The following is a 57,671-nucleotide window of genomic DNA, read 5'->3' as shown; positions in this document are numbered from 1 at the left end:
ACGCTCGGCGGCGGCACGGCCGACAGTGCCACCCCGACCGTCGGCCGGGCGATCTGGAATACCCGCGCCTACGTACTCGACCCGCACCTGCGGCCGACCCCGCCCGGCGCGCCCGGCGAGCTCTACATCGCCGGCATCGGGCTGGCCCGTGGCTACCACCGTCGGCCGGGACTGACCGCGCAGCGGTTCGTCGCCGACCCGTACGGCGCGCCCGGGGAGCGGATGTACCGCACCGGGGACCTGGTCCGCCGCCGCCCGGACGGGTTGCTGGACTTCCTCGGCCGTACCGACGACCAGGTGAAGATCCGGGGCTACCGGGTCGAACTCGGTGAGATCGAGGCGGCGCTGCTCGGGCATCCGCAGGTCGCGCACGCCGCCGTGCTGGTGGCCCCCACGGCCGGTGTCGGGGTACGTGGCCTCGCCGGTTACGTCGTCCGGTCGGCCGGCTGGCGGGACTCCGACGAGACGGTGCTGGCCGAGCTGCGGACGTACCTGCGCAAGCGGCTGCCCGACTACATGGTTCCGGCGGTGCTGGTCCCGATCGACCGACTGCCGTTGACCGTCAACGGCAAGCTCGACGTCGCGGCGTTGCCCGCCCCGACGGTCCGGGCCGGCGATGCCGCCCGGCCGCCCCGTTCGGCCCGGGAGCAGACGCTCTGCGGCATCTTCGCCGACCTGCTCGGCGTACCCGGGGTCGGGACCGACGACAACTTCTTCGACCTCGGCGGACATTCGCTGCTGGCGATCCGGCTGGTCAGCCGGGTCCGGGCGGTGCTCGGGGTGGAGGTGGCGATCCGTGACCTCTTCGAGGCGCCGACCGTCGCCGAGCTCGCCGCGCGGATCGGCGGGCCGGTGGAGCCGGCGAACCCGGCAGCAGGGGAGCCGGCTTCGGCAGACCCGGCAGCGGAGCCGGCCCCGGGGGACCGGGCGCTGGTGCCGGCGACCCGCCCCGCCGAGCTGCCACTCTCCTTCGCCCAGCAGCGGCTCTGGATGATCCAGCGGATGGTCCCGACGTCGGCGGCGTACCACTTCCCGATCGTGCTGCGGCTGCGCGGCGCACTCGACGTGGCCGCGTTGCGGGCCGCCCTGGCCGACCTGACCGACCGGCACGAGACCCTGCGTACCGTCTTCGAGGAGCGCGACGGTCAACCCGGCCAGCGGATCCTGCCGTCCGCCGGGGTCCGACCGGAGCTGGTGGTTGTCGGCGCCGCGCCGGACGAGGTCGCGGCGATCGTCCGGACCGCCGTACGACGTCCGTTCGACCTCGCCGTCGAGCCACCGGTGCGGGCGACCCTGATCGCGGTCGACGGCGACCCGGATCCGGTCGAGCACGTGCTCGTCCTGTCGCTGCACCACATCGCCACCGACGAGTGGTCGGACCGGCCCTTCCTGCGGGACCTCTCCACCGCGTACGCGGCCCGCCGGGCGGGACGGGCACCGGACTGGTCACCCCTGCCCGTCCAGTACGCCGACTACACCCTGTGGCAGCGCCGCCTGCTCGGCGACCCGGCGGATCCGGGCAGTCTGGCCGCCCGGCAACTGGACTACTGGCGTACCGCCCTGGCCGGAATGCCGGAGGAACTGGACCTGCCCACCGACCGGGCCCGGTCCGGCCGGCCCGCCCCGACCGCCGCCGAACTCCCCGTGCCACTGCCCGACGAGGTCGCCGCCGGGCTTCGGCGGCTCGCCCGGGACACCGGGACCAGCCTGTTCATGGTGGTGCACGCACTGGTGGCGACCCTGCTGCACCGGCTCGGTGCCGGCACCGACATCCCGCTCGGGGCGCCGATCGCCGGACGCGCCGACGCGGCGTTGGACGAGCTGGTCGGGTTCTTCGTCAACACGCTCGTGCTCCGTACCGACCTCTCCGGTGACCCGACCTTCGTCGACCTGCTGGCCCGGGTCCGGGAAACCGACCTGGCCGCGTACTCGCACCAGGACGTGCCGTTCGAGACGGTGGTGGAGGCGGTCAACCCGACCCGGTCGCTGTCCCGCAATCCGCTGTTCCAGGTGATGGTGGTGCACCGGCCTCGGGGTGCGGACTGGCCCGGCCTGGTCGGGCTGACCGCCGTCGACGAGCCGGTCGACCCGCCGGCGGCCAAGTTCGACCTGGTCTTCGACGTGGTCGAGGGGGCGGGCGGGCCCTCCCTCACCTGCGTGCTGAAGTACCGGACGGACCTGTTCGACCCCGGTACGGTCGAGCGGCTGGGTGAGCGGCTGACGCGGCTCGCCGCGACGGTCGCCAGCGAGCCCGGGGTGCCGGTGAGCCGGATCGACGTCCTGCTGCCGGGCGAGCGGGACCGGGTGCTGCACGACTTCACCGCGACCGCGCGGGAGGTGCCGGAGGAAACCCTGCCGGTCCTGTTCGCCCGGCAGGTGGACCGGGCTCCGGACGCGGTCGCCGTGGTGGACCGGGAACGGGTGCTCTCGTACGCCGGACTGGACGCCGAGGCGGACCGGATGGCTCGGCTGCTGGCCGGCTACGGTGTCGGACCCGGGTCGGTGGTCGGGGTGGCGGTGCCCCGCTCGGCCGCGACCGTGGCCGTGGTGCTCGGGGTGCTCCGACTCGGCGCGGCGTTCCTGCCGCTGGAGCTGGCCCACCCGGCGGACCGGCTGGCCTTCATGATGACCGACGCCGGGATCGGGACGGTGCTGACCACCCGGGCCGCCGCCGCCCGACTGCCCGCGATTTCCGGGGTACGTCGACTGCTGGTCGACGACCCGGCGGACTTCGCTCCCGTACCCGGTCCGGTTCCGGCGTCATCCGTGCCGGGCGGGCTGGACCACGCCGCGTACGTCATCTACACCTCCGGCTCCACCGGACGTCCGAAGGGCGTGGTGCTGTCGCACGAGGGGATCGGCAGCCTGGTCGCCACCGCGGTCGACCGGCTCGGCGTGAACCCGGACTCCCGGGTGCTGCAGTTCGCCTCGACCGGCTTCGACGTCTTCGTCTTCGAGCTGGCCATGGCGTTGTGCGTCGGGGGTCGGCTGGTGATCGCGCCGGACGACACCCGGGCCCCCGGCCGGCCCCTGGCCGACCTGCTGGAACGGGAACGGGTGAGCCACGCGATCCTGCCACCGTCCCTGGTCGCGGCGCTGCCGGCGGACTGCCCGCTGCCGGACGGGCTGACGGTGCTGGTCGGTACCGAGACCGTGCCCCCGGACCTGATCGGCCGCTGGGCGGGCCGGCTGCGGCTGTACGCGGCGTACGGACTCACCGAGGCGACGGTCAACTCGACGCTCTGGCGTGCCGAACCCGACTGGACCGGTCCGGTGCCGATCGGTCGCCCGGACCCGAACACCCGGGTGTACGTCCTCGACGAGCGGCTCCGCCCGGTGCCGCCCGGCGTGGTGGGGGAGTTGTACGTCGCCGGGCGTGGCCTGGCCCGTGGTTACCTCGGTCGTCCCGGGTTGACCGCGCAGCGTTTCGTCGCCGACCCGTACGGCCCGGCCGGGGCCCGGATGTACCGCACCGGTGACCGGGCCCGCTGGCGCGCCGACGGGGTGCTGGACTTCCTCGGCCGGGTCGACGACCAGGTGAAGATTCGCGGCTTCCGGATCGAACTGGGCGAGGTCGAGGCGGTCCTCGCCGGCTGCCCGGGCGTGCGGCAGGCGGCGGTGACCGTGGACCGCGCCGGTGACCTGACCCGGCTGGTCGGGTACGTGGTGCCCGCCGACGCACCGGTCGACCCGGACGCGGTACGCGGGCACGCCGCCGGTCTGCTGCCGGACTACATGGTGCCGACCCTGGTGGTGGTGCTGCCCGGCCCGCTGCCGCTGACCCCGAACGGCAAACTGGACCGGCGGGGGCTGCCGGCACCGGACTGGTCGGTGCTGACCGGTGACGACCGGCCCGTCACCCCGGTCGAACGGACCCTCGCCGACCTCGTCGGGGAGATCCTCCGGCTGCCCCCGGTCGGCCGCTCCGACAACTTCTTCGTCCTCGGTGGACACTCGATGGCGGTGATGCGGCTGCTGGGTCGGATCCGCGCGGCGCTCGGCGTCGACCTGGCGGTCCGGGACGTCTTCGACGCCCCGACCGTGGCCGGAATCGCCGAACGGGTCGCCGGGGCGGCGGCCGGGCGACCCCCGCTGCGCCGGCTCGGCCCCGACCTGGCGCCGCTCGTCGCACCGGTGCAGCGGATCTGGTGGGACCGGCACCGGGCGGCGGTGCCGGCCGACCACTGGGACCTCGCCCTGCTGGTCCGGCCCGCCGACGAGGCCGGGCTGGACGTACCGGCGCTGGCGGCGGCACTGCGGGACCTGGTGGACCGGCATCCGCCGCTGGCCACCGTCTTCGCGGTCGGTGACGACGGCGAGCCGGTGCCGGTCCCGGTCGGCGACCGGCCGGTGCTGGAGACGCTGCCGGCGACCGGCGAACCACTCGACGCCCGGGTCGCCGTCCTGGTCCGGGAGACCGTCGACCTGACCGGGCAGCCGCCGATGCGGGCCCGACTGCTGGTCGGGGACGGGGACGGGGGCGAGGCGGTGCTGCTGACCCTGCACTACCTGGGCGCGGACGAGTGGTCGGTGGTCCCGCTGGTCCGGGACCTCGACACCGCGTACGCGGCCCGCCGGGCCGGCCGGGCTCCGACGTGGTCCCCGTTGCCGGTCGGCTACCCGGACTACGCCCACTGGTCACGGGAACTGCTCGGCGACCCGACCGACCCCGCCAGCCGGTACGCCCGGCAACGGGACTACTGGCGGGGACGGCTGGCGGGCGTACCGGAGCGGCTGGCGCTGCCCACGGACCGGGTGCGCCCGGTGGTGCCCGGCCGACGTGGTGGCCGGGTCGGGTTCGTGCTCGACGAGCGGACCCACCGGGCCGTCGACGACCTGGCCCGGCAGACCGGTACCAGCATGTTCATGGTCTTCCAGGCGGTGCTCGCCACCCTGCTGCACCGGCTCGGTGCCGGCCCGGACGTCCCGGTCGGCACGCTGGTGGCGGGCCGGACCGAGGACGTGCTGACCGACCTGGTCGGCTGTTTTGTCAACCCGCTGGTGCTGCGGACCGACGTCGGCGGGGATCCGACCTTCGCCGGCCTGCTGGCCCGGATCCGGGCCGCCGACCTGGCCGCGTTCGACCACCAGGAGGTGCCGTTCGACGCGGTACGCGACGTGTCGCCGATCGGCCCCGGCCTGCCGCAGGTGCTCCTTGTGCACCACGAGGAGGCCCGACTGACCGGGGTGGACGGCTCCGACGACCTCGCCGGGCTGCGGGTCGAACCGGTGCCGACCGGCGCGGTCCGGGCCGAGCTGACGGTGAGCTTCTACGAGCCGCTCGGCGACGGACCCGTGCACACCGACCTGGAGTACGCGCTCGACGTTGTCGACCCGGCGACCGCCCACCGGTTGGCCGACCAGTTCCGTGCCCTGCTCGCGGCGGCACTCGCCGCCCCCGACACGCCGATCTCGGCGCTTGACCCGACGACGCCCCGAGGAGCCTGACATGACCACCAACCCGTTCGAGGACCCCGACGGCCGCTACCTGGTGCTGGTGAACAACGAGGGACAGCACTCGCTCTGGCCGTCCTTCGTGGCGGTGCCGGCCGGCTGGACGGTCGTCTTCGGCGCGGACGAGCCGCAACCCCGGGACGCCTGCCTCGGGTACGTCGAGACGAACTGGACCGACCTGCGGCCGCGCAGCCTGCGTGAGCGGATGGCCGACGCCGAGCGGGCGGGGTGACCCGGTCAGCTCACGTCGTAGACCGTGACGGGGACGTCCCGCGCGCAGAGGGCGTCGACGATGAGCGGCTCGATCCGCTGCCACCGGCCACCGGCCAGTCCGCAGCCGATCCGGGGAAGGTGGACCGAGGCGTCCAGCCGTTGGGCGTGCCCGGCCAGCGTCTCCAGGCAGCGCGCGACCGCGTCGTACCGGATCGGCGGGCCGGCCGACCCGTGCCGGATGCCGCGCTGCCCGACCATGTTGGCCACCCAGATGTCCGCACGGACCTGGACCAGGCGGACGGCGCCGAGCCCGAAGTCGTTGCCGGCGCGCTGCCGGTGCCACTGCCGGTAGTCGCGTTCGGGCTCGGGCCACCGCCGGGACAGCGCGAGCACAAAGCCCCTGCCCCATCCGCCGAGGTCGTTGCAGACGTGACCGATGATCTTCGGGCCCTTGGCCTGGGGGTTGGTCGCGTCACCCTTGACGAAGCGCAGCGGTGTCACCGGGGCAGCATGCCATCCGGGTACGACGGCCGACCGCGAGTTTTGCCGTCCACAGCGGACGGTTGGCGGGCCGGCCCGCCGGGGCGGGGAAGGAGCTCCCTCACCCTCGGGTGCCGGCCCAGGCGGACCAGAGGGCGGCGTACCGCCCCTGTGCGGCGACCAGGTCGTGATGGGTGCCGATCTCGGCCACCCGGCCGGCGTCCAGCACGATGATCCGGTCCGCCTCCGCGGCCTGGGTGAGCCGGTGTGCGACGACCAGCCCGGTACGCCCCCGCAGGGCCCGGGTGGCGGCGGTCTCCAGCAGGCGGGCGCCGACACTTCCGGCCTCGGCGGTGGCCTCGTCGAGGATGGCGATCGGCGGCGCGGCCAGGACCAGCCGGGCCAGGGCGAGCTGCTGCTCCTGGGCGGGTGTGAGCCGGTGCCCGCCGTCGCCGACGACGGTCGCCAGGCCGTCCGGCAGGGCCAGTACCCAGTCCAGGGCGTCGACCCGGTCGAGCGCCGCGTGGATCTGGTCCTCGCCGGCACCGGGACGGGCCAGCCGCAGGTCCTCGACCAGCGGCCCGGCGAAGACGTGCACCTCCTGGCTGATCAACGCCACGGTACGGCCGGCGACCCCGGTGTCGAGTTCGTCGACCGGCACCCCGCCGAGTCGGATGACACCGCTGTCCGGCTGATGGACACCGGCGATCAGTTTGGCCAGGGTCGTCTTGCCCGCGCCGCTGGTGCCGACCAGGGCGACGCGTTCGTTCGGTGCCACGCTGAAGCTGACGTCGTGCAGCACGTCGTGGCCGGGGGTGTAGGCGTAGCGCAGGCCCTTGACCTCGATCTGGAGGCCGGTCGCGCCCGGCGGGCCGACACGGTCCGGGACGCCGACCGGGTTACCGCCGTCCGGCACCTCGACCGGGCCGACGGTGTCCGGCGTGCCGGCCGGGTCGGTCACCTGGGCGGGACCGGACGTTCCGATGGCCTGGGCAGAGTCGGGTGAGTGGGTGACGGATCGGGCCGGTGACGCCAGCCGGCTGACGCCGACCAGCCGGAACAGGCTGGCCGCCGCCGACTGCGCGTCGTCGACCAGGCTGAGCGCGGCGTTGAGCGGGTTGAACAGGTTGTGGAAGTAGAGCGCCGCGGCGGCCGCCGTACCGACGCTCACCGCGTCGGCCCGGACCAGCAGGAACCCGGCGACGAGTACCGCGCTCAGGCCGATGAACTCGGCGAGGTTGAGCCGCCCGTAGAACCGGGTCACCAGCCCGATCCCGCGCAGGGTGAGGTCGACGGCGGCGGTGGAGCGTTCGGCGACCCGGGCCAGGTGCGGCTCGGTGAGCCGGAACGCGCGTACCGTACCCGCCCCGCCGATCGTGTCGAGCAGTTGCTGCTGCTGTACGCCGAGCGCCACCCGCTGGCGGGCGTAGAGCGGCAGTGCCCGTCGCCCGTACCAGCGGACGGTGTGCAGTTGCACCGGTACGGCGAGCAGGGCGGCCAGCAGGAACCGCCAGTCCAGTACGGCGAGTCCGACCAGGGTCAGCAGGATGGTCAGCAGCGCGCGGGCGAGCTGCGGCAGCGCGGTCCGGACCGCCTCGGCGATGACCGTGACGTCGCCGGTGACCCGGGCGGTCAGATCGCCGGACCCGGCCCGTTCCACCTGCTCCAACGGCAGTGCCAGGACCCGGTCGACGAACCGTTCGCGCAGTTCGGCGAGCATGCCCTCGCCGAGCCGGGCGACCAGCGACAGGCCGAGGGCCAGCAGCACGCCCTGCCCGACCGCGACGGCGGCGAGCAGCAGCACCGGCCCGGTGACCGCACCGGGGGGCCGGCCGTCGACCGCGAGGTCCACGATGCGGCCGAGTAGCGGGGCGGTGAGCAGACCGACCGCGGTCGCGGCCAGGAGCAGCCCGAATCCGCGTATCGCGAGCAGCCGGCGGGGCCGGATCAGGTCACGCAGTGCGGCCCGGACCTGCGGTCCGGTGGCGGTCGGCAGCAGGGTGTCGGCTTCCGCGGCGCTCAGGTCGGCGCCGTTGTCCGGTCCGGCGGCGGTCACGTCAGCACCGCCGTCCGGTAGCCGGTGTCGTCCCGTAGAAGGTCCGGGTGACGGCCGTCGGCCCGGACCACCCCGGCCTCGAGCAGCACGACCCGGTCGGTGACGGCGAGCAGGGCCGGACTCGTGGTGACCAGCAGGGTGGTGCTGCCCCGGCGGAGTCTGCGTACGCCGTCGGCGATCCGGGCCTCGGTGGCGGCGTCGACCGCGGTTGTCGGATCGTGCAGGACCAGCACGGGGGTGCCGGCGGCGAGGGCCCGGGCCAGTGCCACCCGCTGCCGTTGACCGCCGGAGAGCGAACGTCCCCGTTCGGCGAGTCTGGTCCGTACGCCGTCGGGCAGCGCCCGGGCCACCTCGGCCACGTCGGCGGCGGCGAGTGCCGGCGCCACGGCGGCCGGGGCGGACGCGGCGGCGGTGACGTTGTCGAGCAGGCTGCCCTCGAACAGGTCCGCCTCGTGCGGGGCGACCAGGATCGCGGCCCGCAGCCGCCCGGGATCGAGGGTGGCCAGCGGGACGCCGTCCAGGTCGATCCGGCCGGCTTCCGGGTCGACCTCCCGGGCCAGGCAACGCAGCAGGTCGGCGGCGGTCACCGGGTCGGGTGCCACGATGCCGAGCAGTTCGCCGGGCGCGGCGTGCAGGCTGACCCCGCGCAGCGTGCCGTGCCGGACGTCGTACAGGGCGAGCTGACCGCGTACCGGGTCCGCCGGGTGGTCGGCGCCGCCCGTGGTGGCGGGCGGCGCGCCGAGCACCGTGGCGATCCGCGCGGCGGAGGCCCGGCCCTGGGCGAACTCGGCGTTGACCCAGCTGACGGTGGAGAGCGGACCGAGCAGAAAGAGAGCCAGGCCGACGGCGGCGACGAGTTGTCCGACGCTGATCTCGCCCTGGGTGGCGAGCCGGCCGCCGAGCAGGCCGACCGCGGCGACGAACAGCCCGGTGGCGACCAGCAGGATGCCGTCGTGCCAGGCCCGGGCCCGGGCGGCCCGGACGGTCGCGGCGAGGGAGTGCCGGCTGGCGAGCCGGTAGCGGTCCGCGGCCGCTGGTGCGGCGCCGAGCCCCTTGAGCACCCGCAGGCCGGCGACCAGGTCGGCGGCCAGTCCCGAGGCGTACGCCGCGTGTTCCTGCTCGGTGGAGCTGCGGTGCTCCAGTGGACGGCCGAGCAGCTGTGCCAACCACAGCAGCAGCGGCGCGCCGACCAGGACCAGCAGCCCGAGGGGGATCGAGACGACCAGCAGCGCCGTTCCGCCGACCAGGAGGCCGGCCAGCGCGCCGGTGCCGGCGGCGAGCGCCAGGTTGACCATGCCGACCCGTTCCGCGTCGCTGGTGGCGATCGACGCCAGCGCGCCGGGGAGGTGGCGGTGCTCGGCGCCGCCGCGATCGTCGAGTACCCGGCGGGCGACGCCGATCCGCAGCTGGTGCGCGGCCTGTTCGGCGGCGCGTTCCCCGCTGCGGGCGCCGTACCGGAAACCGGTGGAGAGCGCGGCGAACATGACCGCCACGACGCCGATCCAGAGGAGCAGGTCCACCGGGCCGCCCTGCCCGACCGCGCGGTCGATGACCACACCGATCAGTACCGGGATCAGCGCCTCGCCGCCCTGGTGGGCGGCGTTGAGTGCCGCGCTGGTGACGACGTGCCGCGCCTGCCCGGTGACGGCGCCGGTCAGGACGGTACGTGCCGTGGGTGGTCCGGTCCGCACGTTCGTATCCACTTCGTTCTGAGGTTAGGCTAACCTACACGAGCGGGTGGATGGCTGCCGGAGGGCGTGGCCGTCGACGCAGCGACCTGCTCCCGGACCTGCGGCGCACCGGTCAGTCCGGCGACACCCCGGCATCGAGGTAGTGGTCGACGAGCGGCTGTGGGGCGCCCGCTTCGAGCAGCAGGTCGACCGCGTGGATCGCGTACCAGGTGTCGGCGACGGCGTGCCGGGCCGCGGCCTCGGCGAGGACGTCGGGCGCCGCGGCCAGGTCGGCGAGCTCGGCCAGGGCGGCACTTCGGGTCAGCCCCTCCCGGTAGCCGCCCGCGTGGTCGGCGGCGATGTGGTGTGCCCGGGAGAGCAGTCGGTGTCGGTCGACGGGTCGGTGGGTGGGGGCGGAGACGTCCGGGTCACTGGTCTGGTCTCGGCTGTCGAACACCTCGACATTCTATCGAACATACGTTCGAATACGAATCCGCCACGCTGGTCAACGCCGACGCAGCCGGTCCGCCAGTTCGGCGAACCGGGCCACCGCCGCGGTCCCGTCCACCGCCGCCACCTGGAACGCCAGCACGTCGGGGCGGAGGCGGTCACGTATTCGCCGACAGAAGTCGAGCAGCTCTCCCGGGCTGGCGACCCGTCGGTAGCGGGGGAGGATCCACTCCGGACCGAGCCGGTCGGCGGTACGGCGCAGCCGGGCCGGATCCGTGGCCCGCAGTCGTCCGGGCGTACGCAGGCCACGCCACGGCCGCAGCGCCCGCCACGCCTCCTCGTCGCTCCCGGCCAGGACGACAAACGTGGTCAGCACCACGTCCGGCGCGGTACGACCAGCCGCCTCGGCGGCGGCCCGGGCCACGTCGACCACCCGCCGGCCGGTGTCGTCCGGGTCCTTCACCGAGGTGAGCACCCCGTCCGCGAACCGGCCCGCGGTGGCCGCCGAGCGGGGACCCGCCGCCGCCAGGTGGATCGGCACCCGGGTCGACGGTGGACTGAACAACCGGACCGCCGAGACCGGGTAGTAGGTGCCGTCCGGACGGTCCACCGGGTCGCCGTCGAGCAATTCTCGGAGCAGGCCGAGCGCCTCCGTCATCCGGGCCAGCCGTTCGGCGTACCGGGGAAACCGGCCGTGCGGCGGGAACCGCCCCAGGGCCGCCTCGTTGACGGCCTCGCCGGTGCCGACCCCGAGGGCGAACCGTCCCCCCGACAGTCGGTCGACGGTGGCCGCGGCCTGCGCGACCAGCACCGGGTGCTGTCGGAACAGGGGGCAGGCCACGGCGGAGAAGAGCGTGGCGTGCCGGGTGGCGACGGCCAGTGCGCCCAGTGTCGACCAACTGAAGCCGGCGGCCCCGGCGTCGTCGACCCAGGGTTGCAGATGGTCGGAGACGAGCAGCGCGTCGAAGCCCGCGCGCTCGGCGTCCCGGGCCCGTTCGACGAGCGACTCCGGCTGCCACTCCTCGTGGCCGAGGAACCAACCGTAGCGGGTCACGGGTCTCCTTCCGGTCGGTCGGTGTCACATGCCGCGATCGGACCGGACGGTCAGGACCGGAAGCGCGTATCGAGCTCTATCATCATCGAGGTAACCCCAATCTGGGCGGCATGTCGACGTGGTCCAGTGACGATCATGGGCCCTCCCGGCCACCCGTACCTGTTGATCGCCGCTGTCACCGGGAGCAGACATGAGAACCCAGCGCGGCCGGGCCGGCGGTCGCCCCACCCTGAGTGAGGTCGCGGCCCGGGCCGGCGTCGGACGGGGTACGGCGTCCCGGGTGGTGAACAACTCGTCCCAGGTCAGCCCCACGCTCCGGGCCGCCGTCTGGGCCGCTGTCCGGGAACTCGGGTACGTGCCGAACCGTGCCGCCCGCACCCTGGTCACCCAGCGGACCGACTCGGTGGCCCTGGTCATCTCGGAGTCGGGGGACCGGGCCTTCGGCGAACCGTTCTTCGCCGGTATCGCCCGGGGCGTCAGCGCCGGTCTGGCCGACACCCCGCTGCAACTCTGGCTGTCCTGGATCCAGTCGCCCGGCGGCCGGGAGAAGATGGAGCACCAGCTCACCGACCAGCACGTCGACGGCGTGATGCTGATCTCCCTGCATGACGCCGACCCGTTGCCGGGGCTGTTGGTGGAGCGTGGACTGCCGGTCGTACTGGGCGGGCGCCCCGCCCGGATGCTGGAGCCGGGCGCCCAGCCGGCGTACTTCGTGGACGTGGACAACGTCGGCGGGGCCCGGCAGGCGGTCGAGTATCTGGCGGCCACCGGGCACCGGACCATCGCCACCATCGCCGGACCGCAGGACATGGGGGTCGGGGTGCACCGGCTCGACGGCTACCGGGCGGCGCTCGCCGCGTACGGCCGCCCGGTCCAGGAGGACCTGATCGAGTACGGCGACTTCAGTGCGGAGAGCGGGATTGCCGCGATGCGCCGGTTACTGCTGGTCCGCGGTGACCTGGACGCGGTCTTCGCGGCCTCGGACCTGATGGCTCTCGGCGCGATGCAGGTGCTGCACGAGGCGGGCCGGCGCATTCCGGAGGACGTCGCGGTGGTCGGCTACGAGGACTCCTCGCTCGCCCTGCACTCCCATCCGCCGCTCACCTCCGTGCACCAGCCGGTCATCACGATGGGCCGGGAGATGGCCCGGTTGCTCGCCGCCCAGATCCGGGGCGACGAGATCGCCTCGCCTGCGGTGTTCCTGGCCACCCACCTGGTCCGGCGCGGTTCGGCCTGATCGGCGGCAGTCCGGTGGACGGCAGCCCGGGTAGAACGTTCGGTATTGCTGATGGAGGGCCGGCGCGCTAGCGTATGTACAGACAGAACGTCCGTTCTATCTATGAGGGTCGGCAGATGGTCCCTACCCGCACATCGAGATGCAGCCGGTTCTTGACGCCCTTGCCCTCGGTGAAACGCGGGGGTGCTGCCCAAGACGCAGGACAGACGCTGCCCTTACGGCCGATCAGACGATGCGTCGCAGCGGGTTTGCGTTCGCGCGCGCTCAAAGCCATAGCGTTGCCGCCATGACGACACAGACCTGGATCATCACCGGCGCGTCCCGCGGTTTCGGGCGAGCACTGGCGGAGTCGGCGCTCGCGGCAGGCGACAACGTGGTGGCGGCGGTACGCCGGCCGGACAGTGTGGTCGACCTGGCGGCCAAGTACCCCGACAACTTTCTGATCGCGAACTTCGACGCCCGAGACATCGCCGCGGCGGCGTCGCTGGTGCGGGCCACTCTCGACCGCTTCGGTCAGCTCGACGTTCTGGTCAACAACGCGGGCCGGGCCGTGGTCGGAGCCGTCGAGGAGGTCAGCGACCTGCAGCTGCGCGGGCTGATGGATCTGCACCTGTTCGGCCCGGCCGCGCTCGTCCGCGCGGCGCTGCCGGCGATGCGTACCCGGGGTGCCGGGACGATCGTGCAGATGAGCAGCCAGGGCGGGCGGATGTCGTTCCCCGGCGTGTCGGCCTATTCCGCGTCGAAGTTCGCCCTCGAGGGCTGGTCCGAGGCGCTGGCCGGGGAGGTCGCACCGTTCGGGATCCGCGTGATGATCGTCGAACCGAGCCGGTTCCGGACCGACTTCAACGCCGCCGAGGTGCTCGAATTCGCCGAGGTGTCCGAAACCTACCGCGATCTGCTCGCCGCCGTCCGCGCGGACATGTCCGGGACCGACGGCTGCCAGGAAGGTGACCCGGCGCGGGCGGCCGAGATCATCGTGTCCCTCGCGCACAGTGACGAGGTGCCGCTGCGCCTGCCGCTCGGGCGCGAGGCGGTCGAGCGTATCTCGGGCGTGTACCGGCGTGGTCTGGACGAGGTCGATCGGTGGGCCGAGACCGCCCGCAGCGCCGACTTCGACGGCGTCCCGGCACCGGTCCGGCCGATCTAGGCTTGCTCTTATGTCCACCGACAATCTGATGGCCAGGGCCCTGGAAACGGTGGGGGACGACGGGCCGCTGTCGGTCGAGGCGATCCACCGTCTCACCAACCTGGCCGACGTCCCCGGGCCGATGACGATCGCCGAGGTCGCCGACCTGCTCGACATCACGCCTCACACGCTGCGCTACTACGAGCGGGCCGGGCTGGTCGAGGTGGCCCGCGACAGCTACGGTCATCGCGTTTACGACGCCGAAGCGGTGCGGCGCCTGGTGTTCCTCACCAGGATGCGGCTGTCCGGGATGCCGATGCGCGACCTACAGCACTACATTTCGCTCGTGGACGCCGGGCAGGGCACGGTGCCCGAGCGGCTCGACATGCTGCTCGAACATCGCGACATCATCCGTCGCCGGATTCGTGAACTGACCCTCTCCCTGGCGGCGACCGAGTACAAGATCGCCACGTATGGCGGCTCGACCGGACCGGACGTTGCGGTCCTCGACACCGCCACCCAACCGTAGGGCCCGACCCGCGCGAACAGGCGCCGATCGCTACGCCGGAACCGGGGCGGCCGGCGGGACGCCCCGGTCGGTGAGCGCCTGGTTGCTCAGGACGGCTGGCGTGCGGCGTGGGTCCGGATGAGTCCCTCGACGCCGCGGAGGAAGGTTTCGCAGATCAGGTCCGGATCGAAGAGGCAGCCGGCTGCCATGGCGCCGTCGCGGAGCATGACGAAGTGCTGTGCGGCGGGTTCGGCCTCGGCCTTCTGGATGCTCGCCATCAAGGTGTTGATCGTGTCGAGGAACCACTGGCGGTGCGCGAGGACGGCCTGGTGCACGGGATGGTCGGGATCGGGATACTCGGCCACGGCGTTCAGGAAGGCGCAGCCGCGGAAGTTGGCGGAGCGGATGCCGTGGGCGATGGATTCCGCAACGGCCCGGAGGGCGTCGGGTGCCGGTACGCCGGCGGTGACGGCCGTCTCCACCTGGTCACGGATGGCCTGGTCGGCTGCCTGCAGATAGGCAACGACAAGGTCCTCCTTGCCGGGGAAGTGCCGATAGAAAGTGGCCCGGGTGACTTTCGCCTCGGCGATGATCCGGTCGACACCGACCGAGTGGATGCCCTCTCCGTAGAAGATCCTGGTCGCGGTGTCGAGAAGTCGCTGTCGCGCCTCGGACGGCCGGACCCCAGTTTCGCTACGTGCCATGACTCCATGCTAACGGACAGAACGTTCGGTCACTACGCTCCGACCATGCGTGTCCAACCGTGCCTGGTGTCGGCCGTGGCCCGGTGGTCGGCCGTGTCGCGAAGCGGTGTCGGGTCCGGCTGGACGGACCTCCGCGGTGGGCCTCAGGATAGCCGGCGGCGCGCCAGGTGGGTAGAACGTTCGGTCTTGACAAGCTGCTGCGCGCTCGCTACCTTTGACGGCGGACAGAACGTTCGTTCTACTGGGGTGGCGCCCGGTGGGGTGTCCGCTGGTCGCGGTCCCTCTCCAATGGCCACCGAAAGGATGACCATGACCACCGTTGCCGTACCCGGCATCTCGACGACGGCGTCCGCCCTGCGGCGGCTGTACCTCGTCCGTTTCGTCTTCGCCATCGTCTGGGCGGGTGTGACGTTTGCGATCGCCGGAGACCTCAACCCACTCGCCGTCACGCTCTTCGTGATCTACCCGTTGTTCGATGTGGCCGCCGCCATCGTCGACGCCCGCGCGTCGCGCGTGACCGGATCACCCACCCTGCTGTACGTGAACGTTGCGGTCAGCCTCCTCGCCGCTGTCGGTCTGGGCATCGCCGGCACCTCCGGTATCGACGCGATGCTGCGGGTCTGGGGTGCCTGGGCGATCGTGGCCGGACTGGTGCAGTTGATCGTGGGTGTCACCCGTCGTCGGATGGGTGGCCAGTGGCCGATGATCTTCAGCGGTGGTCTTTCCGTGCTCGCCGGTGGGTCGTTCCTCGCGGCGGCCTCGGCGGAGAACCCGGCGCTGACCAACGCGATCGGTTACGCCATCCCCGGTGCGATCTTCTTCCTCATCTCCGCCATCCGCCTCGGCCGTGCGGCGAAGGCGACGAACTGACATGGAGAACGTCACGTACGACGTCGTTGTCATCGGTGCGGGCCCGGTCGGGGAGAACGTCGCCGACCGCATCGTGCAGGGTGGCCTGACCGCCGCGATCGTCGAGCGGGAACTCGTCGGTGGCGAGTGCTCGTACTGGGCCTGCATGCCGACCAAGGCGTTGCTGCGTAGCCCGGCCGCGCTGCGGGCGGTGCGCCGGCTACCGGGCGCGCGCGAGGCGGTGACCGGCGACCTGGACGCGGCCGCCGTGCTGCGCCGTCGCGACTCCTTCGCCTCGAACTGGTCGGACGACGGGCAGGTGTCGTGGTTGGAGTCGGCCGGGATCGCGCTGTACCGCGGCCAGGGTCGGATCAGTTCCGACCGGGTCGTCGAGGTGACCAACGGCGGGCAGACCGTCTCGCTCACCGCCCGGCACGCGGTTGTCGTGGCGACCGGCAGCGGTGCGCTGATCCCGGACGTCACCGGGCTGCGCGAGGCGGCACCGTGGACCAGCCGGGAGGCAGCCGCGGCGAGCGAGGTTCCCGGTCGACTCGCGATCATCGGTGGCGGCGTGGTGGCCTCGGAGATGGCGACCGCGTTCGCCAGTCTCGGCTCGACGGTGACGGTGTTGGCCCGGGACGGTGTGCTGCCGCTGGCGGAGCCGTTCGCGGCCGAGCAGGTCACGCGGTCGTTGTGGGAAGCCGGGGTGACCGTACGCCTCGGCGCCGAAGCCGCCTCGGTGCGCCGGGACGGCGACGGCACGGTACGCCTCACACTCACCGACGGCGAGCAGGTCGACGCTGACGAACTCCTGGTCGCGACGGGTCGTACGCCGAACACGCAGGACATCGGCCTCGACCGGATCGGTCTGAAGCCCGGGGCCTGGCTGACGGTCGACGACACGCTGCGGGTCGTCGACGACAACGGGGCGTTGATCGGCGACGGATGGCTCTACGCCGCCGGTGACGTCAACCGGCGCACCCTTCTGACCCACCAGGGTAAGTACCAGGCGCGCGCGGTGGGTGACGTCATCGTGGCCCGGGCTGGCGGCGACAAGGTCGACGACGGTCGGTGGGGTCGGCACGTCGCCACCGCCGACGAGCGTGCCGTGCCGCAGGTCGTCTTCACCGACCCGGAGATCGCGTCGGTGGGGCTGACCGCGGCCGCCGCCGAGGCCGCCGGGCTGCGGATCCGGGTCGTGGACTACGACCTGGCCGCCGTCGCGGGAGCCGCCCTGCACGCCGACGGATACCAGGGCCACGCCCGGATGGTCGTCGACGAGGACCGGAAGGTGATCGTCGGTTTCACCCTCGTCGGCCCGGACGTCGCGGAGCTGCTGCACGCCGCGACGATCGCCATCGTCGGCGAGGTTCCGATCGACCGGCTGTGGCACGCCGTTCCCGCGTACCCCACCGTCAGCGAGGTCTGGCTACGCCTGCTCGAGGCGTACGGCCGCTGACGGCGGGCCGTGTGCGTCAACGCCCCGGGGCCAGCCGTCGCGGTCGCGCAACCACCGGGTTGGACCTCACGGTCGAGAAGGGACAGCACCGCAATGAACCTCCGTTCTCCCGGCGCGCGGCCCTGGGCGGCGCCGCCGCGCTCACCCTGCTCGGTGCGTCGGCCGTCCCGACGCCGTGGCGGCGGTCCGCTCGATCCGGTCGAGCGGACCGCCGCTTTCGGCCGTCCCGGTGGCGGAATCACCCACTCCGTCGCCACGTGCGCCGGGGGGCACGTCGTCAGGGTGCGGACCGCCGTAGCCGCTAGGCTGCGGTGCAGGACCTGATCTGCGGTCGGGCGCTGGAGTTGCCGTTCATCATCGTGGTGAATCCGAAGGTGCTGTTGCCGTTGGACCGTACGGTCATGATGTTGCCGCTGCTGTCCCAGCTGAAGGTGCCGCTCCAGGTGGTCGAGACCCGTTGCGGCGGGGTGATCGCCACCACCACCGACCAGCTGCTGGCGCCGCTGACCGTCACCGAGGTGTTGTACCGGTCGCCCCAGACCGTGCCGGGCGTGATCGTCGCGGTGCAGCCGCCACCGGTCGGCGGCGGGGTGGTGGGGTTGCCGGTCGGCGGCGGGGTGGTCGGGTCGCCGCCACCGGGGTTGCCGCTGTTCAGCGCGGCGAGCACCGCGTCGTACGCGGGCTTCTTCTGGCCGCTGCCGTTGAACAGCAGCGGGCTCTCGCCGGACCGCCACGAGTCCGAGTCACGGATGCCCCACACCGTGATGCCCTTGCAGCGGGCCACCGCGAGACAGTCGTTGGTCACGTTGCGGTACGCGTCGGATGGCGCGTTGCGGATGTCCAACTCGGTGATGTGCACGTCGACACCGAGCGCGGCGAAGCTGGACAGCGTGGTGCGGTAGTTGCCCGGGTAGTTCGAGCCACCGGTGAAGTGCGACTGGAGGCCGACGCAGTCGATCGGCACACCGCGTTGCTTGAAGTCCTGGACCATCCGGTAGACGGCCTGGGTCTTCGCGTCGGTCCAGTTGTCGATGTTGTAGTCGTTGTAGCAGAGCTGGGCGTTCGGGTCCGCCGCGTCGGCGGCCCGGAACGCGACCTCGATCCAGTCGTTGCCGGTGCGCTGCAGGTTGGAGTCGCGGCGGGCGCCGCTGCCACCGTCGGCGAACGCCTCGTTCACCACGTCCCACCACGCGATCTGTCCGCGGAAGTGGGTGGCGACCTGGGTGACGTGGTTGACCATGGCCTGGCGCAGTGCGCTGCCGGACATGTTCTGCATCCAGCCGGGCTGCTGGGAGTGCCAGGCGAGGGTGTGGCCGCGTACCTGCATGCCCCGGCTGCGGGCGTACTGGACCATCTGGTCCGCGGTGCCGTACGAGAACTGGCCCTGCTGCGGTTGCAGGGCGTTGATCTTCATTTCGTTCTCGGCCGTGAGCTGGTTGAACTCGCGGTTCAGGATCGTCGTGTACGCGTTGTCGTTGAGCCGGTTCGCCGCGACCGCGGTGCCGAAGTACCGTCCTCGCTCGGCGGCGGAGGCGCCCAGCGTACTGGCGGCGCTGGCGGTGCCGGGCAACGTGACGACAGCGGTCGCGGCGAGCAGTCCGAGCGCACCGACAACGAGCGCGATCCGGGCCCGGACTGCTCGGCTCAGGCGTCTGGCGCCGTCGGTTGATTGCCTTGTCATGTGAGCCCCTTTTGGGAAGGGCCGGACGGACTCGTGGTGGTGGTTGCCGCCCGACGGGGGGTGGTGTGGCCGGTCGAGGTGCCGCCGGCAGGTTGGAGACTGTCGAAGCCCCTGACAGCGATCGACCAGAATGGATAGCAGTCTTGCATCGGCACTCGGTATGGTCAATCAGTTCCGGAAAACTTCCGAACCGTCGACTGGGTTCCAGGTCTCGAGATAACCATTTTCGACCTGCGCTTTCACCTGGAGGACGGCAGACATGGAAGCCTCGGTGGACTGTGCAGCCAGTCAGCAGCGGCTTGATATTCCGGAACCTTCTGGAGCGGAGACCTGGAATCCGATGATCACGTCCGGTGCCGGCGGCCGGCGTGGGCCGCGACGATCGTGCCGGCGACCGCCGTCGCCACCACCACCAGGGAGGCGAGGACGGAGAGGACCACCGGGTCGAGCACCAGACCGAGCGGGGCGAGCCCGACCAGTGCGAGCACCGCGACCAGGTGCGGCAGCGCGCGGGCCGCCAGGACCAACCTCTTGAAGACGAAGAACCCGGTCAGGAAGAGTGCGGGGCCACCGAGTACGCCGACGAGGAGGGCCGGGTGCACCGTACCCGTGGGGTGTTCGATGGTGAGTTCGTCGCCGACCGCGGTCAGGATGATGCCGGCCACGATCGGGATGTGCAGGTAGGTGTAGGCGGATCGACCCAGTCGACCCGGCTCCTCCGAGGCCTCTATCGCGGCCTGGGCCGCACCGGCGCTCCGGTCGAAGTAGATCCACCACAGTCCCACGGTGCCCAGGAAGTCGGCGGCGAGCGCGGTCAGCGTGCCCGGCCCCGGTCGGACCTGCTGCAGGGTCGCTCCGGTGACCAGGATGGACTCGCCCAGCGCGATGATGACGAACAGTCGGGCCCGTTCGGCGAGGTGGGCGCCGCTGATCGCCCAGTCGCCGACCCCGGACCGCCCCCACCCCGGTACCTGGAAGCCCCGGGCCGCGGCGGTCGTGTCCACCATCGCCGCCGCCGCCCACAGGGCGGTCCGGGCGGCGCCGGAGGTGACGCCGCCGGTCAGCCAGAGCGGCGCCGACACCACGCGCCAGACCAGTAGACGCTGGAAGTTGCGCCGGAGGGTCGGCTGCCCGGGCAGGGACACGGCGACAAACAGCGAGCGGCCGACCTCGAGCAGCACGTACGCCCCGGCGAACCAGATCCCCCGGGTGTCGTACGCCTCGGGGATCGCCGAGGACATCACCAGGCTGATCCCGGCCAGGATGATCAGCATCAGCCGGACGCGGTTCCGGTCCGGGTCCAGCCAGTTGGTGACCCAGGCGGTGTCGACCCAGGCCCACCAGACGGCGAGCAGCACCAGGGCGGTCTGCGCCGCGCCGAGCGGAGTCAGCCGGTCCAGCGCCAGTTCGGTCAGTTGGGTCACCGCGAGGACGTACACCACGTCGAAGAAGAGTTCGATCGAGGTCACCGGCCGGTCCTGCTCCCGCCGTAGCGGATCGGACCGGGTGCCTCGCCGGATCAACCTGGCCTCCACGGGGATCGTCGCGCCGGCCCTCGCCGGCTTCGAAGGCTCGGGCTGGCCGACGAACAGGAACGCAACGCACCATACCCGCCCCTAAGGCACGTAACTGTCGCTACCGTTCAACGGGTACGTCGGGGAACGGCACCGAACCCGCCGCCCGCCCGCCGGCTGGAGGTGCGGGCCGGTCCTGTTTGGGGACCGGGCGGGGCGGGGAAGCGAGCATCCGATCGTCGATCCGTTACGCCAGCTCTCGTGACACACCGAAACACCCGGGGCGGACGAGATGGGGACTTCCCCAGCGGAGGAGAGATGCCGATTCTTGCCAAGAAGGTCCTGACCTGGCTGTTCGTCGGGTTCCTGATCTTCTTCATCGCCTTCCGACCGGATGGCGCCGCCGACCTGGTCGAGACCATCGGCGCGGTCCTGATGGCCATCGCACAGGGCATCGGCGATTTCCTGACCCGGCTGATGGCCTGAGCCGGGCAGCCGTTCCGGCCCTCGGCAACCTCGACGGCCGGACCGCCAGTCCGCGCGGCGCGTCCGCCCCGGTCAGCTCAGCGCGGCGCGTTGGCTGCAGTCAGCCCAGCGCGGCGAGGGTCTCCGCCGCCACCTGCAGATCCTCCCGGGGCTCGACCACGAGCACCGGCACCGCCGCACCCGGAGCGGAGATGATCGAGTCGGTCTCCCGGTTGCCCTGCTCGGGCAGTCCGACCCCGAGCAGGCCCAGCCCGGCACAGACGTCGTGCCGCACCTCGGGCTGGTCCCAGCCGATCTCACCGGTGAAGACGAGGGCGTCCAGCCGATCCAGGCCGGTGGCGGCGGCGGCCAGTTCCCGGCGTACCCGATGGGCGAAGACCGCGAGCGCGAGCGCGGCGGCCGGGTCGTCCGGGGCGGCCGCGACCAGGTCGCGGGTGTCGCCGGACCGGTCGTCGGAGAGCCCGAGCAGGCCGGCCCGTCGGTTGAGCCCGTCGGTCAACTCGGTCAGACTGAGCCGGTTGTCGTCGAGCAGCCAGAGCAGCATTCCCGGATCGACGGCGCCGGAGCGCCTCGACATCGGCACCCCGTCCAGTGGGGTGAAGCCCATCGAGGTGTCGACGCTGTGGCCGTCCCGGACCGCGCAGACCGACGCGCCGCCACCCAGATGTGCCAGCAGCAGCCGCAGGTCGTCGGCCGGCCGGTCGAGCAGTTCGGCCGTCCGGCGCAGGGCGTAGGCGTAGGACAGACCGTGGAAGCCGTACCGGCGCAGCCCCCACCGGCGCCGCCAGTCGGCCGGCAGCGGATAGGTCGCCGCCACCTCCGGCAGCCGGGCGTGGAAGGCGGTGTCCGGGCAGAGCACCTGCGGTACGTCCGGCAGCTGCTCCCGGATCCGGTCGAGCAGGTGCAGCGCCGGCGGCAGGTGCAGCGGGGCCAGCGTGGCCAGCCCGTCCAGGTCGGCCCGGATCGTGTCGTCGAGGCGGGTCGGAGCCCGGACCAGATCGCCGCCGTGCACGAGCCGGTGACCGACGGCGTCGGGGCGGTCGTGCGCGGCGACGAACTCCCGGACGACCGTGTCCGCACGGGCGGAGCCGGGCGGTTCCGCCCGCTCCAGGCCGTCGACGAGGCGGCCGTCCCGGACGTAGCCCAGGCGCAGGCTGGACGAGCCGGCGTTGACGGTGAGCACGGTCCGGGGATCGGATCGTGGCCCTGCCGGGTCACTCGTCGTCGCGGCGGACATCCGGCCCCCTCGGTACGGTTCGTCGTCCGGTGTACGGCCTTACCCAGGCGGGGCGGATCCACTCCTCACCTGGCCGGCTCGGGGCCGGTCCGCCCCGGGAGCCCCCCGCGCTCCGTCGCGCCCCGGGCACCCTGCCATGGGTTACGATCTGTTACCGGCGTACGGCCGTGACCAGCGGCGGCGCGAGGAGGAGGCACCCGCGATGACCCAGCGGCACGGCGAGCCGCCGCCGACGTCGTCCGGGCCCGGGGACACGTGCACGTCCCGCGAGGTGCTCGACCGGGTGGGCGGCAAGTGGAGCATCGCCATCATCATCGAGGCCAGTCGGCGGCCGGTCCGGTTCACCGAGCTGGAGCGGGCGGTCGAGGGGATCAGCCGCCGGATGCTCGCCCTCACCCTGCGCAACCTGGAACGGGACGGGCTGCTGACCCGTACCGTCCACCCGACCGTGCCGCCCCGGGTGGTGTACGCCGCCACCGAGATCGCCCGGGAACTCTACGAGGCGCTGGTGATCCTCACCGGCTGGGCCGAACGGCACCGGGCCGCGGTCGCCGCCGCCCGGGAGGCGTACGACCGCCGGCAGGGGGAGCGCACGTGCTGACCGGACACCGGGCCGCCGCACCCGCCGGGTGAGGTCCCGGGGCGGCGGCGGTCAGCCCTGGCCGGGATCGATCCGGGCCCGTACGTCGGCGTGCTCGGCGAGCAGGTGCAGCAGGCTCGACCCGTCGATCAGTTCCAGCGGCTTGCCGGAGGCGAACTCGACCGAGTCCGGGCCGTAGCTGCTGGTCGTGACCAGGATGCCCTTGGTCGCGCCCTCGTCGAGCACGGTGCCGAACAGGTCCCGTACGGCGGAGACGTCCATCGTGCCCCGGTGCCGGCGGGCCTGGATGACCACCTTGCCGCCGAAGATCGGCCGGGGGTCGAACGCCACACAGTCGACACCGCCGTCCGGCGCGGCCCGGGTCGTCTTGGTCTCCAGACCCAGCTTGGCGAAGAGGTCGCGGATCACGCCCTCGAACTCGGTGACACTGAGCGCCAGCAGGTTGGGCCGCTGGTCCAGGTCGGCCAGGACATCCACCTCGTCGACAAAACGCTTGTCGACGACGTCGAACTCGAGCACCGGCCGGACCGGGACCAGGTCCTCGGGGCGGGACGAGACGGCCGCCCGCAGGTGCCGCAGGCAGGCCGTCGGCTCCACCTTGGCCAGGTTGATCGAGGTGAACGCCTCCCGGTCGGTGCGCAGCGTCACCAGGCAGGGGCGTACCGACTGCCCGGTGCCGGGGTGGACGGTCTCGACGATGCCGTTGAAGACGATCGTCTCCACCAGCCGGGTACGGTCCGCCTCGAAGAGTTCGTGCACCGTACGCAACGTCACCTGGGTGATCACCTCGACGTACCGCTGGTGGATCTCCTCGGCCGGCCGGGCGACGGTCAGCACCTCGTCGCGCGCCCTGACGTACCGGTACTCGCGGATCCGGGGGATGACCGCGACCGTCGGGAGCAGGTACTCCACCACGATGAGCCGGGAGTCGGGAACGTAGGCGAGCCGGTAGCGCTGCGGGAAGTCCTCCGGGTACACCGAGTTGCCCAGGACCAGACCGAAGTACTTGACCACGGCGTTCGGCTCGGCCGCGGCCAGGGCCGCGCCGAACTCGTCGATCTCGCGGTTGTGGCTGCTGACCTGCGCGTCGAGTTGCCGGCAGTGCTGCTCGTACCCGCGCCGGGCCTGGGCGAGCCGCTGCTGCCGGGTCGCCTCGGCCGCCGCGTGCTTCGCCTTCGCCTTCTCGAACGCCTGCTCCGCCTCGGCCCGCAGCCGTTGGTAGCGCGACTCGCCACCGAGCATCTTGTCCAGCGCGTTCGGGGCCGGCGGGGCGAACCGGCGCCAGTCCGGGGCCTTCGCCGGCACCCCGAGGTCGCCGGGGTCGAACGGCGGGTAGGTCGACGTCTTCTTGAGGCGTTCCAGGTCGATGTGGTCGTCGATGGCCAGCGTGGTGTGCAACAGGTTGTCGAGTTCGTCCAGTTGGGACTGGACGTTGGCGTTCGCCGCCGCAACCCGCTTCGACCGGGCCTCGGCGTAGAGCCGTTTACGCTCGCGTTCGTCGGCCTCGGCCGCGCGTTCGGCGGCCCGCCGGGCGTTCTCGGCCTCCCAGAGCATCTGCTGATGCTGCTGGTACGGCGTGGTCTGGGCGCGTTGCGCGGCGTGCACCTGCTGCGCGTGTGCCCGCTGCAGTTGCCCCATGATGCCCATGTGCGTCCCCGATCAGCGCTCGATCAGTGGTCCCCGGAAGGGACCGGTGCGACCTTGCCCCCGGCGTGATGTCCACCGCCCACCACCCGATGCCCGGCCACCGGTGTCTCCCGCACCCGTGTCCGCGCACCTGCCGCCTGTGCCGTCGTCCGGTATCCGTCCCATCCGATGCCTGCACATTCTGGTGCGACGTGACCGGTCCGTCCAGCGGGCTCCCAGGGTAGCCGGACGAAGCGACCCGACGGAGCCCACGCCCGACAGGTTTCCGCTCCGGACGGGCCTGCCCGCCGGCGGTCCGGCACGCCACGGGCGCCGGATCGCCCCCGCGCCGGGCGGACCGGAGCCGGGCCGGAACACCCTGGTCGTGGCCGGGGTCGCCGCGGTCGGCGCGATCCCGGCGGTGCTAATGTCCCGCGGGTGACCGACGCAGACGTGTACCTCGCCGCCCAGCCGCGCCTCGACACCGTCGTGACGGAGTTCCGGTCCGACGCACGCCGGCTCCGGAGCGACTACGCCGGGATGGCCTGGCTCGGTGACCAGCCGGACGCCGACACCGGCCTGCTGGGCCCGGACTACCAGCAGCGGGACGTGGACTCGCAACTCTTCCTGCCCGACACCCACTGGTACGACGTGGACGCGCTCGACGACGTCGAGGTGCAGGTCAGCGTAGGCCTGCTCCAGGTGGCCAGCACCACCCTGCGGACCCAGGGGCTGGTGGGCGCCCTCGCCGAACCGGTCGTCGAGTTCTTCGAGCACCCCGAGGGGGAGCCGGGGGTCGGCCTCTGCCTCGGACTGCGCGGTCGGATCTTCTCCAACCTGGGCGTCTCCTACCGGGTCACGGTGCTCTGTCCGCCGGAGGCGGTGCTGCGTCCGGGGGCGACCGCCGAGGCGGAGTCGGACGAGCCCGAGGAGTGAGCAGACCCGTCCCGGGACGGCAGGCGCGTGCGGGGACCGCGTTCCCCGGCTTCGGGGACGGTCGCTGACCGGCGTCCCGGGACGCCGGGGACGACCGGTGTCCCGGCGTCCGACGCGGTCACTCCCGTAGCCGCCACGCCCGGGCCGACCGACCCGCCCCGCCACTCGACACCGGCCCGGTATCCGCGCCCGCCTCGACCGGCGGTTCCGTCCCGTGGCCACCGCAGTCACCGTCACCGTGGCCACCGCAGTCACCGTCACCGTGGCTGGCGCCGTCACCGTCGCCATCGCCGCCGTCGGGCCGTCGACGGCGCAGGAACACCCAGGCGGTGACCGCCACCCCGCCAAGCAGCCCGGCGGCGGTCCCGACCACCAGCGGGCCGAATCCGCCCGGTTCGTCAGCGGTCGGCGCCGCGTCCCGGGTCTGCGGCCCGGGGGCCGCCCCGGCCGGTGCCGGGCCGGCGGGCAGCAGGGTGAGGACGGGGGCCGGCCGGCTGGCATCGGCCGCCGGCTGCTGGTCCCACCTCGTGACGACCCCGTCCGAGTACGTCTGCAGCACCGTGAACACCAGCTGCCCGACCTCCGGCAGCGGTCCGAGGGAGACGGTCAGTTCGACCGGCGCTCCCTCCTCGGCATCTTCGGCCCGGAACCAGGTGATCGCGGTGACCACCTCGCTGGTCCGGCCGTGGTGCATCCCCACGAGAGGCTGGTCCAGGGTCCGGGTGGCGACCCGGGGTGCCCAACCCGGCACCGACATCGGGGTGGTCTCCGCGATCGGCGTCGCGTCCGGCAGCCGCATCTCGACCCGGGTGGTGTGCGCGGGTGCCCGGTCCTCCGTCACCCGGAAGGTCAGCTTCACCGACTCCCCGCGTACCGCCTGGGTCGGGGTCAGGGTCACGTCCGCTGACGCGGGCCCCGCCCCGGATGCCGTACCGACGACGGCCGCCGCGACCATCCCGACCGTCCACCACACCGCTGCGCGACCCACCGAAAGCCCTCCGTCCGGCCGGCGTCGCCGGCCAACCTCGACACTCCAGATGGTTCGGCCGGGACGCGGAAAAGGTTCAACCCGGACGGTATCCGGTCCGCGTCCAGTGCCAACTCCGGCCCGCACCGTCGCCATTCCGACAGATTCTTCGGATAATTCGGGTGAGCCCGGATCCCGAAGCGGAGGCTGACAGTTATGCGGGACATGCATCGACGCGTATGGCGACTCTCCGCCGCGGCGGCCCTGCTCACCGCCCTCGTCCTGACCACCTCCTGCGACACCGGCCGGCAGACCCGTGCGGAGCCGGGGCCACCGACCCCGTCCAGCCCGCACGGCGGTCACGGTCAGCCGTTCGAGGCGCCGCCGGCCGCGCCGCTGCGCAGCGGTGAGCGGTTCGTCAACCTGTCCATGCCGGAGCCCTACCGCCCGGTGGCCCCGAACGGCGGCAGCGACGAGTACCGCTGCTTCCTCGTCGACCCGGAGCTGACCGGTCCGGCGTACCTGACCGGCAGCCAGTTCCTGCCGCAGAACGCGGAGATCGTGCACCACGCGATCTTCTTCCGGATCGAGCCCGCCGAGATCGAGTCGGTACGGCGGTTCGACGCGGAATCGCCGGGACCGGGCTGGACCTGCTTCGGCGACACCGGTGTGGGGCAGGCGGCCTGGGTCGCCCACTGGGCGCCCGGCGCCAACGAGACGCTGCTCGCGCCGGGCCTCGGCTACCCGATGCCGCCGGGCAGCCAACTCGCCATGCAGGTGCACTACAACCTGCTCGGCGCGCCGGACGGGACGACCGGGACCGACCAGTCCGGGATCCGGCTGCGGCTGGCCGACGGCGGCGCCGACGTCGACCCGCTCGCCACCGAACTGCTGCCGGCACCGGTCGAGCTGCCCTGCGCCGCCGGCGAGTCCGGGGAACTCTGCGACCGGGCGGCGGCGCTGCGCGACGTACACCGGCGATTCGGCACCGAGTCCGGCCGACGGGCCGACCAGCTCAACTCCTCCTGCAACCAGGGTCGGGCGCCGACACCGGGGAACACCCAGTACTGCGACCACCGGGTGACCCGGCCCGGACTGGTGCACGCCCTCGGCGGCCACATGCACCTGCTCGGCCGGGCCGTCAAGGTGGAACTGAACCCGGGGACGCCGGACGCCCGGACCCTGCTCGACGTGCCCGCGTACAACTTCGACGAGCAGGCGATCCGTCCGCTGGCCGAACCGGTCGCGGTGCAGCCCGGCGACGTCTACCGGGTCACCTGCACCCACGACGCCACGCTGCGCGCCCGACTGCCACAGCTGCGTGACTCGTTACCGCGGTACGTCGTCTGGGGTGAGGGCACCAGCGACGAGATGTGCCTCGGCCTGGTCATCTGGTCCGAGAAGTAAGAAGGGGCGTGCCGTCGCGGCTCGGCCCGCGGACCCGTCTCCGTCCCGATCAGACCCGGACCGGCGGCGGGCCACGCCCCACCGATCCCTAGCATGGGAGAGGCTCTCCACCCGACCGGCGGCGGAGGGCGGCGAACGGCGGATGTGACGGACCAGGGGACAGATGGTGAAGACCGGCAGCGACGGAAACCCGTCGGTGTACTCCAGCGGGCTCCCTGGCGACGTGGCGGCGGGCGGGCCGGACAGCGGCAGCTTCGAGCGGGCCGGCCGGGTCGCCCGACCGCACCAGCGGCTCGGTCAACTGGTGCCACGCCGTCCGGCGGGGATCACCGCCAACCAGTGGAACTCGGCCAGCCGGAGCGCCTTCGACTTCGTGGTCTCCGATCCGGACGGCCGGGTGGCGCCGTTCGCGGTCGAGTTCGTCGACCCGGAGACGCAGACCGCTCAGGTCCAGCGCGGCGAGCGGATGAAACTCGCGGTCTGCGAGGCGGTCGGGTTGGAGCTGGTCCGGATCGAGTCGCCGACGCTGCGGCCGGGACCACGGGCCCGTCGGATCGTGGAGTACCTGATCGACGCCAGCGCGTTCCACGCGGTGGCCGGGGATCCGGCCGACGTCGACGACCTGACGTCGACCGCGCCGTTGACCTACCGGGACATCGTCGGTCGGCTGCCGGACGGCCGGAGCGGGCACGTCAACGACCTCGGCGCGGTGGCGAAGGCGGCGGCCGTCGAGGCGTACGTCGACCGGGAACTCGTCGACCCGATCCTGCGTAGCCTGCAGCTCGACTGGAAGGACGGTCCGGCCGAGGGTTGGGCCTGGCTGCAGGTCCGTCCCGGTGGTTACCTCTTCGAGCGGGTCCGGATCTGGCAGCACCGGTTCACCTGCGGCATCGAACCGGCCCGGCTCGCGGAGGACCTCGCCACGATGGCGGTGGGGGAGCGGTTGCGGCTCCGGGAACTTGTCGCGTTCCCGCTGCGGGACCGGGACCGGTTGGCCGCCGAACTCGACGTACTGCGGCGGCGGCGGGATGAACTGGTCAACCCGTACGCCTTCGACCACGTCTCGTTCGAATAGGGCGGGCGTAGGCTGTCGCGGTGGAGCAAGAAGAGCGGATCGCCCTGTTTCTCGACTACGAGAACCTCGCGTTGGGGGCACGTGACCACCTCGGCGGGATGGCCTTCGACTTCCGCCCGATCGCCGACGCCCTCGCCGAGCGCGGCCGGGTGGTGGTCCGCCGGGCGTACGCCGACTGGTCGTTCTTCGACGAGGACCGGCGGATGCTCACCCGCTCGCACGTGGAGCTCATCGAGATACCGCAACGGATGGGCGCCTCCCGCAAGAACGCGGCCGACATCAAGATGGCCGTCGACGCGGTGGAACTGGCGTTCGAGCGGAGCTATCTCTCGACGTTCGTGATCTGCACCGGCGACAGTGACTTCACGCCGCTGGTCCACAAGCTCCGGGAGCTCAACAAGCGGGTCATCGGGGTCGGTGTCGAGCAGTCGACCTCGGCGTTGCTGCCGCCGGCCTGCGACGAGTTCCTCTACTACGACCGGTTGGAGGGCGTGGACGTACCGGCGGCGCGGGGCCGTCGCGGCCGCGCCGTGGCGGCGGCCGGGCCCGAGCGGCGGCCGGCGGAGCCGGAGCGGCAGCCAACGGTGGAGGAGCCGGAGCCCGCGGTGGAGGAGCCGGTCCGGGACGTCGACGCGCTCGCCGTCCTCGTCGCCCAGACCGTCGCCGGTCTGCAGGGCAGCTCCAGCGGGGCGGTGACCGCCTCGACGCTGAAGCGCACCCTGCTGCGCAAGGACCCGACCTTCAGCGAGTCCGACTTCGGGTTCCGGGCCTTCGGTGAACTCCTGCGGCACCTCGCCGACCACAACGTGATCGAGCTGGCGGACGGCCCGGCCAAGGGCGACCCGGAGGTCACCCTGCCCGAGCACGGCGACCGTGAGGTGGCGTTCGCGCTGCTGCGTACCGTGGTGCTCGACGTCGCCGGCGGCGACGGCACGGTGGCCCTGTCCGGGTTGAAGAACCAGCTGCGGCGGGCCCGACCCGAGTTCAGCGAGAAGAAGCTCGGCTACCGCAGCTTCCTGCAGTTCTGCCGGGCGGCCGCCACCGGCGGTGCGGTGCAGCTGGCGTGGAGCCCGGAGGCCGACGACTACCTGCTCACCGCCCACGCCTCCTGACCGACCGGTTCGCCGCTGACCGCCGGTCGACCGAGCCGCTTCACCGCAGCCGGTCGGCGGCGCGCAGCTCGTCGAAGATCACCTGGTCGACCGGGGAGACCCGGTCGCGGTCGGCGTAGCCGAGCCAGACCACCTCGGCGATCTCCGAACTCGGTGTCAGGGTGCCCCGGTAGTCGCCGGTGTAGCAGGTCATCCGGACCCGTACGCCGGCCGGGTGGCCGTGTGCCGGCGCCTCGAAGACCCCGGCGGGCCGGGCGGTCTCGGCCAGGACGGAGACGGTCAACTCCTCCTCGACCTCGCGGAGCAGGGTCTCGATGTCGCTCTCGCCCGGTTCCCGCTTGCCGCCGGGCAGGTAGTAGACGTCCTTGCCCCGCGAACGGGTGCTGAGGATCCGGCCGTCCTCGATCCTGATCCAGGCCACCTTGTCGATCACCCTGGTCATCGTCCCGCCCCTTCTGTCGCGTCTGCGGAAGTCGTCTGTCGTATCGGCGGAAGACAGCATTCCACCTCTCGGCCGTGCCCCGATCACTAGGCTGACCTGCGATGCTAGCCAGGGAACGGGAGGAGGGGTCGGGCGACCTGCGGCCCGACCGGGTGACGCAGGCGGAGATCTTCTTCGACCTGGTCTTCGTCTTCACCCTGACCCAGCTCACCCGGGTGCTGGAGGCGGATCTGACCCTGGGCGGTGCCGGTCGGGTCCTGCTGCTCTTCGGTGTGCTGTGGTGGCTCTACGACGGGTACGTCTGGCTGACCAACCACGTGCCGCCGCGCCCGGCCGTCCGGAGGCTTCTGATCTTCGCCGGTATGGCCGGGTCGCTGATCGCGGCGGTGGGGGTGCCGGAAGCCTTCGGGGACACCGCGCTGGTCTTCGCCGTCGGCCTGCTGGTGGCGACCGCCGTGCACCTGCTGATGTTCCTGCGGTCCGGGGTCCGGTCGGCCATCTACCGGCTGGCGCCGTTCAGTCTCGGCGGGGTGGCGCTGATCATCGGGGCCGCGTTTGTCGACCCGCCGCTGAACTACCTGCTCTGGGTGGCGGCGTTTGTCGTCCAGGCGGTGCTTCCGCAGGTCCTGCCGGCAAACAGTTGGGCCGGCGGCATCCGACAGGTCAACATCGTGGCACCGCACTTCGTCGAACGGCACGGCCTGCTGCTGATCCTGGCGCTCGGCGAGTCGGTCGTGGCGATCGGGATGGGGGTCGAGAGCCGGCACCTCACCTCCGCGACCGTCGGCATGGTCGTGCTGGCATTGGCGCTGCCGGCCGCGTTGTGGTGGAACTACTTCACCGGGATCCGGACGGCCGAACACACCCTGGCCGAGGCCGATCCGGTCCGCCGTACCCGGCTCGCCGAGAAGGCGTACCTCTACGCGCACATTCCGATCGTGCTCGGCATCCTCAGCTCGGCGGCCGCCGTCCACGCGATGGTCAGGCGTCCGGGCGAGCCGGTGGGCTGGTCGGCGGCGATCACCCTGGGCTGCGGGGTAGGGCTCTTCCTGCTCGGTCTCGCCGGGTTCCGGGCTACCCTGCGCATCCGCCCGCCCTCGAGCTGTCTGGTCGCGGCGGCGGTGGTCCTGGCCACGATGCCGGTGGGACGCCTGGTCGACGCCACGCTCGAACTCGGCCTGGTGATCGCCGCGGTCACGGCACTGGCGGTGTTCGACAACGTGCGGACGGGGCCCATCCCACCTCGAGAGCGATAGGAAGGGCCCTCCCGCACGGCTCAGGCCGCGGTGCAGCTCAGTGCCGGTACGGCGTTGCTGCCGGTCCAGGAACCGAGGAAGCCGAACGTGGTGCTGGCGGCCGCGCCGAGGCTGCCGTTGTACCCGGTGTTGCGGGCGGTGACGGCGGATCCGCTGGCGCTGATGGTGGCACCCCAGCTGTTACTGATCTGCTGGCCGTTGGCGAAGGTCCAGTTCACCGTCCAACCGTTGATCGCGGCGTTGCCGGCGGTGACCCGGACGTCGGCCTGGAAGCCACCGGACCAACTGCCGGTCACCGTGTACGTCGCCGAGCAACTCCCGGAGCCGCCGGCCGGCGGGGTGGTGGCCGGCGGGGTGCTGGTCGGCGCCGGGGTGGTCGGCCGGGGAGTCGGCGGGGTGGTCGGATTCGGGTTGCCGCCCGAGCCGCCGAAGGTGACGTCGCTGCACCAGTAGTACGTCTGGTCGGAGTGGCTCGCCTTCCAGATCGTGTAGACCACGTGTCGCCCGGTACGCCCCGGCGCGCTGACGTTGATCGTGTTGGAGACGCCGTTGAGTACCGGGTCGTTCTCCCGGGTGCCGGCGCCCGGGGCGTACCGCCCGGTTTCTCGAACCAGTTCGACGTCGTTCCAGGTAAGCCGCTGGGTGAGCGGGTTGAAGCCCTGCCGGGTCACGTAGATCCGGAAGTAGTCCGCGCCGTGCAGGGCCTGGTCGTGCACGGTGACGCCGAAGTTGCTGCCGACCGGGGTGGCCTGCCAGGCGCCCGGGTTGTCCAGTGCGGCGTACCGTACGCCACCGGTCTGGCCGGCGCTGCAGAGCTGTCCGTTCGGCACCGCCGCCTGGTGGTTGCCGGCGACGCCGTCGCGGTAGAGGCCGTTCCAGTTCCACATGGCGTTCGGGTCGGCCTGCCAGGCCTGCCAGCACATCGGGTCCTCGGTGGCCATCCGGGGGTTCTGGAAGTCGCCGCCCCAGCGCTTCCAGCAGCCGTAGTTGCGGGACGCCGGGTTGATCGTCGAACCGTGTGCTTCGGCGGTGTCGGCGAGGGCGGTGGCGAGCAGGACGATCGCGGCCGCGGCGACCGCGAGGATCCGCAGCAGCGTCGTCGGGACGCGTCGGGCGGGGGTGGGGTGTTGGGCGAATGAGAACATGGGGGCTCCCCAGACGTTGACGAACGATCGGGTACGAACGCGGGAGCTGCCCGGTGCCCCGCACGACCGCCCGGCTCGGCGGCGCTGCCCTGCGCTGAGGTTCACACCTGGCCCACCTGCCTGTCAATAGTTTGGTATGCCAACAAAGAAGTTCGGTCGGCCTGATCGGGCGGTGACCGTCACCGGGTCCCGATAACCTCGACGGGTGTCCATCTCCTCCGCCTGGCGCGACGACCAGACCCTGCCCGCGCCTTTTGATCTCGCCTGGTTGGACACGCTCGCCGTGGTCGCCGAGACGGGCTCGTTCACCCAGGCCGGACTGCGGCTCCACCTGACGCAGTCGGCGGTCTCCCAGCAGGTCGCCGCGCTGGAACGGTGGGCGGGCACGCCGCTGCTGCACCGCCGGCCGGTGGCGCTCACCGACGCCGGGCAACTGGTCCTGGCCCACCACCAGACGCTGCGGGCACGGGTGGGCCGGCTCGGCGAGGACCTCGTCGACCTGCGGCAGGGACTACTGGGGACGGTCCGGATCGCCGCGTTCCTGTCCGCCTGCCGCACCCTCGTCCCGGCCGCGCTGGCCGCGTTCCGCCACGAGACACCCCGGGTGCGGGTGGTGCTGTCCCAGTTGGAGACCGGTCCGGCGCTGACCGCCCTCCGGCACGGCGACGTGGATCTCGCGGTCGTCTTCGGTTACGGCCCCGTGGAGATGGGCACCGAGTTGACCACCACGCCGCTCTACGACGAGCCGGTCGTGCTGGCCGTGCCGGTCGGGCATCCGCTGACCACCGGGCCGGCGGTCGACCTGGCCACCCTCGACCCGGCCGAGGTGATCGTGGCGCCGGACGCCTCCATGCCCTCGGTCCGGTCCGGGTCCGCCGCCCAGGTCCGCTATCTCGGCGACGACTTCTCCGTGCTGCTCGCCCTGGTCGCGGCCGGGCTCGGCGTGGCACCGGTACCCCGGCTGGCCGTCACCCCCTGCCCGGCGGGGGTGGCGCTGGTCCCACTGGCCGGTCCGGAGCAGCCGCGCCGGCGGGTCTGGGCGGTCTGGTCCGCCGGCCCGGAGCAGCGTCCGGCGGTCGCCGCCGCGGTGCGGGCCCTGGTGACCGCAGGCGCTGCCGTCACTCCCGGTGAGAGCCGGCCAGCCGGCGGCGGCCCCTCCGCAAAGCACTCCCAAAACACTCCTATACGGGAAATATAGGTGGCACCGGCAGACTGATCCGGCGCGCCTGCCGTGCGCGTGGTTCCGCATGACCACGGTCGCCCCTCCGACGGGCCCGTGACCGCCCGGCGAAGGGGAGTGGATGAGCAGCGACGGTGACCGGCGGCTGTCGATGGGTCAGGAGGCGCTCTGGTTCCTGTACCGGATGGCGCCGGAGAGCGCGGCCTACAACGTCCTCCTGGCGGTGCGGATCCGGACCGCCGTCGATCCGCCCCGACTCCAACGCGCGCTGACCGCCGTCGCCGAGCGGCACGACGTTCTCCGGTCGACCATCGTGGACCAGGCCGGAACGCCGGTCCGGCGGATCGGCCCGGCGGACCGGGTACGGCTGGTGGTCCGGCCCACCCCCGCCGAGGAGTTCACCACCGCGGCCCGGACGGTGGCGGCGGAGCCGTTCCGGCTGGACCGGGAGGTGCCGCTGCGGGCGGTACTGCTCCGGGACGGGCCCGCCGACGCGGTGCTGGTGCTGGTCACCCACCACATCGCCAGCGACGCCACGTCACAGTGGCTGCTGGCCCGCGACCTGTTCCGGGCGTACGAATCCGACGGCGCGCTCCCGCCACTGCCCGGCGGCGGCTTCGAGGCGGCGGTGGCCGCCGAACGTGCGCTGCTGGACTCCGACCGCCGACCGGTCCTGGAACGCTACTGGCGGGACCTCTGTGCCGGAGTGCCGGCCGCCGAACTCCCCGCCGACCGTCCCCGCCCGGCGACACCGGTGTTCCGGGGCGCCTCGCACACCGTCTGGTTTCCCGACCCACTCGCCGACCGGGTACGGGTCGCCGCCCGGGACTGCGGGGTGACCCCGTTCGCGCTGCTGCTCGGGGCCCTGCAGGCGGTGCTGCACCGCTACACCGGCCTGACGGACTTCCTGATCGGCTGCCCGGTCAGCGTCCGGTTCCGCCGGGAGCTGCGGGACGTGGTCGGTTACCTGGCCAACTCGACGGTGCTGCGGGCCCACTTCGACCGGGAGGCGACCTTCGCGTCCACCGCCCGGGCCGCGTACCGGGAGGTCGCCCAGGCGATGGCGCACGCCGGCTTCCCGTACCCGGCGCTCACCGCGCTGCTCGGGCCGGCCCGGTCCGCGCCGGTCTTCACCGTGGCGGTGACCCTGCTGGCCGCGGACCGGCTCGACCCGCCACTGCCGATGGTCCCGCCCGGCGAGGTCGAGGGCGCCGAGGTCGAGTATGCCGGCCTGCGCCTCGCCCTGCTCGACCTGCCGCAGATGGAGGGTCAGTTCGACGTGCTGGTCGAGTTGCGGACCAGCGGCACCGGTGGGCTCTCCGCCGTGGTCAAGTACGACGCCAACCTGTTCGAGCCGCCGACCGTCGAACGGTTCGCCGCCGCGTACACCCGGTTTGTCGAGGTGGCGGCCGGCGACCCGGACACCCTGGTGAGCAGGACACCGCTGGTCGATCCCGCCGAACTGCGTGCCCTGCTCGCGCTCGGCACCGGTGGGGTGGACTCGTGAGAGAGGTCGGGTCGATGACTGACGCGGTACGGCTGGACGAGGTACGCAAGACGTACGGGCGCGGGGAGAGCGAGGTGGTGGCGTTGGCCGGGGTGACCCGGTCCTTCGTCACCGGGAGCTTCACCGCTGTGATGGGCCCGTCAGGTTCCGGCAAGTCGACCCTGCTGCAGTGCGCGGCCGGGCTGGTCCAGCCCACCGCCGGCCGGGTGACGGTCGGGGGCACCGACCTGACCGGACTGGACGAGACGAAGTTGACGCTGCTGCGACGCCGGCTGATCGGGTTCGTGTTCCAGTCGTTCAACCTGGTGTCGTCACTGACCGCGGCGCAGAACGTGGCGCTGCCGCTGCGTCTCGCCGGTCGCCGACCTGGTCGCGACGAGGTGCGGCAGGCACTGGCCGCGGTGGGGCTGGACGGGCGGGCCGGACACCGGCCGGCCGAACTCTCCGGTGGCCAGCAGCAGCGGGTGGCGATCGCCCGGGCGCTGATCACCCGTCCGGCGGTGGTTTTCGCCGACGAGCCGACCGGCGCGTTGGACACCGCCAGTGGCCAGGACGTGATGCGGCTGCTCAGCGAGACGGTCCGGCAACACGGCCAGACCGTGATCATGGTGACCCACGACCCGGTCGCCGCCGCGTACGCCGACCGGGTCGTCTTTCTCGCCGACGGTCGGCTCGCCGGCGAGCTGGAGCAGCCGACCGCCGACGCGGTCGCTGCCCGGATGTCCCACATCGGGAGGGATCACCGTGAGCGCGAGGAGTGAGCGGTTTTTGCGAGCCCCGCAGTCGCGAACAGCGGTGGGCACCGTGAGCGCGAGGAGTGAGCGGTTTTTGCGAGCCCCGCAGTCGCGAACAGCGGTGGGCACCGTGAGCGCGAGGAGTGAGCGGTTTTTGCGAGCCCCGCGGTCGCGAACGGAAGGCGGGGCTCGGTGATCGGGCTGGCGTTGGCGACGCTGCGTGCCGCCTGGACCAGCGTGCTGGGCGCCTTCGTCGCACTCGCCCTCGGTGTCGGCATGATCTCGGCGATCGCGCTGGTCCTGGCGGGCACCCTCTCCGCGCCGCAGCGGGAACCGCAGCGTTTCGCGGCCGCGCCCGTGGTGGTCCGGGGACCGGTGGAGTTGACCGTGCCGGGCGACGCCGCCAGCAACGGCGGTGACGACGAGGAGGATGGGGACGGCCCGCAGTCGGTACGCCGCGCCGACCCGGCCCCGCTGTCGGCGGAGCTGATCGCCCGGGTCGCCGCGGTGAGCCCGGTCGTCGAGGACCGCACCTTCTACGCCCAGCTCGCCGACGGCCCGGCCGACCAGGTCGGACATCCGTGGGCGACGGCGGCGTTCACGCCGTACCAGCTCGCCGCCGGTCGCCCGCCGGCCGCCGACGGCGAGGTGGCCGTCCCGGAGGGCGCCGGCACGGTGGGCCAGCGGGTACGGGTGTTGACCGCCGACGGTCCCCGGGAGTACACCGTCTCCGGGCTGACCCGCCCGGTGGCGTTCGAGTCGGCGGTGTTCTTCACCGACGCCGAGGCGCGGCGGCTCTCGCCGGCGGTGGACGCGCTCGTCGCGACCGGCGCCCCGGACGCGGTCGAGAGCGCGGTGGGACCGGAGGCGGAGGTGCTCACCGGTGCTGAGCGGTGGACCGCCGAGCCGGCCGCCGCCGAGGACCGGCAACGGCTGTTGAACACCCGTACCCTGCTGGGGGTCTCTGGAGGGATCGCCGCCTTTGTTGCGATCTTTGTGGTCGCCTCCACGTTCGCCTTCGTGGTCGCCCAGCGGCGGGGCGAGTTCGCGCTGCTGCGTACCGTCGGGGCGACCCCGGCCCAGGTGCGCCGGATGGTGCTCGCGGAGGCCGGCGCGGTCGGGCTGACCGGCTCCCTCGTCGGCTGCCTGCTCGGGGCGCTGGCCGGGCCGGCGTTGGCGGACCGGCTGATCGCCGACGGCATCGCCCCGGAGTGGTTCTCGGCCGCGCCCACGCCGGCGCCGTTGGCCCTCTCGGTGGTCGTCGGGCTGGGGGTGGCACTCACCGCCGCGTGGACGGCGTCCCGCCGGGCGGGCCGGGTGGCGCCGGTCGAGGCGCTGCGTCAGGCGACTGTGGACGACCGGCCGATGACCCGGGGACGGTGGATCTGGGGGCTGGCCCTGCTCGGCTGCGCTGTCGGTGGCATGGTCTTCGTCGCCCGGGTCCAGCCGTTGATCGCCACGGTACCGGTGATCTACCTGTGGATCCTGATCCTCACGGTGACTGCGGTGGCACTGCTCGCCCCGGCGATCGTCCCACCGTTCACCCGACTGGTCACCCTGCCGCTGGCCTGGCTGCCCGGCGCGACCGGGCTGTTGGCCCGGGAGAACACCCTGGCCGCGGTCCGACGTACCGCCGGCACCGCCGCGCCGGTGCTGCTCACCGTCGGTCTGGCGGTGTCGCTGCTCGGCGCGCTCGACACCATCGACGAGGCCCGGACCAGCGAGCGGGAGCGCCAACTCGCCACCGACCTGGTGCTGCTTCCCGACGGTACGCCGGGGATCAGCCCGGTGGTCGCCGACCGGATCGCGGCGACGACCGGGGTCGAGGCGGCCGCCCCGGTGCCGCTGACCGTGTACGGCTTCGACAGTGGCAGCCTGCGCGACTACGACGCGGTCGCGGTCGATCCCGCCGCGTTGGCCCGGACGGTGCGACTCGACGTGGTCGACGGCTCGTTCGGTGAGCTGTCCGACCGCACGGTGGTGTTGACCGACGACTGGGAGATCCCGGTCGGGGACTCCGTCGACCTCTGGCTGCCGGACGGCCGGCGCAGCACGCTGCGGGTGGTGGCCCTGGTCGCCACCGGGATCGGCACCCCGGACGCCTATCTCGCGGCGAACCACGCCGTCGGTGGGTTGGCCGACGAGGTGTTGGTGCCGACGGAGGGCGGCGACCCGGCGCAGCTGCGGTCCCGGATCACCACGATCGCCGCCGAGTTCGGTGCCCGGCTCGCCGACCGGAGCGGCTACGTCGGGGCGGGCGGTGGCGGAACACCGCAGGGCAGCACCGCCGGTATCGCGGTGATGCTGGTGGTCACCGCCCTCTACAGCGCGATTGCCATCGTCAACACCATGATCATGGCGGCCGCCGGCCGGGTCCGCGAGTTCGCGGTGCTGCGCCTGACCGGTGCCACGCCGCGCCAGGTGCTCCGGGTCGTCGCCGCCGAGTCGCTGCTGGTGGTGGGGGTCGGTCTGGTGCTGGCGGCCGCCGCCACCGCGGTCAACCTGGCCGGACTGTTCGCCGCGCTGTCCGGTCTGGTCGGGGCGACCCCGGTCCGGGTGCCGTGGCTGCTGGCCGGCGTGCTGCTCGGCGCCAGCACGCTGCTGGTGCTGCTCGGCGCGCTGGTCACGGTCCGGAACACGCTGCGGGGGCCGGCGGTGCAGCTCGTCGCCGCCCGGGAGTGATCCGGCCGTCGGTCGGGGATATAGGGGCGGTATAGCGGGCGCGTCGAGGCTGTGCCCATGCAGACCGGTGCCACACTTCCCCGTCTGTTCGCGCACCAGGCACGGCTCACCCCGGACGCCGTGGCGGTCGTGGACGGTCCGCGCCACCTGACGTACGCCGACGTGGACGTGGGCGCCGATCGGGTGGCGCGGCTGCTGCGTGCCGAGGGGGTCCGGCCGGGCGCCCTGGTCGGCGTCAGCCTCGCCCGCAGCGCCGAGCTGGTGACCACGCTCCTCGGCATCTGGCGGGCGGGCGCGGCGTACGTGCCGCTGGACCCCGGTCATCCACCGGAGCGGGCCGCCTGGGTGCTCGCCGACACCGGGGCCGCCCTGCTGGTGACCGACGGGGCCGGGGTCGACGGGGTACGGATCGTACGGCCGGTGCCGGTGGGCACCGGACCGGCGGTGGCCGACGCGGCCGGGAATGCCCCGGCGGTGCAACCGGGGCCGCACGGTGACGACGTCGCCTACGCGATCTACACCTCCGGTTCCACCGGCCGTCCCAAGGGGGTGCTGATCAGCCATGCCGGCATCGCCAACCGGGTGGGCTGGACGGTCCGCCGGCACGGGCTCGGCGCGGCCGACCGGGTACTGCACAAGACCGCGATGAGCTTCGACGCCGCGGGCTGGGAGATCTTCGCCCCGCTGGTCAGCGGCGGCACCGTCGTCCTGGCCCCGCCGGGTGCCGAGCGGGACCCGGCGCTGCTGGCCCGGGCCGCCGCCGACGGCGAGGTGACCGTCCTGCAGGTGGTGCCGTCGGTGCTGCGGCTGCTGGTGCAGGAGCCGGCACTGGCTGACTGCCGGACGCTGCGGCTGCTCTTCTCGGCCGGCGAACCACTGCACGCCGAGCTCTGCCAACGGCTGCTGGAGCGGGTCAAGCCGGAGGTGTGGAACACGTACGGGCCGACCGAGTGCGCGATCGACGTGACCGCGTACCAGTTCGACCCGGCACAGGCGACCGGGCCGGTGCCGATCGGCCGCCCCATCGACAACCTGCGGGTGCTGGTGCTGGACGACGCCGGTGAACCCGTCCCGATCGGGGTGGTCGGCGAGCTGTACGCCGGCGGTGTCGGCCTCGGGCACGGCTACCTCGGCCGGCCGGACCTGACCGCCGAACGCTTTGTGCCCGACCCGTACGGGCCGCCGGGGTCCCGGCTCTACCGCACCGGCGACCTGGTCCGCTGGCGTGCCGACGGCGCCGTGGAGTACGTCGGCCGGCGCGACCACCAGATCAAGGTCAACGGGGTACGGGTCGAGCCGGGCGAGGTGGAGGCGGCCCTGGTCAGCCATCCGGCGGTCCGGGGTGCGGCGGTCACCGCCGTGCCGGACACCTCCGGCGGCCACCGGCTCGTCGGCTACCTGCTCGGCGAGGTACCGGACGGACTGCGCGGCTTCCTGCGGGAGCGGCTGCCGGAGGCGATGATCCCGGGGATTCTCGTCCCGATGGCCGAGTTCCCGCTCACCACCAGCGGCAAGGTGGACCGGGCCGCCCTCCCGCCGGTGATCGGCGACACCGACGTCCGCCCGCCGTACCTGGCGCCCCGCGACGACGCCGAACGGGCCGTGGCGGCGGCCTGGTCGGCGTTGCTGGACGTGGACCGGATCGGCGCGCACGACGACTTCTTCCAGCTCGGCGGGACGTCGCTGCTGCTGACCCGGCTGCTGGCCCGGCTGCGCGCCGGCACCGGGGTGGAGCTGCCGTTGGCGGAACTGTTCACCGCGTCCACGGTGGAACGCCAGGCGCTGCTGCTGACCCGGTCCGGGCCGGCCGGGCCGCCGGTCGTACCGGTGTCCCGCGACGGCGCGTTGCCGCTCTCGTTCGGCCAGCACCGGCAGTGGTTCCTGGACCGTCTGCAACCGGGCAGCCCGGAGTGGGTGACCCCGCTCTTCGTCCGGCTGCCCGCGACGGTGGACCCGGACCTGGTCCGCCGCGCCCTGGACGTGCTCGGCGGCCGGCACGAGGCGCTGCGCACCCGGTACCCGGACGAGGGCGGTGAACCGCGTCAGGTGCTGGTCGACCCGGCGCCGATCGAGCTGACCGTGGTCGACGCGACCGGCGGGGACCTGGCCGGGTGGTTCGGTCGACAGTTCGGGCGCGGTTTCGACCTGGCCGAGGGGCCGCTGTGGCGGGCCCTGCTGGCGCGGGTCTCCGACACCGATCAGGCGCTGCTGGTCACCATCCACCACATCGCCTGCGACGGCTGGTCCGCGGTGATTCTGGAACGGGAGCTGCGGGAGGTGGTCGACGCGCTGCGTGCCGGTCGGGCGCCGGCGCTGCCCGACCTGCCGGTGCAGTACCCCGATTTCGCCGCCTGGCAGCGCGCCCGGCTGACCGGGCCGGTCCTCGCCGACGAGTTGGCGTACTGGCGTACCGAACTGGCCGGGATAGCGCCGCTGGAGCTGCCCACCGACCGGCCCCGGCCGCCCCGACGCGACCCGGCCGGCGCTTTTGTGTCGTTCACCGTACCGGCGCCGTTGGCGAGGGCGTTGACCGAGTTGGGTCGCGCGCACGGGGCGACCCGGTTCGTCACGCTGCTCACCGCGTTCGCCGCGCTGCTGCGCCGGTACACCGGGCAGCACGACATCGCGGTCGGCTCGCCGGTGGCGGGACGGACCCGGCCGGAGGTGGCCGACGTGGTCGGCTTCTTCCTCAACAACCTGGTCCTGCGCTGCCGGCTGGCCGGCGAGCCGAGCTACCTCGAGGCGCTGGCCCGGGTACGCCACACCGCCCGGTCGGCCTTCGCCCACCAGGAGGCGCCGTTCGAGCGGTTGGTCGACGAGCTGCAGCCGGAGCGGGACCTGTCCCGGACCCCGCTGTACCAGGTCGCCTTCGACCTGCACGACGACGACCTGACCACCGCCCGGACCGCCGACGGCGACCTGGACGCGTTCCTCACCTCCTGGCGGATCGCCAAGACGGACCTGGCGCTGTACCTGAAGCGGCACCCGGACGACTCGCTGACCGGGGCGTTCGAGTACTCGGCGGCGCTGTTCGACCACGCCACGGTGGAGCGGATCGCCGACCACTTCGTCCGGCTGCTGGACCGGGTCACCGCCGCCCCCGACACCCCGCTGACCGAACTGGACCTGTTGACCGCTGCGGAGCGGGCGGTGCTGCTCGCCCCGCCGGTGTGGCCGGCCGCCGCCCCGGAGCGCTGCCTGCACGAGGTCTTCGCGGCGCGGGCGGCGCGGACCCCGGACGCGGTGGCGGTGGTCGCCGACGGGGAGTCGCTGACGTACGCCGAACTGAACGCCCGGGCCAACCGCCTCGCCCACCATCTGCGCTCGCTCGGCGTGGGCCCGGAGAGCCTGGTCGGGGTCTGCCTGGAACGCGGACCCGACCTGGTGCCGACGCTGCTCGGGGTGCTCAAGGCCGGCGCCGGTTACCTGCCGCTGGATCCGGCCCAGCCGGCTGACCGGACCGGCTACCTGGTCCGCGACGCCGGGGCCCGGGTGGTGGTGAGCCGTGGCGACCAGTTGGACCGGCTGGCCGGGGCGGCCCCGGAGACGCTGGTGTTGCTGGACCGGGACGCCGACCTGCTGGCCGGCTGCCCGGAGCACGACCCGCAGACCGGGGTCACCCCGGACAACCTGGTGTACGTCATCTACACCTCGGGTTCGACCGGCCGGCCGAAGGGGGTCTGTCTCAGCCACGCCAACGTGCTGCGCCTGTTCACCGTCACCGAGCCGGCGTTCGACTTCGACGACCGGGACGTCTGGACGCTGTTCCACTCGTACGCCTTCGATTTCTCGGTCTGGGAGCTGTGGGGTGCGCTGCTGTACGGCGGTCGGCTGGTGGTGGTCCCCCGGGAGGTGACCCGCGACCCGGACGCCTTCGTCGACCTGCTCGTCGCGCAGCGGGTGACGGTGCTGAACCAGACCCCGTCGGCGTTCCGGGCGCTGGTCGGGCTGGCCCGCGACGGCGACCCCCGGCTGGACCGGCTGGCGGTGCGGACGGTGGTCTTCGGCGGCGAGCGGCTGGAGGTTGGCGACCTGCTGCCCTGGGCGCGGCGGTTCGGCCTGGACCGACCCGAGCTGGTCAACATGTACGGCATCACCGAGACCACGGTGCACGTCACCTACCACCGGATCACCCCGGTAGACCTGGAGACGCCCCTGGTCAGCCCGGTCGGGGTACCGCTGCCCGACCTGCGGGTGGTGCTGCTGGACGAGTCCGGCCGGCCGGTGCCGGTCGGCGTCCCCGGCGAGATCCACGTCGGCGGTGCCGGGGTGGCCCGCGGCTACCTGCACCGTCCGGAGCTGACCGCGCAACGGTTCGTCCCGGACCCGTACCCGGCGGAGGTCCCCGACCCGGTCGGAACGGGCCGGCTGTACCGCAGCGGTGACCTGGCCCGACGTCGGCCGGACGGCACGCTGGACTTCGTCGGCCGGGCCGACCACCAGGTGAAGATCCGGGGCTACCGGGTGGAGCTCGGCGAGATCGAGGCGGCGCTCGTCGCGCATCCGGCGGTCCGCGAGGCGGTGGTGGTCCTCACCGACGACACCCGGCTGGTCGGCTACTTCGTCCCTGACGGCGAGCTGCCGACCCTGACCGGGCTGCGCGAGCGGCTCGCCGGCGTACTGCCGGACTACATGGTGCCGGCGGCGTTCGTTGCGGTGGAACGGATCCCGCTGACCGTGAACGGGAAGCTCGACCGGCGGGCCCTGCCTGACCCGGACGGGGCGGCGGTCGCCGCCGACGCCGACCACGTGCCACCCCGCAACCCGGTGGAGGAGCGGATCGCCGCCGGCTGGACGGAACTGCTCCGGGTCACCGGGGTGGGTGTGCACGACAACTTCTTTGCCCGGGGCGGGGACTCGATCCTCGCCGTCCGGCTGGCCTCCTGGCTGCAGGAGGAGTTCGACGTGGAACTGACCGTGCGGACGGTGTTCGAGCGGCCGACTGTGGCGCAGCTCGGCACGGCGGTCGAAGAGCTGATCAGAGCGCAGATCGCGGAGCTGTCGGACGCCGAGGTGTCGGCCGCGCAGCACCCGTCGCGGCAGGAGGGGAAGCAGGCATGACCACAGGGGACATCGACGCAGTGCGCACGGCGACGGAGTCGAACGGCGCGGCCGGCGGGCCCGGCGCGGGCACCGGGAACGGCACCACCGGCGGGAGTGGTACCGGGGGCGGCCCGGGACTGGCGGCGGCCCGCGAGGAGCTGCTCCGGGCCCGGCTGGCCGGCCGGTCCATCGGCGGCCGGCGGTCGACGATCGGCCGGGCGGACCGGTCGGGTCCGCTGCCGCTGTCGTACGGACAGCAGCAGATGTGGTTCCTCAACCGGCTGGAGACGAACAGCCCGGAGTACCTGGTCCCGCTCGCGCTGCGACTGCGGGGTCCGCTCGACGTCGACCGGCTCGGCGCGGCCTGGCAGGCACTGCTGGCCCGGCACGAGATCCTGCGCACCCGGTACACGCTCACCGGTCGGGGCGCCGACGAGGCGCCGGTCCAGGTGGTCGACGAGGTCCGGCCGGTCCGCCTCGACGTGGTCGAGGTGCCGGGCGACACCGTCGAGGAGCGGGAGGCGGCCGCGTACCGGCTCGTCGAAGAGGACTGCCGTACCCCGTTCGACCTGGCCGTGCAGTGGCCGGTGCGGGCCGGTCTGCTGTGGCTGGCCGACGACGACCACGTGCTGGTCCTCGTCTTCCACCACATCGCCTGCGACGCCTGGTCGCTGGGGGTCATCGGTCGGGAACTGGCCCAGCTGTACGCCGGCGGGTCGCTGCCGCCGCTGCCCATCCAGTACGCCGACTACGCCGCCTGGGAACGGGCCCGGGACGACCGGCACCTCGACTACTGGCGTACCCGGCTGTCCGGGCTGACCCCGCTGGAGGTGCCGGCCGACCGACCCCGCCCGGCGGTTCGGGACTGGCGTGGCGCGGTGCACTCGTTCGACCTGCCCGAGAGTCTCGCCGGACGGCTGCGCGAACTGGCGTCCCGGCACGACGCCACCCTGTTCATGGTGCTGATGACCGCGTTCCAGGCGCTGCTGTCCCGGTACACCGGGCAGACCGACGTGCCGGTCGGCACCATGGTCTCCGGCCGGTCCCGCCCCGAGCTGCGGGACCTGGTCGGGTACGGGATCAACAGCCTGGTGGTCCGGACCGCGTGGTCCGGTGACCCGACCTTCGTCGAACTGCTCGGCCGGACCCGGGAGGCGGTGCTCGGCGCGTTCGACCACCAGGAGGTGCCGTTCGCCCGGCTGGTGGACGAGCTGCAGCCGGAGCGGGACATGTCCCGGACGCCGCTCTTCCAGGTCGCGCTGACCGTGCAGGAGGCCCGGACGCAGGCGTTCGAGCTGTCGGGTCTGGCGGTGGAGCCGCTGTCGGCGGCCTCGACCGTGTCCCGGTTCGACCTCACCGCGCTCTTCGACGAGCTGCCCGGCGGAGCGCTGCGCGGCCACCTCGAGTACGCGACCGCGCTGTTCGACCCGGCGACCGTCTCCCGGCTGGCCGGGCATCTGACGCGGCTGCTCGCCGGGGTGGCGGAGCGTCCGGAGACACCGGTTTCCGCGCTGGCGCTGCTGGACGCGGAGGAACTCGCCCTGCTGACCCGGCCGCCGGTCCGCACCGTACCCGTCACGGCTCGGGTGCATGAGTTGTTCGAGGCTCAGGTGGTGCGGTCGCCGGGTGCGGTGGCGGTGGTGGCGGGTGGTGTGGAGTTGTCGTATGGGGAGGTGAATGAGCGGGCGAATCGGGTTGCTCATTGGTTGCGTGGGGTTGGTGTGGGTCGTGAGTCGGTGGTGGGGGTGTGTTTGGAGCGGGGTGTTGATCTGGTTCCGGTGTTGTTGGGTGTGTTGAAGGCGGGGGCGGGTTATCTGCCGTTGGATCCTGCGCAGCCTGTGGAGCGTTTGGGTTTCATGGTGGCTGATGCGGGTGTGTCGGTGGTGGTGTCGTCGTCGTTGTTGGTGTCTGTGTTGGGTGGGGTGTGGTCTGGTCCGTTGTTGGTGGTGGATCGGGATGAGTCGTTGGCGGGTTTGCCGGTGTCGGATCCTGGGGTGTCGGGTGGGCCGGATGATTTGATTTATGTGATTTATACGTCGGGTTCGACGGGTCGGCCGAAGGGTGTGTGTCTGTCGCATGCGAATGTGGTGAGGTTGTTTGCGGTGGCGGACAGGTATTACGGTTTTTCGGCGGATGATGTGTGGCCGTTGTTTCATTCGTATGCGTTTGATGTGTCGGTGTGGGAGTTGTGGGGTGCGTTGTTGCATGGGGGTCGGTTGGTGGTGGTGCCGGGGTCGGTGGCGCGGGCTCCGGATGAGTTTGTGGATTTGTTGGTGGAGCATCGGGTGACGGTGTTGAATCAGACGCCGTCGGCGTTTCGGTCGTTGGTGGGGTTGGCGGCTGATGGTGATCGGCGTTTGGATGGTTTGTGTCTGCGGGTGGTGGTGTTTGCGGGTGAGCGGTTGGAGGTTGGTGAGCTGGTGCCGTGGGTGGAGCGGTTCGGGCTTGGTCGGCCTCGGTTGGTGAATATGTATGGGATTACTGAGACGACGGTGCATTCGACGTTTTATGAGTTGTCGGAGGAGGATTTTGTTCTGGGGGCTCCGAATCGTGTGGGTGTGCCGTTGGATGATTTGTCGGTGTTTTTGTTGGATGGGTGGGGTTATCCGGTGCCGGTGGGGGTTCCGGGTGAGATTTTTGTGGGTGGTGGGGGTGTTGCTCGGGGTTATTTGAATCGTGCGGGGTTGACGGCGGAGCGGTTTGTGCCGGATCCGTTTGGTGGTGGGGGGCGGTTGTATCGGTCGGGGGATGTGGCGCGGTGGCGGCGCGATGGTGGGTTGGAGTTTTTGGGGCGTGCGGATGATCAGGTGAAGATTCGTGGTTATCGGGTGGAGTTGGGGGAGATCGGGGCGGTGTTGGCGGGGCATCCGGGGGTCCGGGACGCCGTCGTCCTCCTCCGCGACGACACCCTGGTGGGCTACTACCTGCCCGCCACCACCCCCGCGGCCAGGACCTTGACGAACTCCGGCCCGGACCAGCCGGCCGACAGCCCGACCGATCACCCGGCCCACAGCGCCAACCAGCCGGCCGACCCGCCGCTGAGCAGCGCCGAGCTGGCCGAACACTGCCGCACCGCACTGCCCGAGTACATGGTGCCGGCCGCGTTCGTCGCGCTGGACCGGTTCCCGCTGACGGTGAACGGCAAGCTGGACAAGCGGGCGCTGCCGGCGCCGGACCAGGGTGCGCTGCCGACAGGTGAGGTCTACGTGGCGCCGCGTACCGAGGTGGAGGAGCGGGTCGCGGCGATCTGGCGGGACGTGCTCGGGGTCGAGCGGGTCGGGGTGCACGACAGCTTCTTCGACCTCGGCGGGCACTCGATCCGGGCGGTCGCCCTGGTCGGCGCCCTGCGCGAGGCCGGCTACGACGCCAGCGTCCGGGACGTCTTCGCGTACCGGTCGGTCGGTGAGCTGACCGAGGTGCTGGTCGGACGGGACGCCCCGGCCGCCCAGGCGGAGACCCGGGTCGCGCCGTTCGACCTGATCTCGGCGGCCGACCGGGCCAAGCTGCCGGCCGGGGCGGTCGACGCGTACCCGCTGTCCCGGGTCCAGGCCGGCATGGTCGTCGAGATGCTGGCCGACACCGAGACCCACGCGTACCACAACGTGACCTCGTTCCGGATCCGCGACGAACAGCCGTTCTCCGGCGCCGAACTGCGCCAGGCGATCGCGGCGACGGTCGCCCGGCACGAGGTGCTGCGGACCTCGATCGACCTGGCGACGTACGCGGTGCCGATGCAGGTGGTGCACGGATCCGCCGAGATGCCGTTCGGCGTACGGGAGCTGCGCGGCCTCGACGAGGTGGCGGTGGAGGCGGCCCTGCGCGAGTTCACCGCCCGGGAACGGGCCACCCTCTTCGACCTCGGCCGCGCCCCCCTGCTGCGGCTGTACGCGCACGTGGTCGACGACAAGACCTGGTGGCTGACGGTCACCGAGTGCCACCCGATCATCGAGGGCTGGAGCCACCACTCGCTGCTGATGGAGCTGCTCGACACGTACCGGGCGCTGCGGCAGGGGCGCACCCCGGAGCCGGTCGAGCTGCCCGACCTGCGCTACGCCGACTTCATCGCCGCCGAGCTGCGCTCCCTCGCCTCGACCGAGGACCGGGAGTTCTGGCACGGCATGGTGGCCGGCCGGGCCAAGTTCACCCTGCCCGAGGGATGGGGTGCCGCGTCGGGCAGCCCGCGCACGGTGTACCGGACCGCGGTGCCGTTCCACGACCTGGAGGACAACCTGCGGGCGCTCGCCAGCGCGGCGCGGGCCTCGCTGAAGAGCGTGCTGCTCGCCGCCCACCTCAAGGTGCTCAGCCAGCTCACCGACGCGGAGAGCTTCTTCACCGGGGTGGTGCTGCACGGCCGGCCCGAGGTCGCCGGCGCGGACCGGGTCTACGGCATGTACCTCAACACCCTGCCGATCGGCTTCGACCGGGGTGCCGGCAGCTGGCGCCGCCTGGTCGCCGACGTGTTCGCCCGGGAGACCGAGATGTGGCGGCACCGGCAGTACCCGATGCCGGCGATCCAGCAGGACCTCGGCGACGGCGACCGGCTGCTCGACACCATGTTCATCTACCTCGACTTCGACCAGGTCGACCGGGACCTCGTCGACTACCTGGCCAGCATCGACGACAGCCCGACCGAGTTCCCGCTCGCGGTGTCGGTCCGGGTGGGACACGTCGGCCTCGCCGTGGACACCCGCGTGGTCGCCCCCGAGCACGCCGAGCGGCTGGCCGCGATGTACCGGGCGGTGCTGGCCGCGATGGCCGCCGACGTCGACGGCGACGCCCGGGCCACCTGCCTGCCCCCGGAGGAGCGCGCCCTGGTGCTCGCCCCGGCCGTGCTGCCGGATGTTCCGGTCACGGCTCGGGTGCATGAGTTGTTCGAGGCTCAGGTGGTGCGGTCGCCGGGTGCGGTGGCGGTGGTGGCGGGTGGTGTGGAGTTGTCGTATGGGGAGGTGAATGAGCGGGCGAATCGGGTTGCTCATTGGTTGCGTGGGGTTGGTGTGGGTCGTGAGTCGGTGGTGGGGGTGTGTTTGGAGCGGGGTGTTGATCTGGTTCCGGTGTTGTTGGGTGTGTTGAAGGCGGGGGCGGGTTATCTGCCGTTGGATCCTGCGCAGCCTGTGGAGCGTTTGGGTTTCATGGTGGCTGATGCGGGTGTGTCGGTGGTGGTGTCGTCGTCGTTGTTGGTGTCTGTGTTGGGTGGGGTGTGGTCTGGTCCGTTGTTGGTGGTGGATCGGGATGAGTCGTTGGCGGGTTTGCCGGTGTCGGATCCTGGGGTGTCGGGTGGGCCGGATGATTTGATTTATGTGATTTATACGTCGGGTTCGACGGGTCGGCCGAAGGGTGTGTGTCTGTCGCATGCGAATGTGGTGAGGTTGTTTGCGGTGGCGGACAGGTATTACGGTTTTTCGGCGGATGATGTGTGGCCGTTGTTTCATTCGTATGCGTTTGATGTGTCGGTGTGGGAGTTGTGGGGTGCGTTGTTGCATGGGGGTCGGTTGGTGGTGGTGCCGGGGTCGGTGGCGCGGGCTCCGGATGAGTTTGTGGATTTGTTGGTGGAGCATCGGGTGACGGTGTTGAATCAGACGCCGTCGGCGTTTCGGTCGTTGGTGGGGTTGGCGGCTGATGGTGATCGGCGTTTGGATGGTTTGTGTCTGCGGGTGGTGGTGTTTGCGGGTGAGCGGTTGGAGGTTGGTGAGCTGGTGCCGTGGGTGGAGCGGTTCGGGCTTGGTCGGCCTCGGTTGGTGAATATGTATGGGATTACTGAGACGACGGTGCATTCGACGTTTTATGAGTTGTCGGAGGAGGATTTTGTTCTGGGGGCTCCGAATCGTGTGGGTGTGCCGTTGGATGATTTGTCGGTGTTTTTGTTGGATGGGTGGGGTTATCCGGTGCCGGTGGGGGTTCCGGGTGAGATTTTTGTGGGTGGTGGGGGTGTTGCTCGGGGTTATTTGAATCGTGCGGGGTTGACGGCGGAGCGGTTTGTGCCGGATCCGTTTGGTGGTGGGGGGCGGTTGTATCGGTCGGGGGATGTGGCGCGGTGGCGGCGCGATGGTGGGTTGGAGTTTTTGGGGCGTGCGGATGATCAGGTGAAGATTCGTGGTTATCGGGTGGAGTTGGGGGAGATCGGGGCGGTGTTGGCGGGGCATCCGGGGGTCCGGGACGCCGTCGTCCTCCTCCGCGACGACACCCTGGTGGGCTACTACCTGCCCGCCACCACCCCCGCGGCCAGGACCTTGACGAACTCCGGCCCGGACCAGCCGGCCGACAGCCCGACCGATCACCCGGCCCACAGCGCCAACCAGCCGGCCGACCCGCCGCTGAGCAGCGCCGAGCTGGCCGAACACTGCCGCACCGCACTGCCCGAGTACATGGTGCCGGCCGCGTTCGTCGCGCTGGACCGGTTCCCGCTGACGGTGAACGGCAAGCTGGACAAGCGGGCGCTGCCGGCGCCGGACCAGGGTGCGCTGCCGACAGGTGAGGTCTACGTGGCGCCGCGTACCGAGGTGGAGGAGCGGGTCGCGGCGATCTGGCGGGACGTGCTCGGGGTCGAGCGGGTCGGGGTGCACGACAGCTTCTTCGACCTCGGCGGGCACTCGATCCGGGCGGTCGCCCTGGTCGGCGCCCTGCGCGAGGCCGGTTTCCCGGCCGGCGTACGGGACGTGCTGGAGGCGCGCACCGTCGCCCGGCTCGTCGAGGCGCTGGCCGGCCGGGAGGAGGCGCGGGTCGAGCGGGCCGTGGCGCCGTTCGACCTGATCTCCGCCGCCGACCGGGCCAGACTGCCGGTCGGGGTGGTCGACGCGTACCCGCTCTCCCAGGTGCAGCTCGGCATGCTGGTGGAGATGCTCGGCGACGCCGAACTGAACCCCTACCACACGGTCAACTCGTTCCGGCTCCGCGACGGGCGGCCGTTCTCCGCCGCCGCGCTGCGGGCCGCCGCCGACCTGGTCGCCGACCGGCACGAACTGCTGCGTACCTCGTTCGACCTGGAGACGTACGCGGTGCCGATGCAGCTCGTGCACGCCGACGCGACGATCCCGCTGACCGTCCGGGACCTGCGGGACCTTCCGCCGACCGGGCGGGAGCAGGCGGTCCGCGACTTCACCGATCGGGAGCAGGCCACCCCGTTCGCCGTCGGCGACGCCCCGCTGCTGCGACTGGCCGCCCACGTCGAGAGTGACGGGTCGTGGTGGCTGACCGTGACGGTGTGCCACCCGATCACCGAGGGCTGGAGCCACCGGGCGATGCTGGTCGAGCTGCTCGACGCGTACCAGCGGATCCGCGACGGCCTGGCCCCCGCGCCGGTCGAGCGACCGGCGGTGCGCTACGCCGACTTCGTCGCCGCCGAACTCCGGTCGATCGACTCGGCGGCCGACCGGGACCACTGGCGCGGCATCGTCGAGCGGTACGCCCCGTTCGCCCTGCCCGCGGCCTGGGCTGACCCGGCCGGCCGGGTCAGCGACGGCTACTCGGTCACCGTGGTCTGGGGCGACCTGGACCGCGAGCTGCGGGCCCTGGCCGCCGCGGCCGGGGCGTCCCTGAAGAGCGTGCTGCTCGCCGCCCACCTCAAGGCGCTCAGCCAGCTCACCGACGAGCGTCGGTTCTTCACCGGCCTGGTCTACAGCGCCCGTCCCGAGGTGGTCGGCGCGGACCGGGTCTACGGCATGTACCTCAACAGCCTGCCGTTCGGCTACGACGGCACCGCCGCCACCTGGCGGAACCTGGTGCGCGACGTCTACACCCACGAGACCGCCTGCTGGCCGCACCGACGCTTCCCGATGCCGGTGATCCAGCGCGAGTTCGGCGACGGACGACGCCTGGTCGACGTCCGTTTCTCCTACCAGGAGGACTTCGAGGCGGTCGACACCGACCTGATCGACGTCGAGAACGGGCTCGGCGACGGCGCCAGCGAGTTCCCGCTCGCGGTGGCGGCGGCGGACGGTGGCCTGATCCTCACCACCAACCGCCGGGCGCTCCGGCCGGAGCACGCCGAACGGCTCGCCGGGATCTACCGGGCGGTGCTGGAGGCGATGGCAGCCGACGTCGACGGCGACGCCCGGACCAGCCACCTGCCGCCCGGCGAACGGGACCGGCTGCTGGTCACCGCGAACCGGACCGACCCGGCGCCGGTCCGGCAGGCCGTGCACCAGCTTGTCGCGGAGCGGGCCGCGGCCACCCCGGACGCCCTCGCGGTCCGCTGCGGCGCGGCGCGGCTGAGCTACCGGGAACTCGACACGCTGGCCAACCGGTACGCCCAGCACCTGCGGGCGCTCGGCGTCGGTCCGGAGTCGACGGTCGGCGTCCTGCTCGACCGGGGACCGGACCTGGTCGCCGCCCTGCTCGGAATCTGGAAGGCCGGCGGGGCGTACGTGCCGCTCGACGCCTCCCACCCGACCGAGCGGCTGCGCCACATGCTGGCCAACGCCGGCGCCCGGCTGGTGGTCACCCAGCAGGCGTACGCCGACCGGTTCACCGTCGCGCAGGTGCTCGTCGACCGGGACGCGGCGGCGGTGGCGGCCCGCCCGGCGAGTCCGCCCGACGTCCCGACCGACCTCGACGGTCTGGCGTACGTCATCTACACCTCCGGTTCCACCGGTCGGCCCAAGGGTGTCCAGGTGCCGCACCGGGGTCTGACCAACCACGTCCAGTGGGCCGCCGCCGAACTCGCCTCCCGGGGTGACCGGGGCGCGCCGCTGTTCTCCTCGATCGCCTTCGACCTGCCGGTGCCGAACCTCTACGCCCCGCTGGTCACCGGCCAGCCGGTGCACCTGATGCCGGCCGACGTCGAGCTGGACCGGCTCGGCGACTGGCTGGCCGACGCCGGGCCGTTCAGCTTCGTCAAGCTGACCCCCGGCCACCTGGACCTGCTCTCCCACCAACTCACCGCCGCGCAGGCGTCCGGGCTGGCCGGCGCGCTGGTGGTGGCCGGCGAGGCGTTCACCCGGGCGACCCTGGACCGGTGGCGTGCACTGGACGCGGACACCCCGCTGATCAACGAGTACGGCCCGACCGAGGCGTCGGTGGGCACCTGTGTCCACCCGGTCACCGGGGCGCCCGAGGGTGACGTGGTGCCGATCGGCCGTCCGCTGCCCGGCATGACCATGTACGTGCTGGACCGCTGGCTGCAGCCGGTCCCGGTCGGGGTCCCCGGCGAGCTGTACGTCGGCGGCACCGGCGTCACCAGGGGTTACGCCGACCAGCCCGGGCTGACCGCCGAGCGGTTCCTGCCCGACCCGTTCGGGCCGCCCGGCGGTCGCCTCTACCGCACCGGCGACCTGGTCCGGACCCTGCCGGACGGTGCGGTCGACTTCCTCGGCCGGCTCGACGACCAGGTCAAGATCCGGGGTTACCGGATCGAGCTGGGGGAGATCCAGGCGGTGCTGCTCGACCACCCGGCGGTCCGGGACGCGGTCGTGGTGGCCCGCGACGTGGTCCGGGACGACGCCCCGACCGGGGACCGGCAGCTCGTCGCCTACTGCGTACCGGCCGGGGACGGTGGGGACCTGAACGCCGGGGTGCTCGCCGAGCACTGCGCCACCCGACTGCCGGACTACATGGTGCCGGTGGCGTACGTGCCGCTGGAGCAGATCCCGCTGACCGCGAACGGCAAACTGGACCGGCGGGCCCTGCCCGACCCCGGGGACGCCGGCGCACCGGCCGCCCGGGAGTTCGTCGGACCGCGCACCGAGACCGAGCGGACCCTGGCCGGGATCTGGGCCCGGGTGCTCGGCCTGCCCGAGGTCAGCGTGCACGACAGGTTCTTCGAACTGGGTGGCCACTCCATCCTGATGATCCAGGTGCTGGCCGCCGCCCGGCAGGCCGGACTGCCGCTCGCGGTGGCCCAGATGTACCAGCACGAGACCGTCGCCGAGCTGGCCGCCGCGGTGGCGGCCGACACCACCCCGGCGGTCGAGGCGGTGACCGAACAGGGACAGGTCACCGGTGAGGTGCCGCTGACCCCGATCCAGCGACGGTTCCTCGCCCTGCCCGGCGACCCCGACCGGTATGCCCAGGCGGGCCTGCTCGACGTACGGCCGGCGGCCGACGTGAACCGGCTCGCCGGGGCGCTGGACACGCTGGTCGCCCACCACGACGCGCTGCGGCTGCGGATCCGCGACGGGGTGGCGACGATCGGCGCCGAGGTCCCGGCCGACCTGCTGACCGTCGTCGACCTCGGGCAGCTGCCGGAGGCGGAGCGGGAGACGGTGGTCCGGGAGACGGTCGGTCGGGCCGCCGAGGGACACGACATCGCGGCCGGACGCCTGGTCCGGGCCACCCTGCTGCGCGGCGGAAACGCCGGTGGCGACCAGTTGCTGCTCGCCGTGCACCACCTGGCGGTGGACATCGTCTCGTGGCAGATCCTGGTCGCCGACCTGAACACCGCGTACGCCGGGGAACCGCTGCCGGCCAAGAGCACCTCGGTCCAGCACTGGGCCCGTCGGCTCGTCGAACACGCCGCGGGGAACGAGTTGGCCGCGCAGGCGCCGTACTGGCTGAACCGGATGCCGGCGGCGGCGCTGCCGGTGGACCGTCCGGAGGAGACCGACCACGCCGCCGACGCCCGCACCGTCACGGTCACCCTGCCCCGGCACCTGACCGCCGCGCTCACCCACCAGGTGCCGGCGGCCGGGCAGGTCCGCGCCGAGGAGGTCTTCCACACCGCGCTGGCCACCGCGGTGGCCGGCTGGACCGGCGGCAACCGGGTGCTGCTCGACCTGGAGGGGCACGGCCGGGAGGAGATCTTCCCGGACGTGGACCTGTCCCGGACCGTCGGCTGGTTCACCAGCCTCTACCCGGTCTCGCTCTGGCTACCGGCGGGCGATCCGGAGGCCGCGCTGCGTGCCGTCCGCGACCAGCTGCGCGCGGTCCCGGACCGGGGTCTCGGCTACGGCCTGCTCCGGCACCTCAGCTCGGACAACGAACTGGCGGCGGCCCTGGCCGAGCTGCCCGAGCCGCGGATCCTGGTCAACTACACCGGGCACCGGTCGGTGGGCAGCCAGACCGGCCCGGCCGGCCCGGACGGCGGACGACCGAGCGCGCCTCGGTTCACCCTGCCCGCCCGTCGGCTGGTCAGCGCCCAGGACCCGGACCGGCCCCGAACCCACCCGCTGCAGGTCACCGCCGGGGTGCACGACCACATGCTGACCGTGCACTGGACCTACCCGGGACGGCGGTACGACGAGGCCACCATCCGGCGGGTCGCCGAGCGGACCATCGAGGCGCTCACCGACCTGATCGGGCACGCGGTGCCGAAGGCGGCGGTGCCGAGCGGGCCGGTGATCTCCGGCGAGGCGGTCCGGGCCGCCCTCGACGAGTACGCGGTGCCGGGCGCGGCGGTGGCGCTGGTCCGCAACGGCGAACTGGTCTCGGCGGACGGCTATGGCAGCCTGACCGCCGGCGGTGACGTCCCGGTCACCGCGGACACCCTGTTCCAGGTCGGGTCGATCAGCAAGCACGTCTGCGCGGTCGGCGCGCTCCGGCTCGCCGCCGCCGGCCGGCTGGACCTGGACACCGACGTCAACCGCTACCTGACCAGCTGGCGGCTGGACGCCCCCGGCCCGGTGACCGTACGCCAGCTGCTCAGTCACGTGGCCGGGCTGACCGTGGTCCGCAACAGCGGGCAGCTGCGCGGCGAACCGGGGCCGAGCCTGCTCGACCTGCTCGCCGGCCGGCCGCCGGCGACCACCCCGCAGGTCCGGGGTGAGCTGCCGCCGGGCGAGCGGTTCCGCAAGAGCAACGGCCACTACTGGGTGCTGGAGCAGCTGCTGACCGACCTGACCGGGCAGCCGTTCGCCGAACTGATGCGGGAGCTGGTGTTCGCCCCGCTCGGCATGGACGGCACCAGCTTCGACCAGGCGTTCCCGGAGACGTCGGGCCGGCCGGTGGCGGTCGGACACGACGAGCGGGGCGCTCCGGTGCCGGGCGGCTGGCGGGTCAAGCCGGTGCTCGCCTCGACCGGGCTCTGGGCCACCGCGCCGGACCTGGCCCGGCTGCTGGTCGCGGTCCGCCGGGCGTACCTCGGGGAGGGGGAGCTGCTGCCCCGGCCGTACGCCGAGCAACTGCTCACCGCGATCCACCGGGACGCGCTCTACGGGCTCGGCACCTCGGTCGACGACACCGGACGGGAAGTCGAGTTCGGACACGTCGGCGAGTCGGTCGGCTACCGCGCGATGATGCTGGGGCGGGTGCGCAGCGGCACCGGTTTTGTGGTGCTCACCAACGCGGACTCCGGCAAGGAGGTGCACAAGGTCGTCGCGCTCGGTGTCGGCCAGCAGGACGGGCAGCAGTTCGGGGTCGGCCAGGGCCGTACCGAGCTGGGCTACTGACCGGGACCGGGGGACCGGGATCCGGGCACCGCACCACTGGGCCGGTCCGCCGGACCGCGCCGGAACCAGATCGGCCGGACGGGAGACACCATGACACGTCATCTCATCTCCATCAGCGACCTGACCGACGACGACCTGCACGGCATCGTGCGGCGGGGAGCCGAGCTGAGCACCGGGGCGGCCGTACCGTCCCGGGCGCTGGCCGGCCGGATCGTCGGCATCTACTTCCGACGTACCTCCACCCGGACCAGGACCGCCTTCTCCAGCGGGGCGCTGCGACTCGGCGGGCAGATCATCGCGTACGGGCCCGACGACCTGCAGACCCGGACCGGTGAGACGGTGGAGGACACCGGGCGGGTCTTCGCCGGCATGCTCGACCTGCTGGTGGCCCGCACCGCGGACAGCCCGTCCGAGCTGCGCGCGTACGCCGGGCACGGCCGGATGGGGGTGGTGAACGCGATGACCGCCGACGAGCATCCCACCCAGGCGCTCACCGACCTGACCACCCTGCTCGTCCACTTCGGGCGGCTGGAGGGGCTACGGGTCCGGTACGTCGGCGAGGGCAACAACACCGCGACCGCGCTCGCGCTGGCCCTGACCCGGATCCCGGGAACCGAACTCGACCTGCACACCCCGCCCGGGTACGGGCTGCCGGCCGGGCTGCTGCACACGGCGACGGAGCAGGCCCGGCGGTACGGTGCCCGGATCTCCGAACGGCACGACATGACCGAACTGGGCGACGGGGTCGACGTGGTCTACACCACGAGGTGGCAGACCACCGGCAGCAGCAAGGCCGACCCGGAGTGGCGGCGGGTCTTCGCCCCGTTCCAGGTCGACGACGCGGTGCTCGGGGCCAGCCCGAAGGCGGTGTTCATGCACGACCTGCCGGCACACCGGGGCGAGGAGGTGACCGCGTCGGTGCTGGACGGCCCGGCCAGCATCGCGTTCGGCCAGGCGGAGAACAAGATGCACAGCGCGATGGCGGTCCTGGAGTGGTGCGCCGCCGGCGGGTGGACCCGGTGAACGGAGCGCGTGCCGGCGCCGGGTGCTCCGGCCGGCAGCCCGGCCCGGCCCACGGTGGGCGGGCGGGCGTCGGATGCTCCGGCCGGCGGTGGTCGCGGTGACCTCGTCGGTGGCGGCCGGCTCGGCGGCCCGCCCGGAGCCCGGCGCCGAACCGCCGCTGCGGCGCAACCGGGACTTCCTGCTGCTCTGGGTCGGTGCCGGCTTCGCTGTGCTGGGGGCGCGGATCACCGCGATCGCGTACCCGCTGCTGATCCTCTGGCAGACCGGCTCGATCACCGGAGCCGGGCTGGTCAGCACCGCCGCCCTGCTGCCGATGCTGCTGGTGCAACTGCCGGCCGGTCTGCTGGTGGACCGCTGGGACCGGCGCCGGCTGATGATCGCCGCCGATGCCGGCTGTGTACTGGTCACCGCCACCGTCGCGGTCGCGGTCTGGGCCGACC

General features: G+C 72.6%; 35 protein-coding genes (2 of these 35 cut by a window edge). 22 read left to right on the top strand and 13 right to left on the bottom strand.

All coding sequences use genetic code 11. From position 1 onward, the window contains the following. Both ABGB05_RS08185 and ABGB05_RS08180 read left to right on the top strand, forming a co-directional pair. Window positions 1-5,448: the final stretch of an amino acid adenylation domain-containing protein gene (locus ABGB05_RS08185; RefSeq protein WP_347652584.1), read on the top strand. Its footprint begins 12,069 nt before the window's first position; the window shows 5,448 of its 17,517 coding nt (coding positions 12,070-17,517); its start codon lies off the left edge, out of view; its stop codon occupies window positions 5,446-5,448. Between the two features lies 1 nt (window position 5,449). After that, entirely contained in the window at window positions 5,450-5,686 is a 237-nt protein-coding gene (locus tag ABGB05_RS08180; RefSeq protein WP_347652583.1) for an MbtH family protein, read from the top strand. 5 nt (window positions 5,687-5,691) lie between these two features. Here the strand turns inward: ABGB05_RS08180 and ABGB05_RS08175 are convergent, their stop codons facing one another. The 5 genes from ABGB05_RS08175 to ABGB05_RS08155 form a co-directional block, all read right to left on the bottom strand. Then, window positions 5,692-6,168, bottom strand: a complete 477-nt coding sequence (locus tag ABGB05_RS08175) for a macro domain-containing protein (protein WP_347652582.1) — start codon at window positions 6,166-6,168, stop codon at window positions 5,692-5,694. A 100-nt stretch (window positions 6,169-6,268) separates the two neighbouring features. After that, window positions 6,269-8,203: an ABC transporter ATP-binding protein gene (locus tag ABGB05_RS08170; protein WP_347652581.1), complete on the bottom strand. Its 1,935-nt coding sequence runs from the start codon at window positions 8,201-8,203 to the stop codon at window positions 6,269-6,271. Then, a complete protein-coding gene (locus ABGB05_RS08165) occupies window positions 8,200-9,906 on the bottom strand; it encodes an ABC transporter ATP-binding protein (protein WP_347652580.1) in 1,707 nt (568 codons plus the stop codon). Before ABGB05_RS08165 ends, ABGB05_RS08170 begins: the two co-directional genes overlap by 4 nt. 100 nt (window positions 9,907-10,006) lie before the next feature. After that, the gene (locus ABGB05_RS08160; protein WP_347652579.1) at window positions 10,007-10,330 is read right to left on the bottom strand and encodes a hypothetical protein; all 324 of its coding nucleotides are present in this window, start codon (window positions 10,328-10,330) and stop codon (window positions 10,007-10,009) included. Window positions 10,331-10,378: 48 nt separating this feature from the next. Further along, window positions 10,379-11,377 carry an LLM class flavin-dependent oxidoreductase gene (locus ABGB05_RS08155; RefSeq protein ID WP_347652578.1) on the bottom strand — a complete coding sequence of 333 codons (999 nt, stop codon included), beginning with the start codon at window positions 11,375-11,377 and terminating at the stop codon, window positions 10,379-10,381. A 190-nt stretch (window positions 11,378-11,567) separates the two neighbouring features. Between ABGB05_RS08155 and ABGB05_RS08150 the strand changes: the two genes are divergently transcribed. From ABGB05_RS08150 to ABGB05_RS08140, 3 genes are all read left to right on the top strand, one after another. Further along, window positions 11,568-12,614, top strand: coding sequence for a LacI family DNA-binding transcriptional regulator (locus ABGB05_RS08150; protein ID WP_347652577.1), 1,047 nt, complete (start codon window positions 11,568-11,570; stop codon window positions 12,612-12,614). A gap of 232 nt (window positions 12,615-12,846) precedes the next feature. Beyond that, window positions 12,847-13,761: an SDR family NAD(P)-dependent oxidoreductase gene (locus ABGB05_RS08145; protein WP_347652576.1), complete on the top strand. Its 915-nt coding sequence runs from the start codon at window positions 12,847-12,849 to the stop codon at window positions 13,759-13,761. Between the two features lie 10 nt (window positions 13,762-13,771). Beyond that, window positions 13,772-14,269, top strand: a complete 498-nt coding sequence (locus tag ABGB05_RS08140) for a MerR family transcriptional regulator (protein ID WP_347652575.1) — start codon at window positions 13,772-13,774, stop codon at window positions 14,267-14,269. 86 nt (window positions 14,270-14,355) lie between these two features. On the opposite strand, the gene ABGB05_RS08135 is transcribed toward ABGB05_RS08140, so the two are convergent. Then, complete coding sequence (locus tag ABGB05_RS08135; RefSeq protein ID WP_347652574.1) at window positions 14,356-14,952, bottom strand: TetR/AcrR family transcriptional regulator; 597 nt, start codon at window positions 14,950-14,952, stop codon at window positions 14,356-14,358. 309 nt (window positions 14,953-15,261) lie between these two features. Here ABGB05_RS08135 and ABGB05_RS08130 point away from each other — a divergent pair, with 309 nt between their 5' ends. Both ABGB05_RS08130 and ABGB05_RS08125 read left to right on the top strand, forming a co-directional pair. After that, entirely contained in the window at window positions 15,262-15,822 is a 561-nt protein-coding gene (locus ABGB05_RS08130; RefSeq protein ID WP_347652573.1) for a hypothetical protein, read from the top strand. 1 nt (window position 15,823) lies between these two features. Continuing rightward, window positions 15,824-17,260 (top strand): NAD(P)/FAD-dependent oxidoreductase, encoded by a 1,437-nt coding sequence (locus ABGB05_RS08125; protein ID WP_347652572.1) that lies wholly within the window; start codon window positions 15,824-15,826, stop codon window positions 17,258-17,260. A gap of 301 nt (window positions 17,261-17,561) precedes the next feature. Here the strand turns inward: ABGB05_RS08125 and ABGB05_RS08120 are convergent, their stop codons facing one another. Together ABGB05_RS08120 and ABGB05_RS08115 are read right to left on the bottom strand one after the other, a co-directional pair. Beyond that, window positions 17,562-18,941: an endo-1,4-beta-xylanase gene (locus ABGB05_RS08120; protein WP_347652571.1), complete on the bottom strand. Its 1,380-nt coding sequence runs from the start codon at window positions 18,939-18,941 to the stop codon at window positions 17,562-17,564. Window positions 18,942-19,285: 344 nt separating this feature from the next. After that, on the bottom strand, window positions 19,286-20,464 hold the full coding sequence (locus ABGB05_RS08115) for a low temperature requirement protein A (protein WP_347652570.1): 1,179 nt from the start codon (window positions 20,462-20,464) through the stop codon (window positions 19,286-19,288). A gap of 309 nt (window positions 20,465-20,773) precedes the next feature. Here ABGB05_RS08115 and ABGB05_RS08110 point away from each other — a divergent pair, with 309 nt between their 5' ends. Beyond that, window positions 20,774-20,941, top strand: a complete 168-nt coding sequence (locus tag ABGB05_RS08110; protein ID WP_347652569.1) for a hypothetical protein — start codon at window positions 20,774-20,776, stop codon at window positions 20,939-20,941. A 100-nt stretch (window positions 20,942-21,041) separates the two neighbouring features. Here ABGB05_RS08110 and ABGB05_RS08105 read toward each other — a convergent pair whose 3' ends face one another. Further along, window positions 21,042-22,178: an acetate kinase gene (locus ABGB05_RS08105; protein WP_347652568.1), complete on the bottom strand. Its 1,137-nt coding sequence runs from the start codon at window positions 22,176-22,178 to the stop codon at window positions 21,042-21,044. 202 nt (window positions 22,179-22,380) lie between these two features. Between ABGB05_RS08105 and ABGB05_RS08100 the strand changes: the two genes are divergently transcribed. Beyond that, entirely contained in the window at window positions 22,381-22,779 is a 399-nt protein-coding gene (locus tag ABGB05_RS08100) for a helix-turn-helix domain-containing protein (protein WP_347652646.1), read from the top strand. A 51-nt stretch (window positions 22,780-22,830) separates the two neighbouring features. On the opposite strand, the gene ABGB05_RS08095 is transcribed toward ABGB05_RS08100, so the two are convergent. Continuing rightward, complete coding sequence (locus ABGB05_RS08095) at window positions 22,831-24,426, bottom strand: restriction endonuclease (RefSeq protein ID WP_347652567.1); 1,596 nt, start codon at window positions 24,424-24,426, stop codon at window positions 22,831-22,833. A gap of 417 nt (window positions 24,427-24,843) precedes the next feature. On the opposite strand from ABGB05_RS08095, the gene ABGB05_RS08090 reads away from it, so the two are divergent. Continuing rightward, window positions 24,844-25,341, top strand: coding sequence for a hypothetical protein (locus ABGB05_RS08090; protein WP_347652566.1), 498 nt, complete (start codon window positions 24,844-24,846; stop codon window positions 25,339-25,341). A gap of 118 nt (window positions 25,342-25,459) precedes the next feature. Here the strand turns inward: ABGB05_RS08090 and ABGB05_RS08085 are convergent, their stop codons facing one another. Further along, entirely contained in the window at window positions 25,460-26,329 is an 870-nt protein-coding gene (locus ABGB05_RS08085; protein ID WP_347652565.1) for a YcnI family protein, read from the bottom strand. A 204-nt stretch (window positions 26,330-26,533) separates the two neighbouring features. Here ABGB05_RS08085 and ABGB05_RS08080 point away from each other — a divergent pair, with 204 nt between their 5' ends. From ABGB05_RS08080 to ABGB05_RS08070, 3 genes are all read left to right on the top strand, one after another. Beyond that, window positions 26,534-27,715, top strand: coding sequence for a monooxygenase (locus ABGB05_RS08080; RefSeq protein WP_347652564.1), 1,182 nt, complete (start codon window positions 26,534-26,536; stop codon window positions 27,713-27,715). Window positions 27,716-27,878: 163 nt separating this feature from the next. Then, entirely contained in the window at window positions 27,879-28,790 is a 912-nt protein-coding gene (locus ABGB05_RS08075; protein WP_347652563.1) for a DUF2726 domain-containing protein, read from the top strand. Between the two features lie 20 nt (window positions 28,791-28,810). Beyond that, entirely contained in the window at window positions 28,811-29,902 is a 1,092-nt protein-coding gene (locus ABGB05_RS08070; protein WP_347652562.1) for a PIN domain-containing protein, read from the top strand. 40 nt (window positions 29,903-29,942) lie between these two features. On the opposite strand, the gene ABGB05_RS08065 is transcribed toward ABGB05_RS08070, so the two are convergent. Further along, complete coding sequence (locus ABGB05_RS08065; RefSeq protein ID WP_347652561.1) at window positions 29,943-30,344, bottom strand: NUDIX domain-containing protein; 402 nt, start codon at window positions 30,342-30,344, stop codon at window positions 29,943-29,945. Between the two features lie 101 nt (window positions 30,345-30,445). Between ABGB05_RS08065 and ABGB05_RS08060 the strand changes: the two genes are divergently transcribed. Then, window positions 30,446-31,600 carry a low temperature requirement protein A gene (locus ABGB05_RS08060; RefSeq protein ID WP_347652560.1) on the top strand — a complete coding sequence of 385 codons (1,155 nt, stop codon included), beginning with the start codon at window positions 30,446-30,448 and terminating at the stop codon, window positions 31,598-31,600. A gap of 20 nt (window positions 31,601-31,620) precedes the next feature. Here the strand turns inward: ABGB05_RS08060 and ABGB05_RS08055 are convergent, their stop codons facing one another. After that, window positions 31,621-32,745 carry a lytic polysaccharide monooxygenase gene (locus tag ABGB05_RS08055; protein ID WP_347652559.1) on the bottom strand — a complete coding sequence of 375 codons (1,125 nt, stop codon included), beginning with the start codon at window positions 32,743-32,745 and terminating at the stop codon, window positions 31,621-31,623. 205 nt (window positions 32,746-32,950) lie between these two features. Between ABGB05_RS08055 and ABGB05_RS08050 the strand changes: the two genes are divergently transcribed. From ABGB05_RS08050 to ABGB05_RS08015, 8 genes are all read left to right on the top strand, one after another. Then, a complete protein-coding gene (locus tag ABGB05_RS08050) occupies window positions 32,951-33,943 on the top strand; it encodes a LysR family transcriptional regulator (protein ID WP_347652558.1) in 993 nt (330 codons plus the stop codon). 103 nt (window positions 33,944-34,046) lie between these two features. Then, window positions 34,047-35,432: a condensation domain-containing protein gene (locus tag ABGB05_RS08045; protein WP_347652557.1), complete on the top strand. Its 1,386-nt coding sequence runs from the start codon at window positions 34,047-34,049 to the stop codon at window positions 35,430-35,432. 14 nt (window positions 35,433-35,446) lie between these two features. Continuing rightward, window positions 35,447-36,193, top strand: a complete 747-nt coding sequence (locus tag ABGB05_RS08040) for an ABC transporter ATP-binding protein (RefSeq protein WP_347652556.1) — start codon at window positions 35,447-35,449, stop codon at window positions 36,191-36,193. A gap of 165 nt (window positions 36,194-36,358) precedes the next feature. Beyond that, on the top strand, window positions 36,359-38,848 hold the full coding sequence (locus ABGB05_RS08035; RefSeq protein ID WP_347652555.1) for an FtsX-like permease family protein: 2,490 nt from the start codon (window positions 36,359-36,361) through the stop codon (window positions 38,846-38,848). A gap of 57 nt (window positions 38,849-38,905) precedes the next feature. Continuing rightward, entirely contained in the window at window positions 38,906-43,909 is a 5,004-nt protein-coding gene (locus ABGB05_RS08030) for an amino acid adenylation domain-containing protein (RefSeq protein ID WP_347652554.1), read from the top strand. After that, the gene (locus ABGB05_RS08025) at window positions 43,906-56,208 is read left to right on the top strand and encodes an amino acid adenylation domain-containing protein (protein WP_347652553.1); all 12,303 of its coding nucleotides are present in this window, start codon (window positions 43,906-43,908) and stop codon (window positions 56,206-56,208) included. Before ABGB05_RS08030 ends, ABGB05_RS08025 begins: the two co-directional genes overlap by 4 nt. A 90-nt stretch (window positions 56,209-56,298) precedes the next feature. Beyond that, window positions 56,299-57,231, top strand: a complete 933-nt coding sequence (locus ABGB05_RS08020; protein ID WP_347652552.1) for an ornithine carbamoyltransferase — start codon at window positions 56,299-56,301, stop codon at window positions 57,229-57,231. 97 nt (window positions 57,232-57,328) lie between these two features. After that, on the top strand, window positions 57,329-57,671 hold the 5' portion of the coding sequence (locus ABGB05_RS08015; protein WP_347652551.1) for an MFS transporter. Its footprint extends 941 nt past the window's final position; 343 of the gene's 1,284 nt are visible here — the first part of the coding sequence; it begins with the start codon at window positions 57,329-57,331; the stop codon falls past the right edge of the window.

The sequence above is a fragment of the Plantactinospora sp. B5E13 genome, assembly GCF_039871775.1.
GTDB lineage: Bacteria > Actinomycetota > Actinomycetes > Mycobacteriales > Micromonosporaceae > Plantactinospora.
The sequence above is the reverse complement of the archived record's forward strand: the minus strand, read 5'-3'. Positions and strand labels throughout refer to the sequence as shown.

Excerpts from the sequence above, each read along its gene's own strand:
- ABGB05_RS08030 (WP_347652554.1), top strand. The coding sequence starts at position 38,906 with ATGCAGACCGGTGCCACACTTCCCCGTCTGTTCGCGCACCAGGCACGG.
- ABGB05_RS08055 (WP_347652559.1), bottom strand. The coding sequence starts at position 32,745 with ATGTTCTCATTCGCCCAACACCCCACCCCCGCCCGACGCGTCCCGACG.
- ABGB05_RS08100 (WP_347652646.1), top strand. The coding sequence starts at position 22,381 with ATGACCCAGCGGCACGGCGAGCCGCCGCCGACGTCGTCCGGGCCCGGG.
- ABGB05_RS08105 (WP_347652568.1), bottom strand. The coding sequence starts at position 22,178 with ATGTCCGCCGCGACGACGAGTGACCCGGCAGGGCCACGATCCGATCCC.
- ABGB05_RS08045 (WP_347652557.1), top strand. The coding sequence starts at position 34,047 with ATGAGCAGCGACGGTGACCGGCGGCTGTCGATGGGTCAGGAGGCGCTC.
- ABGB05_RS08120 (WP_347652571.1), bottom strand. The coding sequence starts at position 18,941 with ATGACAAGGCAATCAACCGACGGCGCCAGACGCCTGAGCCGAGCAGTC.
- ABGB05_RS08180 (WP_347652583.1), top strand. The coding sequence starts at position 5,450 with ATGACCACCAACCCGTTCGAGGACCCCGACGGCCGCTACCTGGTGCTG.
- ABGB05_RS08145 (WP_347652576.1), top strand. The coding sequence starts at position 12,847 with ATGCGTCGCAGCGGGTTTGCGTTCGCGCGCGCTCAAAGCCATAGCGTT.
- ABGB05_RS08040 (WP_347652556.1), top strand. The coding sequence starts at position 35,447 with ATGACTGACGCGGTACGGCTGGACGAGGTACGCAAGACGTACGGGCGC.
- ABGB05_RS08080 (WP_347652564.1), top strand. The coding sequence starts at position 26,534 with ATGCATCGACGCGTATGGCGACTCTCCGCCGCGGCGGCCCTGCTCACC.
- ABGB05_RS08125 (WP_347652572.1), top strand. The coding sequence starts at position 15,824 with ATGGAGAACGTCACGTACGACGTCGTTGTCATCGGTGCGGGCCCGGTC.
- ABGB05_RS08020 (WP_347652552.1), top strand. The coding sequence starts at position 56,299 with ATGACACGTCATCTCATCTCCATCAGCGACCTGACCGACGACGACCTG.
- ABGB05_RS08025 (WP_347652553.1), top strand. The coding sequence starts at position 43,906 with ATGACCACAGGGGACATCGACGCAGTGCGCACGGCGACGGAGTCGAAC.
- ABGB05_RS08095 (WP_347652567.1), bottom strand. The coding sequence starts at position 24,426 with ATGGGCATCATGGGGCAACTGCAGCGGGCACACGCGCAGCAGGTGCAC.
- ABGB05_RS08150 (WP_347652577.1), top strand. The coding sequence starts at position 11,568 with ATGAGAACCCAGCGCGGCCGGGCCGGCGGTCGCCCCACCCTGAGTGAG.
- ABGB05_RS08110 (WP_347652569.1), top strand. The coding sequence starts at position 20,774 with ATGCCGATTCTTGCCAAGAAGGTCCTGACCTGGCTGTTCGTCGGGTTC.
- ABGB05_RS08060 (WP_347652560.1), top strand. The coding sequence starts at position 30,446 with ATGCTAGCCAGGGAACGGGAGGAGGGGTCGGGCGACCTGCGGCCCGAC.
- ABGB05_RS08140 (WP_347652575.1), top strand. The coding sequence starts at position 13,772 with ATGTCCACCGACAATCTGATGGCCAGGGCCCTGGAAACGGTGGGGGAC.
- ABGB05_RS08075 (WP_347652563.1), top strand. The coding sequence starts at position 27,879 with ATGGTGAAGACCGGCAGCGACGGAAACCCGTCGGTGTACTCCAGCGGG.
- ABGB05_RS08135 (WP_347652574.1), bottom strand. The coding sequence starts at position 14,952 with ATGGCACGTAGCGAAACTGGGGTCCGGCCGTCCGAGGCGCGACAGCGA.
- ABGB05_RS08130 (WP_347652573.1), top strand. The coding sequence starts at position 15,262 with ATGACCACCGTTGCCGTACCCGGCATCTCGACGACGGCGTCCGCCCTG.
- ABGB05_RS08065 (WP_347652561.1), bottom strand. The coding sequence starts at position 30,344 with ATGACCAGGGTGATCGACAAGGTGGCCTGGATCAGGATCGAGGACGGC.